The 55,078-nt window shown below is 73.9% G+C and carries 58 protein-coding genes (2 of these 58 running past the window's edge); 34 read left to right on the forward strand and 24 right to left on the reverse strand.

Features of this window, described 5'->3' with window-relative positions; genetic code table 11:
• On the forward strand, positions 1 to 533 hold the 3' portion of the coding sequence (locus tag PUR61_RS15080; RefSeq protein ID WP_329879349.1) for an acetamidase/formamidase family protein. Its footprint begins 487 nt before the window's first position; only the last 533 of its 1,020 coding nucleotides appear in the window; its start codon lies beyond the left edge, outside the window; its stop codon occupies positions 531 to 533.
• A 55-nt stretch (positions 534 to 588) separates the two neighbouring features.
• On the opposite strand, the gene PUR61_RS15085 is transcribed toward PUR61_RS15080, so the two are convergent.
• The 4 genes from PUR61_RS15085 to PUR61_RS15100 all read right to left on the reverse strand — a co-directional run bounded on the left by PUR61_RS15085 (position 589) and on the right by PUR61_RS15100 (position 4,229).
• Positions 589 to 1,077 (reverse strand): SgcJ/EcaC family oxidoreductase, encoded by a 489-nt coding sequence (locus PUR61_RS15085; protein WP_329879350.1) that lies wholly within the window; start codon positions 1,075 to 1,077, stop codon positions 589 to 591.
• 18 nt (positions 1,078 to 1,095) lie between these two features.
• Positions 1,096 to 2,460, reverse strand: a complete 1,365-nt coding sequence (locus tag PUR61_RS15090; RefSeq protein ID WP_329879351.1) for an MFS transporter — start codon at positions 2,458 to 2,460, stop codon at positions 1,096 to 1,098.
• Between the two features lie 115 nt (positions 2,461 to 2,575).
• Positions 2,576 to 3,544, reverse strand: a complete 969-nt coding sequence (locus tag PUR61_RS15095; RefSeq protein WP_329879352.1) for an aminoglycoside phosphotransferase family protein — start codon at positions 3,542 to 3,544, stop codon at positions 2,576 to 2,578.
• A 163-nt stretch (positions 3,545 to 3,707) separates the two neighbouring features.
• Positions 3,708 to 4,229, reverse strand: coding sequence for an SgcJ/EcaC family oxidoreductase (locus PUR61_RS15100; RefSeq protein ID WP_329879353.1), 522 nt, complete (start codon positions 4,227 to 4,229; stop codon positions 3,708 to 3,710).
• A 435-nt stretch (positions 4,230 to 4,664) separates the two neighbouring features.
• Between PUR61_RS15100 and PUR61_RS15105 the strand changes: the two genes are divergently transcribed.
• From PUR61_RS15105 to PUR61_RS15115, 3 genes are read left to right on the forward strand one after another with little or no spacing between them, the layout of a single operon-like run.
• A complete protein-coding gene (locus PUR61_RS15105) occupies positions 4,665 to 4,940 on the forward strand; it encodes a hypothetical protein (protein WP_329879354.1) in 276 nt (91 codons plus the stop codon).
• Between the two features lie 2 nt (positions 4,941 to 4,942).
• Positions 4,943 to 5,194, forward strand: a complete 252-nt coding sequence (locus PUR61_RS15110) for a hypothetical protein (RefSeq protein ID WP_329879355.1) — start codon at positions 4,943 to 4,945, stop codon at positions 5,192 to 5,194.
• Positions 5,195 to 5,223: 29 nt separating this feature from the next.
• Positions 5,224 to 5,520 (forward strand): hypothetical protein, encoded by a 297-nt coding sequence (locus tag PUR61_RS15115; protein WP_329879356.1) that lies wholly within the window; start codon positions 5,224 to 5,226, stop codon positions 5,518 to 5,520.
• An 82-nt stretch (positions 5,521 to 5,602) separates the two neighbouring features.
• Here PUR61_RS15115 and PUR61_RS15120 read toward each other — a convergent pair whose 3' ends face one another.
• A complete protein-coding gene (locus PUR61_RS15120; RefSeq protein WP_329879357.1) occupies positions 5,603 to 6,070 on the reverse strand; it encodes an NUDIX hydrolase in 468 nt (155 codons plus the stop codon).
• Positions 6,057 to 6,788: an XRE family transcriptional regulator gene (locus tag PUR61_RS15125; RefSeq protein WP_329879358.1), complete on the reverse strand. Its 732-nt coding sequence runs from the start codon at positions 6,786 to 6,788 to the stop codon at positions 6,057 to 6,059. The genes PUR61_RS15120 and PUR61_RS15125 overlap by 14 nt, the downstream gene beginning before the upstream one ends.
• 145 nt (positions 6,789 to 6,933) lie before the next feature.
• Between PUR61_RS15125 and PUR61_RS15130 the strand changes: the two genes are divergently transcribed.
• The 4 genes from PUR61_RS15130 to PUR61_RS15145 all read left to right on the forward strand — a co-directional run bounded on the left by PUR61_RS15130 (position 6,934) and on the right by PUR61_RS15145 (position 7,919).
• Positions 6,934 to 7,137, forward strand: coding sequence for a hypothetical protein (locus PUR61_RS15130; protein WP_329879359.1), 204 nt, complete (start codon positions 6,934 to 6,936; stop codon positions 7,135 to 7,137).
• Positions 7,134 to 7,319, forward strand: coding sequence for a hypothetical protein (locus PUR61_RS15135; RefSeq protein ID WP_329879360.1), 186 nt, complete (start codon positions 7,134 to 7,136; stop codon positions 7,317 to 7,319). The genes PUR61_RS15130 and PUR61_RS15135 overlap by 4 nt, the downstream gene beginning before the upstream one ends.
• A 59-nt stretch (positions 7,320 to 7,378) precedes the next feature.
• Positions 7,379 to 7,519 carry a hypothetical protein gene (locus PUR61_RS15140; protein ID WP_329879361.1) on the forward strand — a complete coding sequence of 47 codons (141 nt, stop codon included), beginning with the start codon at positions 7,379 to 7,381 and terminating at the stop codon, positions 7,517 to 7,519.
• Positions 7,520 to 7,730: 211 nt separating this feature from the next.
• Complete coding sequence (locus PUR61_RS15145; RefSeq protein ID WP_329879362.1) at positions 7,731 to 7,919, forward strand: hypothetical protein; 189 nt, start codon at positions 7,731 to 7,733, stop codon at positions 7,917 to 7,919.
• Here PUR61_RS15145 and PUR61_RS15150 read toward each other — a convergent pair.
• Entirely contained in the window at positions 7,878 to 8,441 is a 564-nt protein-coding gene (locus PUR61_RS15150) for an NUDIX hydrolase (RefSeq protein ID WP_329879363.1), read from the reverse strand. The two genes, PUR61_RS15145 and PUR61_RS15150, sit on opposite strands and share 42 nt — an antisense overlap.
• Before the next feature lie 11 nt (positions 8,442 to 8,452).
• On the reverse strand, positions 8,453 to 9,712 hold the full coding sequence (locus PUR61_RS15155) for a helix-turn-helix transcriptional regulator (RefSeq protein ID WP_329879364.1): 1,260 nt from the start codon (positions 9,710 to 9,712) through the stop codon (positions 8,453 to 8,455).
• Between the two features lie 121 nt (positions 9,713 to 9,833).
• Here PUR61_RS15155 and PUR61_RS15160 point away from each other — a divergent pair, with 121 nt between their 5' ends.
• From PUR61_RS15160 to PUR61_RS15180, 5 genes are all read left to right on the forward strand, one after another.
• The gene (locus PUR61_RS15160) at positions 9,834 to 10,025 is read left to right on the forward strand and encodes a hypothetical protein (protein ID WP_329879365.1); all 192 of its coding nucleotides are present in this window, start codon (positions 9,834 to 9,836) and stop codon (positions 10,023 to 10,025) included.
• A gap of 324 nt (positions 10,026 to 10,349) precedes the next feature.
• The gene (locus PUR61_RS15165; protein ID WP_329879366.1) at positions 10,350 to 10,550 is read left to right on the forward strand and encodes a hypothetical protein; all 201 of its coding nucleotides are present in this window, start codon (positions 10,350 to 10,352) and stop codon (positions 10,548 to 10,550) included.
• Positions 10,551 to 10,855: 305 nt separating this feature from the next.
• A complete protein-coding gene (locus tag PUR61_RS15170) occupies positions 10,856 to 11,620 on the forward strand; it encodes a MerR family transcriptional regulator (protein WP_329879367.1) in 765 nt (254 codons plus the stop codon).
• Between the two features lie 563 nt (positions 11,621 to 12,183).
• Positions 12,184 to 13,194: an isopenicillin N synthase family dioxygenase gene (locus tag PUR61_RS15175; protein WP_329879417.1), complete on the forward strand. Its 1,011-nt coding sequence runs from the start codon at positions 12,184 to 12,186 to the stop codon at positions 13,192 to 13,194.
• A gap of 230 nt (positions 13,195 to 13,424) precedes the next feature.
• On the forward strand, positions 13,425 to 14,150 hold the full coding sequence (locus PUR61_RS15180) for a MerR family transcriptional regulator (RefSeq protein ID WP_329879368.1): 726 nt from the start codon (positions 13,425 to 13,427) through the stop codon (positions 14,148 to 14,150).
• A gap of 7 nt (positions 14,151 to 14,157) precedes the next feature.
• On the opposite strand, the gene PUR61_RS15185 is transcribed toward PUR61_RS15180, so the two are convergent.
• The 4 genes from PUR61_RS15185 to PUR61_RS15200 form a co-directional block, all read right to left on the reverse strand.
• Positions 14,158 to 16,326 (reverse strand): 3-hydroxyacyl-CoA dehydrogenase NAD-binding domain-containing protein, encoded by a 2,169-nt coding sequence (locus PUR61_RS15185; RefSeq protein ID WP_329879369.1) that lies wholly within the window; start codon positions 16,324 to 16,326, stop codon positions 14,158 to 14,160.
• Between the two features lie 26 nt (positions 16,327 to 16,352).
• Positions 16,353 to 17,567 (reverse strand): acetyl-CoA C-acetyltransferase, encoded by a 1,215-nt coding sequence (locus PUR61_RS15190; RefSeq protein ID WP_329879370.1) that lies wholly within the window; start codon positions 17,565 to 17,567, stop codon positions 16,353 to 16,355.
• 139 nt (positions 17,568 to 17,706) lie between these two features.
• The gene (locus PUR61_RS15195; protein ID WP_329879371.1) at positions 17,707 to 18,849 is read right to left on the reverse strand and encodes an acyl-CoA dehydrogenase family protein; all 1,143 of its coding nucleotides are present in this window, start codon (positions 18,847 to 18,849) and stop codon (positions 17,707 to 17,709) included.
• Between the two features lie 68 nt (positions 18,850 to 18,917).
• On the reverse strand, positions 18,918 to 20,078 hold the full coding sequence (locus PUR61_RS15200; RefSeq protein ID WP_329879372.1) for a CaiB/BaiF CoA transferase family protein: 1,161 nt from the start codon (positions 20,076 to 20,078) through the stop codon (positions 18,918 to 18,920).
• A gap of 260 nt (positions 20,079 to 20,338) precedes the next feature.
• Here PUR61_RS15200 and PUR61_RS15205 point away from each other — a divergent pair, with 260 nt between their 5' ends.
• The 4 genes from PUR61_RS15205 (at position 20,339) to PUR61_RS15220 (ending at position 24,254) form a co-directional block, all read left to right on the forward strand.
• Positions 20,339 to 21,394, forward strand: a complete 1,056-nt coding sequence (locus PUR61_RS15205; protein ID WP_329879373.1) for a hypothetical protein — start codon at positions 20,339 to 20,341, stop codon at positions 21,392 to 21,394.
• Positions 21,391 to 22,731, forward strand: coding sequence for a sensor histidine kinase (locus PUR61_RS15210; protein WP_329879374.1), 1,341 nt, complete (start codon positions 21,391 to 21,393; stop codon positions 22,729 to 22,731). Before PUR61_RS15205 ends, PUR61_RS15210 begins: the two co-directional genes overlap by 4 nt.
• The gene (locus tag PUR61_RS15215) at positions 22,728 to 23,465 is read left to right on the forward strand and encodes a response regulator transcription factor (protein ID WP_329879375.1); all 738 of its coding nucleotides are present in this window, start codon (positions 22,728 to 22,730) and stop codon (positions 23,463 to 23,465) included. The genes PUR61_RS15210 and PUR61_RS15215 overlap by 4 nt, the downstream gene beginning before the upstream one ends.
• 129 nt (positions 23,466 to 23,594) lie before the next feature.
• Positions 23,595 to 24,254 carry a Pr6Pr family membrane protein gene (locus tag PUR61_RS15220; RefSeq protein ID WP_329879376.1) on the forward strand — a complete coding sequence of 220 codons (660 nt, stop codon included), beginning with the start codon at positions 23,595 to 23,597 and terminating at the stop codon, positions 24,252 to 24,254.
• Between the two features lie 64 nt (positions 24,255 to 24,318).
• Here PUR61_RS15220 and PUR61_RS15225 read toward each other — a convergent pair whose 3' ends face one another.
• Both PUR61_RS15225 and PUR61_RS15230 read right to left on the reverse strand, forming a co-directional pair.
• Positions 24,319 to 24,690, reverse strand: coding sequence for a toxin Doc (locus PUR61_RS15225; RefSeq protein WP_329879418.1), 372 nt, complete (start codon positions 24,688 to 24,690; stop codon positions 24,319 to 24,321).
• A gap of 61 nt (positions 24,691 to 24,751) precedes the next feature.
• The gene (locus PUR61_RS15230; protein ID WP_329879377.1) at positions 24,752 to 24,964 is read right to left on the reverse strand and encodes a hypothetical protein; all 213 of its coding nucleotides are present in this window, start codon (positions 24,962 to 24,964) and stop codon (positions 24,752 to 24,754) included.
• Between the two features lie 802 nt (positions 24,965 to 25,766).
• Here PUR61_RS15230 and PUR61_RS15235 point away from each other — a divergent pair.
• A complete protein-coding gene (locus PUR61_RS15235) occupies positions 25,767 to 27,068 on the forward strand; it encodes a S41 family peptidase (RefSeq protein WP_329879378.1) in 1,302 nt (433 codons plus the stop codon).
• A 111-nt stretch (positions 27,069 to 27,179) separates the two neighbouring features.
• On the opposite strand, the gene PUR61_RS15240 is transcribed toward PUR61_RS15235, so the two are convergent.
• The gene (locus PUR61_RS15240) at positions 27,180 to 28,787 is read right to left on the reverse strand and encodes an ABC-F family ATP-binding cassette domain-containing protein (protein ID WP_329879379.1); all 1,608 of its coding nucleotides are present in this window, start codon (positions 28,785 to 28,787) and stop codon (positions 27,180 to 27,182) included.
• 738 nt (positions 28,788 to 29,525) lie between these two features.
• On the opposite strand from PUR61_RS15240, the gene PUR61_RS15245 reads away from it, so the two are divergent.
• The 4 genes from PUR61_RS15245 (at position 29,526) to PUR61_RS15260 (ending at position 34,064) form a co-directional block, all read left to right on the forward strand.
• The gene (locus tag PUR61_RS15245; RefSeq protein WP_329879380.1) at positions 29,526 to 30,764 is read left to right on the forward strand and encodes a trypsin-like serine peptidase; all 1,239 of its coding nucleotides are present in this window, start codon (positions 29,526 to 29,528) and stop codon (positions 30,762 to 30,764) included.
• A gap of 179 nt (positions 30,765 to 30,943) precedes the next feature.
• Positions 30,944 to 32,581 (forward strand): ABC-F family ATP-binding cassette domain-containing protein, encoded by a 1,638-nt coding sequence (locus PUR61_RS15250; protein WP_329879381.1) that lies wholly within the window; start codon positions 30,944 to 30,946, stop codon positions 32,579 to 32,581.
• Positions 32,582 to 32,688: 107 nt separating this feature from the next.
• A complete protein-coding gene (locus PUR61_RS15255; protein ID WP_329879382.1) occupies positions 32,689 to 33,366 on the forward strand; it encodes a nitroreductase family protein in 678 nt (225 codons plus the stop codon).
• A 74-nt stretch (positions 33,367 to 33,440) separates the two neighbouring features.
• Entirely contained in the window at positions 33,441 to 34,064 is a 624-nt protein-coding gene (locus PUR61_RS15260; protein WP_329879383.1) for a GNAT family N-acetyltransferase, read from the forward strand.
• Positions 34,065 to 34,147: 83 nt separating this feature from the next.
• On the opposite strand, the gene PUR61_RS15265 is transcribed toward PUR61_RS15260, so the two are convergent.
• Both PUR61_RS15265 and PUR61_RS15270 read right to left on the reverse strand, forming a co-directional pair.
• Positions 34,148 to 35,104 carry an aldo/keto reductase gene (locus tag PUR61_RS15265; RefSeq protein ID WP_329879384.1) on the reverse strand — a complete coding sequence of 319 codons (957 nt, stop codon included), beginning with the start codon at positions 35,102 to 35,104 and terminating at the stop codon, positions 34,148 to 34,150.
• Positions 35,105 to 35,213: 109 nt separating this feature from the next.
• A complete protein-coding gene (locus PUR61_RS15270; RefSeq protein WP_329879385.1) occupies positions 35,214 to 35,963 on the reverse strand; it encodes a GDSL-type esterase/lipase family protein in 750 nt (249 codons plus the stop codon).
• A 202-nt stretch (positions 35,964 to 36,165) separates the two neighbouring features.
• Between PUR61_RS15270 and PUR61_RS15275 the strand changes: the two genes are divergently transcribed.
• Together PUR61_RS15275 and PUR61_RS15280 are read left to right on the forward strand one after the other, a co-directional pair.
• The gene (locus PUR61_RS15275) at positions 36,166 to 37,698 is read left to right on the forward strand and encodes a carbohydrate binding domain-containing protein (protein WP_329879386.1); all 1,533 of its coding nucleotides are present in this window, start codon (positions 36,166 to 36,168) and stop codon (positions 37,696 to 37,698) included.
• Between the two features lie 263 nt (positions 37,699 to 37,961).
• Positions 37,962 to 39,404, forward strand: coding sequence for an SDR family NAD(P)-dependent oxidoreductase (locus PUR61_RS15280; protein ID WP_329879387.1), 1,443 nt, complete (start codon positions 37,962 to 37,964; stop codon positions 39,402 to 39,404).
• On the opposite strand, the gene PUR61_RS15285 is transcribed toward PUR61_RS15280, so the two are convergent.
• The 3 genes from PUR61_RS15285 to PUR61_RS15295 all read right to left on the reverse strand — a co-directional run bounded on the left by PUR61_RS15285 (position 39,376) and on the right by PUR61_RS15295 (position 41,950).
• Positions 39,376 to 39,771: a DUF6191 domain-containing protein gene (locus PUR61_RS15285; protein WP_329879388.1), complete on the reverse strand. Its 396-nt coding sequence runs from the start codon at positions 39,769 to 39,771 to the stop codon at positions 39,376 to 39,378. The genes PUR61_RS15280 and PUR61_RS15285 overlap by 29 nt on opposite strands.
• A gap of 18 nt (positions 39,772 to 39,789) precedes the next feature.
• Positions 39,790 to 40,707 (reverse strand): SDR family oxidoreductase, encoded by a 918-nt coding sequence (locus PUR61_RS15290; protein WP_329879389.1) that lies wholly within the window; start codon positions 40,705 to 40,707, stop codon positions 39,790 to 39,792.
• Between the two features lie 148 nt (positions 40,708 to 40,855).
• Positions 40,856 to 41,950 (reverse strand): restriction endonuclease, encoded by a 1,095-nt coding sequence (locus PUR61_RS15295; RefSeq protein WP_329879390.1) that lies wholly within the window; start codon positions 41,948 to 41,950, stop codon positions 40,856 to 40,858.
• Positions 41,951 to 42,163: 213 nt separating this feature from the next.
• Here PUR61_RS15295 and cutA point away from each other — a divergent pair, with 213 nt between their 5' ends.
• Positions 42,164 to 42,496: a divalent-cation tolerance protein CutA gene (gene cutA / locus PUR61_RS15300; RefSeq protein ID WP_329879391.1), complete on the forward strand. Its 333-nt coding sequence runs from the start codon at positions 42,164 to 42,166 to the stop codon at positions 42,494 to 42,496.
• Between the two features lie 85 nt (positions 42,497 to 42,581).
• Here the strand turns inward: cutA and PUR61_RS15305 are convergent, their stop codons facing one another.
• Complete coding sequence (locus tag PUR61_RS15305; protein ID WP_329879392.1) at positions 42,582 to 42,788, reverse strand: hypothetical protein; 207 nt, start codon at positions 42,786 to 42,788, stop codon at positions 42,582 to 42,584.
• Here PUR61_RS15305 and PUR61_RS15310 point away from each other — a divergent pair.
• From PUR61_RS15310 to PUR61_RS15330, 5 genes are all read left to right on the forward strand, one after another.
• Positions 42,775 to 43,065 carry a hypothetical protein gene (locus tag PUR61_RS15310; RefSeq protein WP_329879393.1) on the forward strand — a complete coding sequence of 97 codons (291 nt, stop codon included), beginning with the start codon at positions 42,775 to 42,777 and terminating at the stop codon, positions 43,063 to 43,065. The two genes, PUR61_RS15305 and PUR61_RS15310, sit on opposite strands and share 14 nt — an antisense overlap.
• A 213-nt stretch (positions 43,066 to 43,278) precedes the next feature.
• Entirely contained in the window at positions 43,279 to 44,484 is a 1,206-nt protein-coding gene (locus PUR61_RS15315) for a cytochrome P450 (protein ID WP_329879394.1), read from the forward strand.
• 143 nt (positions 44,485 to 44,627) lie between these two features.
• Positions 44,628 to 45,788: a type III polyketide synthase gene (locus tag PUR61_RS15320; RefSeq protein ID WP_329879395.1), complete on the forward strand. Its 1,161-nt coding sequence runs from the start codon at positions 44,628 to 44,630 to the stop codon at positions 45,786 to 45,788.
• Complete coding sequence (locus PUR61_RS15325) at positions 45,785 to 46,471, forward strand: NUDIX hydrolase (protein ID WP_329879396.1); 687 nt, start codon at positions 45,785 to 45,787, stop codon at positions 46,469 to 46,471. Before PUR61_RS15320 ends, PUR61_RS15325 begins: the two co-directional genes overlap by 4 nt.
• A gap of 142 nt (positions 46,472 to 46,613) precedes the next feature.
• Positions 46,614 to 47,051 carry an SHOCT domain-containing protein gene (locus PUR61_RS15330; protein ID WP_329879397.1) on the forward strand — a complete coding sequence of 146 codons (438 nt, stop codon included), beginning with the start codon at positions 46,614 to 46,616 and terminating at the stop codon, positions 47,049 to 47,051.
• A 120-nt stretch (positions 47,052 to 47,171) separates the two neighbouring features.
• Here PUR61_RS15330 and PUR61_RS15335 read toward each other — a convergent pair whose 3' ends face one another.
• A complete protein-coding gene (locus PUR61_RS15335) occupies positions 47,172 to 49,655 on the reverse strand; it encodes a Tex family protein (RefSeq protein WP_329879398.1) in 2,484 nt (827 codons plus the stop codon).
• A 370-nt stretch (positions 49,656 to 50,025) separates the two neighbouring features.
• Between PUR61_RS15335 and PUR61_RS15340 the strand changes: the two genes are divergently transcribed.
• Complete coding sequence (locus tag PUR61_RS15340; protein ID WP_329879399.1) at positions 50,026 to 50,937, forward strand: aminoglycoside phosphotransferase family protein; 912 nt, start codon at positions 50,026 to 50,028, stop codon at positions 50,935 to 50,937.
• Between the two features lie 94 nt (positions 50,938 to 51,031).
• Here the strand turns inward: PUR61_RS15340 and PUR61_RS15345 are convergent, their stop codons facing one another.
• Positions 51,032 to 52,180, reverse strand: a complete 1,149-nt coding sequence (locus PUR61_RS15345) for an FHA domain-containing protein (protein ID WP_329879400.1) — start codon at positions 52,178 to 52,180, stop codon at positions 51,032 to 51,034.
• A 272-nt stretch (positions 52,181 to 52,452) separates the two neighbouring features.
• A complete protein-coding gene (locus PUR61_RS15350) occupies positions 52,453 to 53,448 on the reverse strand; it encodes a zinc-dependent alcohol dehydrogenase family protein (RefSeq protein WP_329879401.1) in 996 nt (331 codons plus the stop codon).
• Positions 53,449 to 53,559: 111 nt separating this feature from the next.
• Here PUR61_RS15350 and PUR61_RS15355 point away from each other — a divergent pair, with 111 nt between their 5' ends.
• From PUR61_RS15355 to PUR61_RS15365, 3 genes are all read left to right on the forward strand, one after another.
• The gene (locus PUR61_RS15355) at positions 53,560 to 53,904 is read left to right on the forward strand and encodes an ArsR/SmtB family transcription factor (RefSeq protein ID WP_329879402.1); all 345 of its coding nucleotides are present in this window, start codon (positions 53,560 to 53,562) and stop codon (positions 53,902 to 53,904) included.
• Between the two features lie 44 nt (positions 53,905 to 53,948).
• On the forward strand, positions 53,949 to 54,680 hold the full coding sequence (locus PUR61_RS15360) for a tyrosine-protein phosphatase (RefSeq protein WP_329879403.1): 732 nt from the start codon (positions 53,949 to 53,951) through the stop codon (positions 54,678 to 54,680).
• 361 nt (positions 54,681 to 55,041) lie between these two features.
• Positions 55,042 to 55,078: the beginning of a hypothetical protein gene (locus PUR61_RS15365; protein WP_329879404.1), read on the forward strand. Its footprint extends 365 nt past the window's final position; the window shows 37 of its 402 coding nt (coding positions 1-37); it begins with the start codon at positions 55,042 to 55,044; its stop codon lies off the right edge, out of view.

Below are 55,078 nucleotides of genomic sequence, written 5' to 3' on the forward strand. Positions count from 1 at the left end.
GCGGCGAGACCCTGATGTCGATCACCCCGGGCGCGCACGGCGGCAATCTCGACACCCCGGAGATGCGGGCCGGCACCACCGCCTACTTCGGCGTCAACGTGCCCGGCGGGCTGCTGGCCGTCGGCGACGGCCACGCCCGCCAGGGCGAGGGCGAGGTGTGCGGGACGGCCGTGGAGACGGCGATGCGCACCACGGTGGTGGTCGACCTGATCAAGGGCGGCGGACCGGCCTGGCCCCGGCTGGAGAACGACCGGTACCTGATCTCCACCGGCTCGGCCCGCCCGCTGGAGGACGCCTTCCGGATCAGCCAGCACGACCTGGTCGGCTGGACCCGGGAGCTGCTCGGCCTGGACCTGCTGGACGCCTACCAGCTGGTCAGCCAGGCCGGGTTGGCGCCGGCGGCCAACGTCTGCGACACCAACTACACGATGGCCGCCAAGCTGCCCAAGTCCCTGCTCGGCCGCGCCCGGGCGTACGACGGCCTGCACGAGCGGCTCCGGGAGACGGCCGCCGCCTACCTGCGGCACCGCTGACCGCGCGACCCCCGCCCGGTCGGCGACCGGTCCGGCCGGCGGGGGGCGCGTGCGCTCAGGAGCTCTGTACCAGGGTGTTCTGATTGGCCGTCAGGAGCCAGCGGCCCCCCTCCTTGGCCATCACGTACAGCGGGCTGCCCTCCTCGCCGATCTGCTCCCCGGCCGCGTCCAGGTAGCGCTGGCGGACCTTGACGGCGGCGACGTCGGGGCGGACGAAGAGGACGTGCACCACCTCGTAGGCGGGGGTGGTGCCGGTGCCGGCGAAGGCGCCCGGCAGCACCTTGCGGGTGAACTCGGCGATCGCCTCCCGGCCCACGAGGAGCTTTCCGTGGCCGGTGGTCCAGATCGCGTCGGCGCGGAAGAGGCTGATGAACTCCTCCGGGAGCTCGTTGCGTTGCGCGTGCTCGACGGCGGCGACGACCCGCCGGACGGCCGCCGTCTCGGCCTCGACGTCCACCCCGGCCCCGACCGCACCGCCGTTCTCGTTCTCGTTCGTGCTGTTGTTCTCGTTCTTGTTCTCGTTCTTGATCTCGTTCGCGTTCATGGTGACCATGATCAGACCTCAACCCCGCTTCAGGTCAAGGGCCGGGGCCGACGGAGCGGACGGCAGCACGGGCGGGACCGGAGGGAAGCCCGGGGAGGGCGCGTCGGGGAGGGCCCGGCGGGTCCGGACCGGCGAGAGGAAGACCGGCAGGAACGACAGCGAGAGCAGGACACCTCCCAGCCACAACGTGGCGTGCAGTCCGGCCAGTTCACCGAACAGGCCGGCCAGCGCCGACCCCACCGCCATCGCCCCCGTCAACAGGAAGCGGAAGGTCGCGTTCATCCGGCCGAGCAGCGCGTCCGGGGTCATCCGCTGGCGCAGGCTGACGCCCAGCACGTTGTCCATCCCGGTCTTGAAGAGCAGCAACAGCCAGCCGAAGCCTGCCACGTACAGCCGGACGCCCTCCCCCACCAGCGGGATCAGCAGCGCTGCGGGCGCGACCACGAGCCCGGCCAGCCCGAGTGTCCGGCCGTAGCCGACCCGGGCGGCGATCGGACGGGCGCACCGGGATCCCAGCAGGATGCCGACCCCGCCGACCGCCCAGAACAGCCCCAGGGCACCGGCGGGCAGGTGCAGTTCCCGGACGAACACCACGGGAAGCAAGGTGTTGACGACCTGGTAGCCGAGATTGACGACGGCGGCGGAGAGCGCGAGCCCCCGCAGCTCGGCGTTGCCGAAGACGTGCCGGAGACCCTCGGCGATCTGCGCGCCCAGGCCCGGTGCGGTCCGCTCCCCCGACGCCGGTCCGGGCGCGGGCGCAGGCCCGGTGGCGGGCACCGGCCCGGGCGGGGAGCCGGCCGCAGGGGTGCGGCCGAGGGCGATCAGGCGCAGCGCGGAGCCGAGATGACTGACCGCCGTCGCGGCGACGGCGGCCGGCGCGGTGAGCAGCTGGACGAGCGCGCCGCCGGCGCTGCGCCCGGCGATGTTGCCGACCGCCATCAGGCCGACCACGGCGGCGTTCGCCTGCACCAGGTGGCCGCGTCCGACGAGCTGGGGCAGCACGCTCTGTGAGGCCACGTCGAAGAAGACCGTCGCGCAGCCGGCCAGCAGGGCGACGCCGTACAGCTGCCAGAGGGTGAGGGAGTCGAACGCCCAGGCGAGCGGGACGGACGCGTAGAGCGCGGCCTTCACCAGGTCGGCGACGATCAGCACGCGTCGGTGGCGCATCCGGTCCACCCAGGCGCCGGCCGGCAGGCCGATGAGCAGGAAGGCGAGGGTGCTGAGGGTCGCGAGCGCGCCGACCTGGCCGGGGCTCGCGTCGAGGGCGGTGACGGCGATCAGCGGGAGGGCGACGTAGCCGATGTTGGTGCCGAGCTGGGCGAGGGCGGTGGCGGTGAAGAGGGTGCGGAAGTCGGGTATTCGCCAGGGTGATTCGGGGGTCATCGTCCGTTCGTCCGTTCGGTGGGGCGGTGGGGGCGCTGAGGGCACTGAGGGCGCTGAGGGCGGTGGGGGCGGTGGGGCGGCGAGCAGGTGGAGCGGCACCGGTTGCCGGGCTCGGCTAGACCGACGCGGCCAGCTCGCGCACCGTGCCGGCCAGGGCGGCCCAGGAGTCGCGGGCGTCCTCGCTGTCGGTGTGCGGCGAGCGGAACCAGTGCAGGTACGCGTCGACGTCCTCCAGCGCCCAGCGCAGCCGGTACAGGGCCAGCGCCGCCGGACGCGGGGTGTGGCCGGTGGCCTCGGCGTAACGGGCCAGGTCGTCGGCGTCCGCACCGACCAACCACAGGTCGCGCTCGGGAACGGCCAGCCCGACGGTGTCCCAGTCGACCAGCAGCACGCGGCCGGGCGGGCGCAGCAGGTTGCCGGGATGCGGCTCGCCGTGGGTGACGACGAGCGCGCCGTCGAGCCCGCCGACCAGGCGGTCGAACCGGTCCAGCGCCCGCCGGAGGCCGGGCGTGTGGTCGGCGACCAGCTCACGGGCGCGCTCGCCGTACGGGCCGGCGGTCCACGGCCGGGTCCGGTCCGCGAGGGCCGCGTCGAGGCGGGTGCGGGCGGAGAGCCCGGGGTGGCGGTGCGGCACCGGGGCGGGCGGCTCGGCGCGGTGGAGCCGGGCGAGCGCGTCCACCAGGCGGGCCCGGTCGGCCGGGGCAAGCTCTTCGCCGAAGTGGCCGGTGGCGCCGTCGACGTGCGGGAAGACGCTGAGCGCGTACCGGTCTCCGAGCCGGAGCGCGCTCTCGCCGCCGGCCGTCGCCTCGGGGGCGACCACGAGATCGAGCCGGCGGAGCGCCCGGGCGGTGGCCATGGCCTGGCGCAGTCCGCTGTACGCCGACTCCGGCTCGGGTCCGCAGTGGCTCTTGTGGGCGAGGTCGGCGAGGGTGACGAACCACCGCCGGCCGTCGGCGCCGACCGTCGTCCAGTGGTGGTCGCCGTGGCCGACCGGCGCGTGGGAGAGGTCGGCGGCGTCGATCCCGAACGCCCGGAGGCCGCTCCGGAGCCGGTGGTCGTCGATGTCGTCCGGTCGGGTCTTCACTGGCGCGAGGGTACGGAGCGGAGGCGGCGAGGGCTCGTGAGTTTCCGCGCGGGGGGCGGTTTCCGGCCAGGCCGGCCGGTGGAACCGGCCTGGCCGGGCCGCGTCCGGACCTCATCCCGGCCACATCCGGGCCGCGTCCCGGCCGTGTCCGGGCCGCGTCCGGTCAGCTCTCGGCCGGGAGCACCGACGAGTGGTGGTTGACGATCAGCCATCTGCCGCCGCGCTTCTCGTACTCGTACGAGTAACGGGCGTCGACCTGCTCGGCCGCCCCGGTCCCCGGGTCGGTGAGGTGGAAGCGGTAGAGACCGGCGTCGATCGCCGAGTCGGCGTCCAGGACGGTGACCACCGAACGGAGCCGCTCGCCGTACGGCTTCTTCTGCAGGAAGTGCTCGAAGTAGTCGGCGATCTCCTCCCGGTTGGTGCGGATCCGCGGCGAGGCGGTCGGCAGCAGCACCGCGTCGGCCGCGTAGCGGGCGGCGACCTTCTCCGGGTCGCCGGACTGCAGGGTCGCGTTCCACTGGTCGAAGAGGGCCGCTACCTCGCGTTGGGCGGCCTTGTTGCGACGGTCCTGCTCGCCGTCGCCCCGGGCGACGCCGACACCGGCGGTGAACGCGCCCAGCGCGGCGGCCACGAGGGCGACGGCGCCTGCGGCGACGGCGGTGCGGGTGCGGATCGTACGGTTCATCGGTGCTCCTGCTGGGGAGAGGCTGCTGTCCCTGGTGTGGGATCACTCTCGCGAGGGACGGGTGCGCGCCCGGACGGCGCAAGGCAAAGACGCGACCAAGGCTCGGCCAAGAAACCTTGGCGGAGCAGGACCGGGCACCCGGTGGACGGGAACGGCCTCGAACCGGACGGAAAGCGGCAGGGTGGGATCCGTCACGGGCGGGCCCGCCGGGCGCGCCGGAGGCCGCGCCGGGGCTTGCGGTTGCCGCAACGGAAGCCCCTACCGTCCTGACCGGGGCCGGACCGACCGGCCCGGTGGGACACGTGAGGGAGAACGCATGGCCGCCTGGCCCATCGCCGACGTCGCCCGGATGTCCGGCGTGACCGGGGCGACCGCCCCGCCCACCCCAAGCCCCCGGCGCCGGGCACCCCGACGCTCGTACCGGAGGAGGACCCCTTGGCCGGCATCACCATCGGCGACATCGAGGCCGCCGTCCGGCGCCAGCTCGACGCGACCTGCGACCTCGACACCCACTCCGTCCTGTACTGGCTGCTCCAGGCCCTGAAGCCCGACCCGGCCGACCCGGGCGACCACCCGCTGAAGTGGGTCGTCGGGCCGCTCGGGCAGGCCCTGCGATCCCTGCCGCAGACCACTCAGGACGAGGTGCGCGCCGCAGTCGAGCAGGCGCTCGCCGACGGCCTGCAGCTCAACGTCACCACGAAGGGGAACTGACGATGCGCGACTCCACACGCCGTACGATCCGTACCACCGTCCAGACCTGCCTCGGCATCGCGGCTGCGCTGTCGCTCATCGTCCAGACATCCGGCATCCCCGAGGCAACGCCCGGTGTCGGCGTCGGCCTGGCCGTAGCCGCCGGCGTCACCAAGGTGATGTCCCTGCCCGCGGTCGACAAGCTGCTGCCGCGTTGGCTGCGCGCCGTACCGGACCCCGACGACGACGCGCTCACCCGGGCGGTCCGCGAGTGACCAGCCCGACCCCGGCCCCTCTCACGACTATGGCGGTTGCCCTGGCAGAGCTGCGCGGCGAGTTCAGCACCGGACTGGCGGAGATCAAGGGATCGCTGGACCTGCTGAGACAGTCCGACCGCCACACGGGGCAGACACTGGCCGAGCACGGCGCCACCCTCACCGACCACGAGCGCCGCATCATCGACGCCGAGTGGGCCCGGGCCGCCGCCGAAGAGGTCCGGCAGTCGGACCGGCGGCGGGTGCAGGTGGTGGCGGCGGTCGTCGGCATCGCCTCGGGGATCCTGACAGCTCTGGTCACTGCGCTGGCGATCATCCGCCCGTGAAGCACCGCGCCCTCCCTCGGCTACGGCCGGGCGGCCGGGCGGGCGGGGGCGCTTCGTCGTGTGTGGTCACTGCTGGGCCAGGTCAGCGCACGGCCGGGATCGCTCCAGACCGCCAGTCCGAGAGCCGCTTGCGGATGCTCGCCACCATCGGCAGCGCGTCCGTCTCGGCCGGGGTGAACCACGCCACCTCGTGGGACTCGTCCGAGACTGCCAGCTCGCCACCGACCGGGCGGCCGAGGAGGCAGATGCTGAACTCCTGGCGGACCTCGCCGTCGTCGTAGGCGAAGACGTGCCCGGGGTTGGTGTAGGTGCCGACGATGCCGGTGATCTCGACATCGAGGCCGGTCTCCTCGCGGGTCTCGCGGATGCCGCACCCTGCGAGGGATTCGCCGAGGTCCATCTTGCCGCCCGGGAGGGCCCACATGCCGTTGTCGGTGCGGCGCTGGAGGAGGACGCGGCCGTCGTCATCGACCACTACGACGCTCGCTGCCGGCACCAGGCTGTTGGCCTTGGGGGCGTTCGGGTCGTCCTCGTAATCACGCCTGGGCATGAGCAGCCTCCGTCGTCGTCGGGATCGTCCACACGTCGCGGCCCTTGGCCCACAACTCCTCCGTGTGCCCGGCGAAGCGGTCGAATACTCCGTCGTCCTGGGCGCGCCGGAGGTGCATCATCGGGGCGTCGTGGCCGGTCCTACCGGGAAGCAGCGGGGTGACGATCATGTCGGTGTCGAAGCGAAAGACGGACAGGCTGACGTGCCCAGTCTCGTACCGCGCCGCGATGCTGGTGTCCCTCAGCTTGGCCAGCTCGGAGAGGGTGACCTCGATCCGGGTGGACAGAGTGAGGGGGACGTCCTCCTCCAGCTCGCGTTGCCGGGTGATCGGGTGGCCGGGTTCGCCGAGGATGAAGCGGACGCGGACGCCCTGCTCCGTCTTCTGGCGGAGCAGGGCCCCGAAGTTGGCGTGTTCCAGCCACAGGAAGTAGTTGGTGTACCCGGCGAACGTCAGCTCGCGGGTAGCACCCCTTATCAGCTGACGCCACAGCGTGGCCGGCGCCGCCGACCGGTACGGGTACATCTGGACGAGCTCGCGGTCCGGGCCCGACTTCACGAGCTGCTGAACGGACGGCCAGAGCACGATCTCCTCCTCGCCGAGGACCCGGCTGGCCGCCGCGCGGTGCCGGGCATGGGGCTCGCGCGTCGGATTGGAGATCCAACGACCGACCGTCTTGGGGTCGACTCCGCACACCCGAGCGAGCTGAGACTCGGTCATTCCAGCACGGGTCAGTGCGTCGCGAAGGGGACTACTCATGGACTCGCCTCTCACGGTGGGGACGAATCAAGGTGTACCAGCGAAACGTCCCGAACGTCCCGCAACCGCGGTATGACGTCCCATCAGGTGAGCCGACCATTCCGGTGTGACGACGACGTACCCGCCGCCCCCCGCTCCGTTCACCGAGGCCCAACGCCAGCGTCGCGCGTGTATCTGCTGCGGTGGCGACCAGGGCGACCTGATACCGGACGGGCACCGCTACGTACAGACCGGACCCGCCACGGCCCCGCTCGGCTGGGCGGTCGTCGCACACCCCACCTGTCGCTCCACCCCTCAGGAGGAGCCGTGACCGAGCGCACCATCTCGTCGCCCGAGCAGCCGGAGGCGGAGCGGGGGACGTGCGGCGTCTGCCGCCGCTGCCTGCAGTACGGCCACGGTCAGCAGGACGGCGCGCGCGACCTGGTCGACTACTGGATCGTCGACCACGCCGGGTGCACCGTGCAGATCACCGCCGAGGGACCCAGACAGTGAGCCTCACGGGCGGTACCCCACCCTCGACCGAGTCGCGGGAGGAGCTGGGGATCTGCCCGGTGTGCCGGGCTTGGGTCCGGGGTCCGTGGCTGGCGGACCTCACCGCCTTCACCGCGCTCGTCCTGCGCTGCCGACCGCCGACCACCCGGACACGTGACGGCCTCGCCACGCTCCTGATCATCTCCACCATCCACCGCTGACCCATCGAGGATCCGTGCCGTTCTTCCGACGTACCACCCCGCCCCCGGCCGCACCCTCCGCCACCCGAGCGGCAGGGTGGGATCCGTCACGGGCGGGCCCGCCGGGCGCGCCGGAGGCCGCGCCGGGACTTGCGGTTGCCGCAACGGAAGCCCCTACCGTCCTGACCGGGGCCGGACCGACCGGCCCGGTGGGACACGTGAGGGAGAACGCATGGCCGCCTGGCCCATCGCCGACGTCGCCCGGATGTCCGGCGCGATCCGTACGAGCGACTCCGCGGGAAGCACGAGCACCACGCTGACCGCCCGCACCCGGCTGACCATTCCGGTCGCCGCCGACGGCGTGTCCGGGGTCAGCCCTTCAGTACGGCCTCGATCTCCTCGCGAGCCGGTGCGGGCCTAGGTAGTAGGAGAGCGCGGCGTGCGAGGGGCCGTCGGAGACCTCCCGGCTCGTCAGCAGGTCGACCACCTCGGCCTCGGTCAGCCACTCCACCCGGGCTGCCTCGGAGATGTCGGTCGGCTCGCCGATCCGCGTGCAGCCGGTGACGTGGTAGGAGCGGAAGTGGGCATCCGAGATGCCTGCCATGGCGTCGTACTCGGTCATCAGCTCGATCCGGCCGGGACGCCACCCGGTCTCTTCCTCGACCTCGCGGGCGATGGCTGCGGCCGGCTCCTCACCGGGGTCGGCCCAGCCTGCCGGCACTTCCCAGCCCCAACGGCCGGTGATGAAGCGGTGCCGGTGGATCAACAGGAACCGGCCGTCCTCGTCGGTGACGACTGCGGTGGTGGAGGCCCGGGGCATCCGGACGACGTGGTGGTCGATCCGGCCGACGCCGGGCACCTCGACATCGGCGAGCCACAGCTCTACCCACGGCGAGCCGTAGACCTGCCGCTGCCCGTAGACCTGCCACTCCGAGTCCGACACCGGGTCCCCTCCTACGCGCGTGCGAGCTGGCGGTTCGACTCTCTCACGCGCGCAGTCAGCTCCTGCACGGGCCTCTCTGCAGCCCATGGGGTCAGGGCCTGCTGGAGCGCACGGGCCCGGAGAAGGAGGGGCTGGACGACGGTGGCCCCCGCGACATCGAGGGCTGCATGCGCGGTCTCACACGCTGCGTGAAGATCGCCCTGAGCGAGCCGTACCCCGGCAAGGTCGAGCGTGAGGACGGCGCGCCCTTTGGTGTCGGCGGCGTCCCGCCGACCGAGTGCGGCTTCGAGCAGGCGGCCGGCCGCCTCATGCTCGCCGAGATGGGAGTGTGTCTCGCCGGCGAGGCCGTCGAGGCGCGGGGCGGTGAAGAAGTCGAGGCCACCGGGGGGCTCGCTGTCGGCGAGGTCTAGGTGGTGGGCAGCCTGGTCGAGCACGGCCAGCGCCTCGGAGCGGTCCCCGTGAGCGGCGAGGACCCTGGCCAGGTTGGCGGTGACCCACGCCCGACGTCGCGGGGCAGCAGTCTCGGCGTGGGCGGCGGCCTGCTGGAGGAGGGCGGCGGCAGTGCCGCGCCGTCCTGCGGTGTACTCGACGATGCTCTGCATGGTCAGGAGCCAGGCGGTCAGGTCGCCTGCCTCCCCCTCGCTGGCAGCGACGGTGGCGAGGTGGAAGTGCGCGTCGCTGCGGCCACGGTCGCCGAGGTCGTGGTGGGCGAGGCCGAGGAGGCCGGAGACTGCCGCCAGTATCCGCACACCCCGGCGCCGCGCGGCGAGGGCCTGCGGACGAGCGAGCATGTCGTGCACGCCGACGAGTTGGCGTTGAAGTGCGGGCACCGACTCGGCGGGCGGGGTGGCCGGGTAGCGGTAGGCGACATCGGCGACCGCGGCCTCCAGATGGCCGAGTGCGGCGTCGGAGGCAGTGGAGCGGGACAGCATGTCGAGGACTTCCCAGGTCTCGGGTACGGCGGAGGGGCGGTAGGAGGTCGGCTCGGGAGCCGACTCCCACGGGCGGTCGGCGAGGCCGAGCATGCGGCCGGGGATGCGCAGACCGTCGGCGATGCGCTCGATCACGTCCATACTGGACACGGCCCGACCGCCGGTCATGATCTCGGTGACACGGCTGGTCGTGAGCCCGGTGCGGCGGGCGATCTGCGCGGGGCCGATGCCTGCCCTCTTCGCGTGCTGGAAGAGGATGCTGATCTCGCGGTTGGCGCACGCGCTGGCGAACGCGGGGTCGCCGAGCAGGCGTCCGGGCAGTGGTTCCGGTGCGGGCACGGGGGCCTCCCGGGGTCGATGGTGGCAGCAGCGTAGCTCTGCTCAACGTCCTGACACGGCTCCATCGTGGGTACCCACCGTGGCCCTGGTGTCGGTCTGCGGGGATGCCGATGCTGGGCCCGTGACGACAGCGATGAGCAACCTCACCATCGACACCGACGCCACCCCTACCGGGTTCTTCGCCCCATCAGGCCCTGCCTGGGAGAAGGCGCTCCAGGGTGTCGAGGAGATGCTGACCCGGAGCCGCCGGCTCTGGGAGACTCGACAGAAGCTGGAGCAGCAGCGTTTCCACGCAGTCGGCGGGGCCCGGTGAGCATCGCGGGCGGGACCGGAGTTCCCCTGCCAGAGACCACGGGGACGTGCCTTCACTCCCGGGCCTGCACGCGCGGGCCCCTGCACCGCACGGTCGACGCGCGGCGTGAACTGATCTCCGGTCACCCCGGATGCCCCGGGCGGGCCCCGGCCCGGTGATCGACGACGGCCAGGGCGAGTACCGCGATACCTCGGACCGCTGCCGGTGGGGGCTACCGGACCCCGCGCGGGCGAGAGCGGCCTACGCCGTTTCGGGCGCCGGGGTGTTGGTCCTCGCCACGCTCCTGATCATCTCCACCATCCACCGCTGACCCATCGAGGATCCGTGCCGTTCTTCCGACGTACCACCCCGCCCCCGGCCGCCCCCGAGCGCGCCACCGAGGCCGCCGCACAGGCCGAGATCGCCCGCTACTCGACCGAGGACGGCGACGAGGAGGGATCGCGACGCCGCCAGAACAAGGCGGTCCGGGCGGCACGGGGCCATCGGCTCCGCCCGCGCGACGAGTCGAACGCCGACTCCGACTGATCAGCCGCGCCCGGGCAGGCGTCAGGATGGATGCCCCGCCCGGCCGACCGACCGGCAGCAGAGAGCGAGCACCCGTGAGCGGCACCATTCCCCCCGACCGGCAGGGCCGGTGGGGCGTACGACGCGGCGGCCGGGGGCCCGGCCGCCCCCTCCGCCACCCGAGCGGCAGGGTGGGATCCGTCACGGGCGGGCCCGCCGGGCGAGCCGGAGGCCGCGCCGGGACTTGCGGTTGCCGCAACGGAAGCCCCTACCGTCCTGACCGGGGCCGGACCGACCGGCCCGGTGGGACACGTGAGGGAGAACGCATGGCCGCCTGGCCCATCGCCGACGTCGCCCGAATGTCCGGCGTGACCGCCCGGACGCTGCGGCACTACGACGAGATCGAGCTGCTGCCGCCCGCGCGGATCGGCCCCAACGGCCACCGCTACTACGAGGAGCGGGACCTGTTGCGACTCCAGCAGATCCTCGTGCTGCGGGCGCTGGGGCTGGGGCTCTCCGAGATCGGCCGGATCCTGGCCACCCAGGTGGACGAGCTGGAGGCCCTGCGCGGCCACCACCGGCGACTGCTCGCCGAGCGGGACCGGCTCGACGCGCTGGCCGGGACCGTCTCCCGCACGATCACCGAACTGGAGCGATCCAGGAAGGACGGCACGCCGATGACCGAGATCAACCGGCCGGAGAACCTCTTCGAGGGAGTCCGGCCCACCGACTACGAGGAGGGTCTGCGCGAGTTCCCGGAGCTCGCCGAGGCCGCCGGGCGCGTCACCGCCGCGATGAGTCCGCAGGAGGTCGAGGCCGGCCAGCGGCTGCGCACCGCGCAGATGGTCCGGCTGGCCGAGCTGATGGTCGCCGGCCGGCCCGTCGACGACGGGCCGGTGCGGGCGGAGATCGAGGCGCAGCACCGGGCGCTGACCGGGATCCGGCCGGTGCCGGTGGAGGAGTTCCGCGCGATGGGCCGGGCCTGCGTGGAGAACGAGCCGTGGCGGGCGGCGTACGAGGCGATCGTGCCGGGCCTGGCCGCGTACCAGCGGGACGCGATCGAGGCGTACGCGGCGACGCTGCCGGCCTGACCGGCGGGGCGGGCGCGGGACGGGCGGACGGGGCCCCTCCGCGCCCGCCCGTCCCGCGCCCGCTGCCCGTACCCCTTTCCCGCCCTCTTGCCTGCCGTCCACCACGAGAGCACCATCTCGTCATGGCTATGACATGTTCTGGCCCGGACCCCCCGGCGCCACGGGCCCTTCTCCGCTCCTCGAACCCTTGATCTAGGCTGGTGACGTGCTCATACTCGTTCGCCGTCGCCACGTGGACCTGCTCCGCGTGACCAGCATGTCCTGTCGACGCTCCAGCTGAACCTCGCACCTTCCCACCCTCAGCGCGGCCCCTGCCGGCCGTTCCCCCTCCCCGACCCCCGGGCACACCCGCCGCACCAGGCGCGTCCCCGGCGTACCCGGTCACCACCGGAACGGGTCGGGACGAGACCCAGCGGATGTCACCCATGACGCAGCAGCACCCCACCACCCCCTCCGTCGAGCACGAGACCGCGGCCGCGGCCGCGACCGTCGCCACGACCGTCGCCACGACCGCGACGACCGCAGCGACCGCATCCGGGACCGCCCCCGGAAAGGCACCCGCCCTGCTGGACAGCCTCCCGGTGATCGACCTCTCGCTCGCCGGCGGCAGCCCCGAGGACCGCACCCGGCTGCACGACGAGCTCCGCGCCGCCGCCACCGACGTCGGCTTCTTCCAGCTCGTCGGCCACGGCGTCCCCGCGGACGAGACAGCCGCCCTGACCGCCGCCATGCGGGCCTTCTTCGCCCTCCCCGAGGCCGACCGCCTCGCCGTCGCCAACCTCAACTCCCCGCACTACCGCGGCTACACCCGGACCGGCGACGAGCGCACCGGCGGCAGCCAGGACTGGCGCGACCAGCTCGACATCGGCGCCGAGCTGCCCCCGCACGTCCCCGCCCCGGGCGAGCCCGCCTACTGGTGGCTGGAGGGCCCCAACCAGTGGCCCGAGGCACTCCCGGAGCTACGGACCGCCGCCCTCGGCTGGATCGACCGGCTCGGCGACGTCGCCCGCCGGCTGCTGCACGAACTGCTCACCGCGATCGGCGCCCGCCCCGACTTCTACGAGCACGCCTTCGCCGGCCACCCGCACCTGCGGCTGAAGCTGGTCCGCTACCCGGGCACCGCTCCCGACGGCGCCGGCCAGGGCGTCGGCGCGCACAAGGACTACGGCTTCATCACCCTCCTCCTCCAGGACACCGTCGGCGGTCTCCAGGTGGAGCGCTCGGACGGCAGCTTCCTGGAGGTCCCGCCCATGGAGGGCGCCTTCGTGGTCAACCTCGGCGAGCTGCTGGAGGTCGCCACCGACGGCTACCTCAAGGCCACCAGCCACCGCGTGGTCAGCCCGGCCGGCGCCCGCGAGCGCTTCTCCGTCCCCTTCTTCTACAACCCCCGGCTCGACGCCCACGTCGAACCGCTGGACTTCCCCCTCGCCCACCACGCCCCGGGCGCCACCCAGGACCCGGCCAACCCGCTCTACGCCGACTTCGGCTTCAACGAGTGGAAGGGATACACGAGGGCCCACCCCGAGGTCACCCGCCGCCACCACCCCGACCTCGTCGACACCGCCACCCGCTGACGCCGACGCGGCCGTCCGCCGTCGACGCACCACCGCTGCCACGACCGCCGGGCCCGCACTCCCCACGGAGCGCGGGCCCGGCGCCGTACCCGGGCTCCCCGGGCGGCCGGGGCGCCCGGGGGCGCCCGGGGCGGCGGGCGGCGGCAGTGGACCGGGTGGCACAGCGGTGTCACACTCGCGGTGTCACAGAGACGGTGCGGGCTGCGCCGGGCGCGGAGCGGGAGGCGGGGGTGGACGTGCGGCTGACGGTCGACGAGTTGGCGGCGCGGGCGGGGGTGACCGTCCGGACGGTGCGGTTCTACGGGACGAAGGGGCTGCTGCCGCCGCCGGTGCTGGGGGCCCGGCGGGTCGGGTGGTACGGGGCGGAGCACCTGGACCGGCTGGGGCTGATCGAGGAGTTGCAGCGGCAGGGCCTGACCCTGGCCGCGATCGAGCGGTACCTGGGACGGCTGCCGCACGACTCGACCCCGCTGGACCTGGCGATCCACCGGGCGCTGGTGGCGTCGTGGACGCCGGAGACGCCGGAGGAGGTGGGCCGGGTGCAGCTGGAGCGGCGGGCCGGGCGGGGACTGTCCGAGGAGCAGGTGGACCGGCTGGCCGCGATGGGGGCGCTGGAGCGGACGGCGGACCCGGACGTGTTCCGGGTGGACCCGGGACTGCTGCCGCTGGGCGTGCGGATCCTGGACGTGCCGATCCCCCTGGAGACGCTGCAGGCCGCGCGCGCGGTGGTGCTGGAGCACAGCCGGGCGACGGCGCGGGAGTTGCAGCGGCTGTTCCGGGAGACGGTGTGGCGGCCGTACCGGGAGAGCGAGCCGGCTCCGGACGAGGTGGAGCGGATGAAGGCGCTCACGGGCCACATCCGGCCGATGGTGGCGCAGGCGCTGGTGACGGCGTTCCAGCGGTCGCTCCGGGAGGAGCTGGGCGAGGCCGCGGAGGACGGGGCCTCGCCCAGCTGACGGTTAGTCAGTCCTTGAACGTGCGGCCTTCGGCGGCGATCCGCTCCAGCAGGGCCGGCGGCGCGAACCGCTCGCCGTACACGGCGGCGAGTTCGCGGGCGCGGGCCGCGAAGCCGGCCGGTCCGCCCGGGTAGCCGTTGACGTACTGGAGGACGCCACCCGTCCACGCCGGGAAGCCGATGCCGAGGATGGAGCCGACGTTGGCGTCGGCGACGGAGGTGAGCACGCCCTCCTCCAGGCAGCGGACCGAGTCCAGCGCCTCGCTGAACAGCATCCGCTCCTTGAGGTCCTCGAAGGGGACCTCCACCGAGGCCCGGGTGAAGTGCTCGCGCAGACCCGGCCAGAGCCGGCCGCGCCTCCCGTCCTCGCCGTACTCGTAGAAGCCGGCGCCGCCGCTGCGGCCGGGGCGGCCGAACTCGTCGACCATCCGGTCCACCACCGCGTCGGCGGGGTGGGCGGTCCACTCGCCGCCGGCCGCCTCGACGGACCGCCGGTACTCGTCACGGATCTTCCGCGGCAGGGTGAGGGTCAGCTCGTCGAGCAGTGACAGCACCTTGGCGGGGTAGCCGGCCTGGGCGGCGGCCTGTTCGACCGTGGCCGGGTCGACGCCCTCACCGACCATCGCCACGCCCTCGTTGAGGAACTGGCCGATCACCCGGGAGGTGAAGAAGCCGCGCGAGTCGTTGACCACGATCGGCGTCCGGTCGATCTGCCGGACCAGGTCGAAGGCGCGGGCCAGCGCCTCGTCCCCGGTCTGCGGGCCGCGGATGATCTCCACCAGCCGCATCCTGTCGACCGGCGAGAAGAAGTGCAGGCCGATGAAGTTGGCGGTGCGCTCGACGCCCTCGGCGAGCAGCCCGATCGGCAGCGTGGAGGTGTTGGAGCAGAGCAGCGCGTCCGGGGCGACGACGCCCTCGATCTCCTGGAACACCTTGTGCTTCAGCTCGGGGTTCTCGAAGACGGCCTCGATCACCGCGTCGCAGCCGGCCAGGTCGGCGGCCTCGGCGGTGGGCGTGATCCGGGCGAGCAGTTCGTCGCGCTGCGCCGCGGTGGTGCGACCGCGGGCCACCGCCTTCGCCGACAGGCCCTCGGAGTAGGCCTTGCCGCGCTCCGCGGCCTCGACGGTGACGTCCTTGAGCAGCACCTGGAGGCCGGCCTTGGCGCAGGCGTGGGCGATGCCCGCGCCCATCATGCCGGCGCCGAGGACGGCGACCTTGCGGACCGTCCGCTTCTCGAAGGAATCCGGCCGACCGGCACCGGAGTTGACCGCCTGCATGTCGAAGAACAGGGCCTGGATCATGTTCTTGCTGGTCTGTCCGCAGGCCAGCTCGGTGAAGTAGCGGGCCTCGATGACCATGGCCGTGTCGATGTCCACCTGGGCGCCCTCGACGGCGGCGGCGAGCACGTTGCGCGGCGCCGGGTAGGGGGCGCCGGCCAGTTGCTTGCGCAGGTTGGACGGGAACGCGGGCAGGTTGGCGGCGAGCGCCGGGGTGCTGGGCGTACCGCCGGGGATCCGGTACCCCTTGACGTCCCAGGGCTGGACGGCGGTCGGGTTCGCCTCGATCCAGGCACGCGCCCGGGCGGTCAACTCCTCCGGGGTCTCCACGAGTTCGTGGACCAGCCCGTTGTCGAGCGCCTGTGCCGGCCGGTACTGGCGGCCCTGCAGCAGCACCTTGAGCAGCGCGTCGGTGATGCCGAACAGCCGTACCGTGCGGACGACTCCGCCACCGCCGGGCAGCAGGCCGAGGGTGACCTCGGGCAGGCCGATCCGGCTGGCGGGCGTGTTCAGGGCGATCCGGTGGTGACAGGCGAGGGCGAGTTCCAGGCCCCCGCCGAGCGCACTGCCGTTGATCGCGGCGACCACCGGCTTGCCCAGGGTCTCCAGGGCACGCAGGGCGCGTTTGATGCGCATCGACTTCTCGAAGACGGCGGCGGCGTCCTCGGGGCGGGCGACGGAGAGCAGCTTGAGGTCGCCGCCCGCGAAGAAGGTCTTCTTGGCGGAGGTGACGACGACGCCGCGCAGTTCCTCGCCGAGGCCGGCCAGCCGGGCGACGGTTGCCTCGAAGTCGGCCGTGAAGGCCTCGTTCATGGTGTTGACGGACTGGGTGGGGTCGTCGAGGACGAGGGTGACCACGCCGTCCTGGTCCTGCTCCCAGCGGATGGTGGTGTCAGACATGGGATCTACGTCTCCAGGAGGGGGGGTCAGATGCGCTCGACGACGGTGGCGATGCCCATACCGCCGCCCACGCAGAGGGTGGCCAGGCCGTAGCGGAGGTCGCGCCGCTCCAGCTCGTCGATCAGGGTGCCGAGGATCATCGCGCCGGTGGCCCCGAGCGGGTGGCCGAGGGCGATCGCGCCGCCGTTGACGTTCACCTGCTCGGGCGAGAAGCCCATCTCGCGGATGAACCGCAGGGCGACGGCGGCGAAGGCCTCGTTGATCTCGACCAGGTCGATGTCGGCGGCGGTCAGTCCGGCCTTGGCGAGCGCCTTGCGGGTGGCGGGGGCCGGACCGGTGAGCATGATGGTCGGCTCGGAGCCGGAGACGGCGGCGGAGACGATCCGGGCGCGCGGGCGCAGCCCGTACCGCTCGCCGATCCCGCGGTTGCCGATGGCGACGAGGGCCGCGCCGTCCACGATGCCGGAGGAGTTGCCGGCGTGGTGGACGTGGTCGACGGCCTCCACCCAGTGGTACTTCTGCAGGGCGACGGCGTCGAAGCCGCCTGCCTCGCCGATGGTGGCGAAGGAGGGCTTGAGTCCGGCCAGCGTCTCGACGGTGGTGCCGGGGCGGATGAACTCGTCGCGCTCCAGGACGAGCAGGCCGTTGCGGTCGCGCACCGGGACGACCGAGCGGTCGAAGAGGCCGTCGGCCTGGGCCTTGGCCGCCCGGGCCTGGGACTCGGCGGCGAAGGCGTCGACGTCGGTGCGGGAGAGGCCCTCGATGGTGGCGATCAGGTCGGCGCCGACGCCCTGCGGGACGAAGTAGCCCTCGTAGTTGGTCATCGGGTCCATCGCCCAGGCACCGCCGTCGGAGCCCATCCTGACCCGGGACATCGACTCGACGCCGCCGGCCAGGACGAGGTCCTCCCATCCCGAACGGACCTTGGCGGCGGCCAGGTTGACGGCTTCGAGACCGGAGGCGCAGAAGCGGTTCTCCTGGACGCCGGCCACGGTGTCGGGCAGGCCGGCCGCGATGGCGGCGATGCGGGCGATGTCGGAGCCCTGGTCGCCGATCGGGCTGACCACACCGAGCACGATGTCGTCGACCGCCGCCGGGTCCAGGTCGGGGAAGCGGCGGCGCAGTTCGTGGATCAGGCCGACGACGAGGTCGATCGGCTTGGTGCCGTGCAGCGAGCCGCCGGCCTTGCCCCGGCCGCGCGGGGTGCGGATCGCGTCGTAGACGTACGCTTCGGTGGTCACGGTGAGGAGCCTTTCAGACGCGGAGGGTTGCACGGGTGTCCGGGCGGTCGGAAGCCGGTCGGAGCGAGGGGCGGACGGTCGGGCGGACGGTCGGGCGGACGAGCGGGCGGCCGGCGGCGGGGCGGGCGGGCGGGCGCGGTCAGCCGAGGAGGGAGCGGCCGACGATCTCCTTCATGATCTCGGTGGTCCCGCCGTAGATGGTCTGGATACGGCCGTCGGTGAACGCCCGGGCGACCGGGTACTCGGTCATGTACCCGTACCCGCCGTGGAGTTGGAGGCATCGGTCGGCGGTCCGCTTCTGCAGTTCGGTCGCCCACCACTTGGCCATCGAGGCGTCGGCCGGAGTGAGCGCGTAGCGGTTGTGCTCGGTGATGCAGCGGTCGACGAAGGCCCGGGTGACCGCGCACTCGGTGGCCAGTTCGGCGATCTCGAAGCGGACGTGCTGGAGCTTGGCCAGCGGCCGGCCGAAGGCCTCGCGCCGCTTGACGTACTCCGTGGTGATCTCGACCAGGTACTCGGCGCCGGCGATCGCGGCGGCCGCGATGGTGAGCCGCTCCTGGGCGAGGTTCTGCATCAGGTGGACGAAGCCCCCGTTCAGCTCGCCGAGCAGGTTCCCCTTGGGGACGCGGACGTCCTGGAAGAACAACTCGGCGGTGTCCTGGGCCTTCTGGCCGATCTTGTCGAGGTTGCGACCGCGCTCGAAGCCCGGCATCCCTCGCTCGACCACCAGCAGGCTGAGGCCGCGCGAGCCGCCCTCGGGGGTGGTGCGGGCGACCACGACCACCAGGTCGGCGAGGATGCCGTTGGAGATGAAGGTCTTGGCGCCGTTGAGCAGGTAGTGGTCGCCCTCGTCGACCGCCCGGGTGCGGATGCCCTGGAGGTCCGACCCGGTCCCGGGCTCGGTCATCGCGACGGCGGTGATCAGCTCGCCGCTGCAGAAGCCGGGCAGCCAGCGGCGCTTCTGCTCCTCGGTGGCGAGCGAGGTGAGGTACGGGCCGATGATGTCGTTGTGCAGGCCGAGCGCCAGTCCGGAGGCGCCGGCCCGGGCGAACTCCTCGGCGAGCACGGCGGCGTAGCGGAAGTCGGCGGTGCCCCCGCCGCCGTACTCCGCGGGGACGGCGAGCCCGAGCAGGCCCTGGCGGCCGGCGGCCAGCCAGGCCGCGCGGTCGACGATGCCGGCCTTCTCCCAGCGGTCGTAGTGCGGCTGCACCTCCTTGGCGAGGAAGGACCGGACGGTCGCCCGGAAGTCCTCGTGCTCCTCGGTGAAGAGATCACGTTGCACGGTGGGCTCCTTGGGGGGAAGGGTCGAGGGGGTGGCGGCCGGGCGGGGGCCGGGGAAGGGGCGAGCCGTCAGCCGGCGCCCGGGGGCCCGGCCGCCAGGGAGGGCACGCCCCAGTCGCGGGCGACCTCGGCGGTGTCGGCGCCCGGACGGGCGGGCGGGCGGCGCAGCGCCCCCGGGGTGGCGGAGAACCGCGGGGCGGGCGCGGGCTGGGTGACGCCGTCCACCTCGACGTAGGTGGAGCGGCTCACCAGGTGTGCGTGCGAGGCTGCCTGACGCATCGTCAGGACCGGTTCCACGCAGGCGTCGGAGTCGGTGAAGACGGCCTCCCACGCGGCCCGGGTGCGGCTCGCGAACCGGGTGGCGATGCGGGCCCGCAGCTCGGGCCAGCGGTCGGTCTCCCACTGGCCGGGCGCGTCCGGGCCGAGCTCAAGCAGTCGCGCGAACTCGGCGTAGAACTGCGGTTCCAGCGCACCGACCGCGAGGTGGCCGCCGTCGGCGGCCTGGTAGACGGCGTAGAACGGGGCGCCGCCGTCGAGCAGGTTGGTGCCCCGCCGGTCCTGCCACCGGCCGGCGGCGAGCAGGCCCTGGAGGACGGCGGTGAGGTGGGCGGCTCCGTCGACGATCGCGGCGTCGACGACCTGGCCGGCGCCGGTCGCGCGGGCGTGGTGGAGCGCGGCGAGCAGGCCGACGACCAGGTAGAGCGAGCCGCCGGCGTAGTCGCCGAGGAGGTTGGCGGGGACGGCGGGCGGCTCGTCCGCGTCGCCGCCCGCCCGGCCGACCAGGCCGAGCACCCCGGCCACCGCGGTGTACCCGATGTCGTGGCCGGCCCGGGCGGCCAGCGGCCCCTGCTGCCCCCAGCCGGTCATCCGGCCGTACACCAGCGCCGGGTTGCGGGCGTGGCAGTCCTCGGGCCCGACGCCGAGGCGTTCGGCGACGCCGGGGCGGTAGCCCTCGATCAGCAGGTCGGCCCGGGCGGCCAGGTCGAGCACCCGCGCGGGCCCGTCGGCGGACTTGAGGTCGACCACCACCGAGCGCTTGTTGCGGTTGGCGACGTCGTACGCCGGCTCGATGCCGAGCGGCGAGGGCTCCGGGCGGTCCACCCGGACCACGTCGGCGCCGAGATCGCCCAGCAGCATGGCGGCGAAGGGGCCGGGGCCGATCCCCGCGAGTTCGACCACGCGGACCCCGGCCAGCGGGCCGCCGTTCCCCCGCACACCACCGTCACGCATGGGCGCCCCTGCCCCTCCGAGGTCTGACAGTAAAGCTGTCACACCCGCGATGATAGGGAAGCGACCCGTCGGTAACAAGACCTTCGGACCCGCCCCGCCCGGTGCCGCACGCCGGTCGGACCGGAGTCGGCCCGGGGCCGCCCCGCACCTCCCGCTCCTTCCCCGGAACCGTGCCCTCCCCGCCGGATCCCCCTGGCGGGGGAGGCGGATCCCGTTCACGGAGGACGCGCCGGCGGTCCCCCGCGCGGGAGCGTGGCCGCATGACCTCGACGACCGCGCTCCGTCCGGCCCCGGCCCCCGCCGCCCCGCCCGTCGGCCGGGTACGCGCCGCGGCGGCCGTGGTGGCCGTCGCCGCGACCCTGCCGTACCTCGCCCTCAAACTGCTCTGGCTCACCGGCCACCCGGTCGGGGCCGGTGACGCCGACGCCATGGACGACCTGTGGCTGGTCAACCTGCTCACCTTCGGCATGGACGCGATCGCCGTGGTGCTCGCGCTGTCCTTCGTCCGGCCGTGGGGCCGGCGGGCCCCGGCCGGGCTGCTGGCCTTCCCGATGTGGGTGGCCACCGGGCTGCTCGGCACGATCCTGGTGGCGCTGCCGCTCTTCCTGCTCACCACCGTGGTGCTCGGCCCCGAGGAGCCCGCCGCCGGTGCCGACGACGGGCCGAGCGGCTGGATCTTCCCCGTGGTGTACGGCGGGTTCGCCGTCCAGGGCCTGGCCCTGATCACCGGGTTCCTGCTGTACGCGCGGCAGCGCTGGGCCGGGCTGCTGCACGACCGGATCGGCGACCTGCCCCGCTCCCCCACCCTCACCGTCCAGCGGACGTTCGCCTGCGTGGCCGCGCCGCTCGCCGCCGGGGTGGCCTCGGCCCGCCTCTACTGGGCCTTCGGCGGGCACGCCGGGCTGCCGCTGGAGTGGCGGCAGCAGCACAGCCGGGGCGTCGCGGTGATGGACGGGGTGACCGCCGCGGCGGCCGTAGCGGCGGCGGTCGCGCTGCTCCTCCTGGTGTTCCGGATCCGGCCCGGGTGGCGGCTGCGGGTGCCACTGGCGGTGGCCTGGACGGCGGCCGGGTCGATCTTCGGCTGGGGGTCGTGGCAGCTGGTGGCGTTCGGGACGACCACCGAGGTGCCCGGGCTCGGCCGGGCCGTGCCCGGGCTGCTCCCGCTGGTGGAGTCGGCGCAGGTGGTGACCGGCCTGCTGGTGCTGACGGTCGGCGCGATCGCCCTGGTCGAACGCGCGGCGGCGCTCCGGGGGACCGCACGGAAGGCGCCGGACCTCGGCCGCTCCCGTACTGCTGACGTAGAGTCTGCGCCGTGATCACGGGGGCGAGCACGGGGACGGACGCGGAGGCGGGCGCGGGGAAGCGACCGGGGACGGGCACCGCCGCGGGCGCCGGCAGGGGCGCGGCGGTACGGCGGGCGGCGGGTGCGCTGTTCGGGCGGCGGGCCCGGCTGCGCTGGGTGCACCTGGTCCTGGGCGGCGCGCTGCTGATGCCGTACTGGATGCTCTCGGCCGTCGTCCTGGGCAGCCTCGACCAGCGCAACGGTCCGCTGCGCCGGCTCCTGCTCCACTTCGCCGCCCTGGGCCTGTCGCTCCCGATGGCCGCCGTCACCGCGCTGGTGCCGATCGCCCGGGCCCTGGAGGGCGCCGCCGCGCGGGCGCTCTGCACGCCGGCCCGCCCGGACGAGGTGGTCACCGGCCCGGCCCGGTCCTGGGCGGCCCGGCGGCGGACCGCCGCCTGGTACGTCCTGCACGTGCTGTTCGGCGGCGTCGTCAGCGGCATGACGCTGGCCGGGGCACCGTTCGCGATGGTGCTGCTGTTCTCCCCCACCGGGCTGGAGGAGCTGGTCCGGTTCTGGGAGGACCGCGGCTTCCCCGGCTGGCTGCCCGGCCCGCTGACGGGCCTCGCACTGCTCGCCCTGATCGTCTCCACCAGCGCGGGCCTCGGCGCGCTGCTCGCCCGCTGGGCGCCCGTCCTGCTCGGCCCGACCCCGGACGAACGCGTGGCCGCCGCCGAACGGCGCGCCACCGTCCTCGCCCAGCGCAACCGGCTGGCCCGCGAGCTGCACGACTCGGTCGGGCACGCGCTCAGCGCCGTGGGCATCCAGGCCTCGGCCGCCGCCCGGGTCCTGCGGACCGACCCGGACTTCGCCGCCGAGGCGCTGGCGGCCAACGAGGAGACCGCGCGCGGCGCGGTCGCCGAACTGGACGCCGTCCTGGGCCTGCTGCGGGAGGGGGACAGTGCGGAGGCCGGGCCCGCCGGGCCCACGCTCGCCGGGCTGGACGACCTGCTGCGCCAGTTGGCCCGCACCGGGCTGACGGTCGATGCCGAGCTCTCCCCCGGCCTGGACCGGCTGCCGGCCGCGTTCTCCCGCGAGGCGTACCGGATCGTCCAGGAGGGCCTCACCAACGTGCTCCGGCACGCCGGCCCCGCGCCCGCACGGCTGCGGGTCGGACCGGTCGGCGGGCGGCTGGAGATCGAACTGACCAACCCGGTCGGCCCGGCCCGGCCCAGCCGCCCCGGCGGCGGCCGCGGGCTGCGCGGGATCGGCGAGCGGGCGGCGGCACTGCGCGGCGGCTGCGAGGCCGGGCCGGCGGACGACGGGACGACGTGGCGGCTGGCCGTCTGGCTGCCGGCAGGAGGAGAGCGATGAACGTTGCGAGCACCGGAGGCGCCGTGAACACCGCAGTCACCGAGGGCACCGGGGGCACCGGCGATCCGGCGGGCGGCACCGTCCGGGTGGTGATCGCCGACGACGAGCGGCTGGTCCGGACGGGCCTGCGGGTGGTGATCGACGCCGAGCCGGACCTCACCGTGGTCGGCGAGGCCGCCGACGGCGCCGAGGTCGTGCCGCTGGTGCGCCGGCTACGCCCGGACGTGGTGCTGATGGACGTCCGGATGCCCGGCATCGACGGCATCCGGGCCACCGAGCAGCTGGTCGGCGGCATGGCCGACCCGCCCAGGATCCTGGTCGTCACCACCTTCGAACACGACGACCACGTCTACGACGCGCTGCGGGCGGGCGCCGCCGGGTTCCTGCTGAAGCGGGCCCGCGCGGAGGAGATGGTGCAGGCGGTGCGGCTGATCGCGCGCGGCGACTCGCTGCTCTTCCCGGCGGCCGTGCGCGAGCTGGCCCTCCGGTACGGCTCGGCCGACAAGCCCACGGAGTGGGACCGCGGACCGATCGGGCGGCTCACCGAGCGGGAGGGCCAGGTGCTGCGGCTGATGGCGGCCGGGCTCAACAACGGCGAGATCGCCGCGAAGCTCGTCGTCAGCCAGGAGACGGTCAAGACGCACGTCGGCAGCGTGCTCGCCAAGCTGGGCGCCCGGGACCGCACCCAGGCGGTGATCGCGGCGTACGAGTCGGGCTTCGTCCTGCCGGGCTGAGCCACCGGGGCGGGCGGGCCGGCGAGCGGGACGTTTCTTCCACCCCGGGCCTACCGGCGGGTAGAGTGCGGCCTTCGCCTCCCGACCGTCCGATACCTCCCGTATCGCCTGAAACGAACTGGTGACCGTATGTCAGTCCGGACCAGCCCGGCGCTCTGGTGGCGCCTCGGCATCGTGCTCTCGGCAGGCCTCGGCCTGACCCTCCAGACCGCGCCGCTGGTGTACTTCACCATCCAGAGCAACGTGATCGTGCTCGGCTACTTCATCGGCGCCGTCTACTGGATGGTCAAGCGCGGCACCGTCGACGCCCCCGCACCCCGGCTGCGCGGCGCCGCCACGCTGTACATCCTGATCACCGGCCTGGTCTCGCACGTCCTGCTGGAGCACGGCGCCAACCCGCTGCCCGGGCTCTTCGACGGGCCGGACAAGCTCCAGCACTGGTCGTCATTCTTCCTGCACTACGTCACGCCGGTGCTGGTCATCGCCGACTGGCTGGTGCTCCGGCCGCGCAACGCCTCCTCCTGGCGGGACATCCCGCTCTGGCTGGCGTTCCCGCTCGGCTACGCGGGGATCGTGCTGGCCCGCAACGCGCTGTTCTCCAACTACCCGATGCCCTACCCCTACTTCTTCTTCGACCCGACGACCGAGGGGTACGGCTACGTCTGGGGTCAGATCGCGCTGCTGACGGTCGAGTTCGTCGTCCTGGGGGCCGTCGTGGTGGGGCTGGACCGACTGGGCACCCTGGTCGCCGGCAAGCTCCGCCGGACCGCCCTCCCCTCCGAGGCCTGACCGCGCCGCTCCCCCGCCCCGCCCACACCCGTCCCGTCCTCGCGGCGGCCGGCCCGGACCCCGCTCAGATCCTCCAGGAGCGGATCCGGTCGGCCGCCGCGAACACGTCCGCCCGCCCCTCGCCGATGTCCCGCGCCAGCTCCACCAGCGCGCCGTACGGCGGGTCGATGCCCTCCCCGGCCGCATGCATGTACGCGGCCGTGGTCATGCAGGCGTAGAGGTTGTTGCGCACCGGCAGCGGCCTCAGCAGCACGATGGTGTGCATCAACGTGGCCGCGCACCAGGCCGGATCGGCGTCGTGGCCGAGCTGCGCGGTGTTCACCCGGTGCCGCGCGACGGCCGCCTGCAGCGCCGAGTAGTCGCGCACGCTCAGGTCCTCGGGCGAGGCCTGCTCCTGGATGTCGAGCAGCCAGCGCAGATCGACGCGCAGCAGCATCATCGCGGCACCCTTCCCGCCCCGCCCGTCCCGGCCGCCCGGCCCGCGCCCCTACGCACGCTCACGCCGCCGGCGCGTCCTCCGGGAACGCCTCGTCGAACTCCTCCCGGTGCGCGTTCCAGAACGCCACCGCGTGGTCGACGAACACCCGCCGCTGCTGCTCCCGCACGCTGAGGTCGTGCACGTACGCCTTGACGCTCTTCCCGTCGGCGGCCGCCGCCTCGCGGATGGCGGCGAGCTCGTGCTCCGTGTACTCGATGTTGAGCGCTGGCATGGCGCCGATGGTACTGGAGCGTACGGGAGTTGGGTACCGGACCGGCACCGCGCGGACGGCACCGGGGCCGCGGTGGCCGGCAGCCCCGCCGACCGACGGGCGGGGCTCGTCCGCGGGATTCACGGCCGTACGCCTCCGGGCGGAGGCGGGGCGGAGGCGGTGTACCTCTGGGGTCCCGGTGGGGACCGCCCTGCGGGTGGACGTGCGGACGTGCGCCGGATCCGTACCGTCGGTCGTGGGCGGCGGAGGGGTTCCGCGGGGGAGGCCCGGACCTGGGGGCGGGGTCCGGTCCGGGTTTCAGGGGTGGCGGGTTCGGCGACGCCGCACGGGCGGCGGGGGTCGCGGCGACGGCGCTCGCCGTCGCCGCGGGGGCGACGGCGCCGGCCTCGGGCGCGGGCGGAGGAACCGGACGGCCGCCGCGGCTCGGCGCCCACCGAGGCCCGGCGGATCCTCGCCGGTCCGGCCGGGTAGCACCGCACCCACCGCCGCAGCCCACCCGCCCCGGCACACACCACAGCCCGCTGCACGCAGCACGAACGCCTGCGGGCCCTCGGCGGCGGAGGCCGCGGCACGCAGGACCCGGCACGACAGAGGCACCACCCGAGCAACCGGAGACGGACGATGAGGCACAGGAACACCCCGGCCAGGACGACCGAGCGGCGCACCCGGCCCAGGGCCGCGGCCAGGACGGCGGGAGTCGCGGCAGTGGCGCTCGCGGTGACCGCGGGGGCGGTCGGTGCGGCCCGGGCCGCACCCGCCGGGGCGGACGAGGCGAGGCGGCCGGGCGGCGGGCGCCTGGCAGGTGGACGGCTACGGGACGATCGTCGAGTTCACCGGGACCACGCTCACCACCTACGACGTGACCCGGATCAGTTGCACCCCCGGCCGGGTGAGGGCCGAACAGGTCGGCGCCCCGGGGCCCGGCGGGGCGATCAGGTTCGGCTCGCCCGGCAAGCCCTACGGCGAGCTGACGGTCACCCCCGACGGCCGCAACCGGGCCGTGTACAAGGACGACGGGGCCAGCGCGACCAAGGACCTGGCCCGGCTGCCGGGCGGTCTGCCGTCGCTCTGCCGCCGGCCCGCGCCGCAGGACCCTTTCTCGGCCTTCGACCGGTTCTGGGCGACCTTCGAGGAGAACTACCCGTTCTTCGCCGCCAAGGGCATCGACTGGCACGCCGTCGGTGCCGCCCAGCGGGCACGGATCACCGCGCAGACCACCGACGACGATCTCCAGCAGATCTTCGTCGACATGCTCCGGCCGCTCGGGGACGCCCACACCGCGCTGGCCCGCAAGCGGGCCGACGGGGGGCTCAGTGCCGTCTTCGCCGGTCAGCGGCCGGGCACCCGGGAGCCCACCGACGAGGTGCAGGAGCTGGCGGCGGAGGCCGTCGCCGCCCAACTGATCTCCCCGGAGAGGACGTTCGGCCGGGGAGCGCTGGGCGTCGGCGAGCTGCCCGGCGGGATCGGCTACCTGCGGGTGAGCGCCTTCGACGGGTACGTCGACGACGGCGGGTACCCGGCCCACGCCGCCGAGCTGGACCGGGCCCTGGACACGCTCCTGGCCCGCCCCGGGCAGCTGCACGGTCTGGTGATCGACCTCCGGCTGAACGGTGGCGGCTCGGACGAACTCGGGCTGCGGATCGCCGCCCGGCTGACCGACCGGCCATATCTCGCCTACCTCAAGGTCGCCCGGAACGACCCGGCCGACCCGACCCGCTTCACCGCCCCGCAGCACGTCCCGGTCCGGCCGGCCGCCGCGACGCGGTTCACCGGCCCGGTGGCCCTGCTCACCGCCGGTTCGACGGTGAGCGCGGGCGAGACGTTCACCCAGGCGCTGATGGAACGGCGCCCGGCGGCGGTCCGGATCGGCGAGAACACCCAGGGCGTCTTCTCCGACATCATGTTCAAGCCCGTCTCGGACGCGTTCACGGCCGTCCTGCCGAACGAGAAGTTCCTCACCCGTGCCGGCACCACCTTCGACGGCCCGGGCATCCCGCCGGACATCGCGACCCCGGTCTTCACCGACGAGGAGCTGAGCCTGGGACGGGACTCCGCCCTGACCACCGCCCGACGCGTCCTCGGCGGCGCTCCCCGCGCGGAGTAGGTGGTGGACCCGCCACCCTGCGGGTCCACCACCCCGGCGCACCGGCGTCTCGGTGCACCGGCGTCTCGGCCCGGGCGCCGACCCGCGCCGACCGGGCCGGGACACCGATCGTCACATCGGCTCCACCCTCCTCAGCTCGCCGTCCAGCTCCAGCCAGCGGGTGATCCCGAGGCCGCGCAGGAACGGCAGGTCGTGGCTGGCCACGACCAGCGCGCCCCGGTAGGCGGCGAGCGCCTGGGTGAGCTGGCGGACACTGGCCAGGTCGAGGTTGTTGGTCGGCTCGTCGAGCAGCAGCAGCTGCGGCGGCGGGTCGGCCAGCAGCAGCGCCGCCAGCGTCGCGCGGAACCGCTCGCCGCCGGAGAGCGTGGCGGCGAGCTGGTCGGCCCGGCCGCCGCGGAACAGGAAGCGGGCGAGCCGGGCCCTGATCGCGTTGTCCCCGGCACCGGGCGCGAACAGCTTGACGTTCCCCGCGACCGTCAGGCCGTCGTCCAGCAGGTCGAGCCGCTGCGGGAGGTGGCGCATCGGCACCGGTGTGGTCACCTCGCCCTGCAGCGGGGCGAGTTCACCGGCGATGGTGCGCAGCAGGGTGGTCTTGCCGGATCCGTTGCGGCCGACCAGGGCGATCCGCTCCGGTCCGCGCAGGTCGAGGTCGGCGGTGGCGCCGTAGGGCAGTCGGACCTTGTCCAGGGTGAGGACGGTGCGGCCCGCCGGAACGGCGGTACGGGGCAGGTCGATCCGGATCTCGGCGTCGTCCCGGACCGCCTCCTCGGCGGTGGTGAGCCGGCGCCTCGCCTCCTCCAGTCGCTCGGTGTGCATGCCCTGGAGGCGGCCGGCGGTCTCCTGGCCCTGGCGCTTGAGCTTCCCGGCGAAGATGTGCGGATCGTTGCGGGTGACCGAGCGCTTCCTGCCGTAGCTCGCGCTGCGATCCAGCTTGGTCCGCGCCTCGGTGAGGTCCCGCTTCTGGCGCTCGACGTCGGCCTCGGCGCTGCGCAGGAGCCGCTCGGCCGTCTCCTGCTGGGCGGCGACGGTGCGCTCGTACTCGGCGAAGTTGCCGCCGTACCACGAGACCTGCCTGTCCCTCAGTTCGGCGATCTGGTCGACGTATTGGAGCAGCTCGCGGTCGTGGCTGACGATCACCATCACGCCGCCCCAGCCGGCCACCGTCTCGTAGAGCCGCTCGCGGGCGGCCCGGTCGAGGTTGTTGGTCGGCTCGTCGAGCAGCAGGACGTCGGGACGGCGCAGCAGCAGGGCGGCGAGGCGCATCAGCACCGCTTCCCCGCCGGAGAGTTCGCCGGTGGTGCGGTCCAGGTCGAGCCGGTGCAGGCCGAGCCGGTCGAGGAGGGCGCGGGCGCGCTCCTCGACGTCCCAGTCGTCGCCGACCGCGTCGAAGTGGCGCTGGTCGGTGGAGCCGGCCTCGACGGCGTGCAGGGCCTCGCGGACGGCCCGGACGCCGAGCGCCTCGTCGACCCGCAGGGCGGTGTCCAGGGTGAGGCCCTGCGGCAGGTAACCGATCTCCCCGGCCACCTTGACGGTGCCGGAGGCGGGGGTGAGTTCACCGGCCAGCAGCCGCAGCAGGGTGGACTTCCCGGCGCCGTTGAGCCCGATCAGTCCGGTGCGCCCGGGGCCGACGGCGAGGTGGAAGCCGTCGAGGACGGGCCTGCCGTCCGGCCACTCGAAGGAGAGGTCGGTGCAGAGGAGCGAGGTGGTGGGTTGTGCCATGGAAGCCTCCCGGGCATTGCCGGACGTGGCCGGTCACCGGCCGTGGTCGTGGAGCGGTCCGACGGCCGTCCGGCGGGGACGCGGCCGTGGAACGGCGGCGTCGCGGAACGGCGGTGCGGTCGCGGGGCGACTCGGGGTCGCAGGGCAACACGGGAGACACCGCGGGGGGAGGCGGAGGCCGGAAGGGGTGGGCCGGAAGCGGGCGACCGGGGTCGTCAGCAGGACGGGGGACGCCGGGTCGGCTCACCACTGAGGTCGGGCACTCGCACACTCACGGACCGCGGGCAGCGACATGGCTGCGGCGCGGCGGGGGCGGTGTCTCGGGACCTCAGTAGAGCAACGGCCTTCTCCTGTTCTGGCGGCTGACGGGGACCACGCTACGAAGGCGCGCAGGGCCGTGCAACCGGTTTTCCCCCGGCGGTCCCGCCGACCGGGCGCCGACGTGGGGATCCACCGCTCGCCCACCGATCCGCAGGCCGCCCCGCCCCCCCTGCCACCAGCTCTGCCACCTGCCCTGCCGCCGGCCCCGGCGTTCCGTCGGGCGTTCCGTTCGGTGTTCCGTCGGGCGTTCCGTGCCGATCGCGTGCCGATCCGGTGACAGCCGCGCCCCGGACCGCTCCCGGGACCGGGACCGGTCCGCACCGCGTGGCAGACTCCTCCCCTGCCGCAACCGCCACACCCGCGGGCCTCCGGGCCGCGCGGCGCCGTGGCGTGCATCCAACAGGGGGAACTGAACACATGTCACCGATATCCCGGGCGACGCGCGCCGCGCTGGGCGCCTCCGTCGTCGCACTGACCGTGGTCGTCGCGACCGCGTGCGGCCCGGAGAACACCGACCCGGTCGCGGCGCCGACCGCCGCGGCCACCGCCGGAACCACCGACAAGCCGGGTGCGGCGCCGCTCAAGCTGCCCAGCGTCGACGAGCTGAAGAAGTGGAACTTCGACGACTGGGACAAGTGGGCCCAGCAGAACGTGATCACCCCGGCCGTCAAGGGCTACTGGGACCTGCAGAAGATCCTGAAGGCCAAGCCCTACAAGCCGGGCCCGGGCGGACAGCCCACAGCGCAGCCGACGGCCGCCCAGCCCACCGGCGCGGCGCCCACCCAGCCGCCCGCGCAGCCCACGGCCCAGCCCAGCCGGCCGGCCCAGCCGACCACGCAGCCGCCGGGGGACGGCGGCAACGACCCGCAGCCGAAGCTGATCGAGGAGAAGCCCGTCCCGCACCCGTTCGCGAAGCAGTACCACGTGAACGGCAAGCTGTTCTTCCAGAAGGGCAGCGAGGAGTACGTCTGCTCCGGCACCGTGGTCTCCGACCCGGCCAACCCCGGCCGGAGCAACCTGGTGTGGACGGCGAGCCACTGCCTGCACGGCGGCAAGGGCGGCAAGTACCACACCAACATCACCTTCGCCCCGGCGTTCAACAGCACCGGTGCGCTGAGCGGCGGCAAGCAGGGTTCCCTCGCGCAGGCCGAGCCGTACGGCGAGTGGGGCGCGGTCGCGGGCATGATCGCCCCGCAGTGGGCGGGCGAGGCGGACCCGGAGAACGGCGGCCCGTGGAGCCAGTACGACTTCGGCATCCTCCGGGTGGCCGACCCGGACGGCAGCGGCAGGTCCCTGGAGGAGGTCGTCGGCGGCTCGGTGCCGATCTGGTTCAACGCCCCGCGTGACCAGATCACCGCCGTGAGCAGCTACGGCTACCCGGCCGGCAAGCCCTTCGACGGCATGGAGCTGGAGCACTGCGACAGCGGGAAGCCGGCCCGCCGCTCGATGGACCCGGCCCGCCCGACGATGCTGATGACCGGCTGCAACGGCACCGGCGGCGACAGCGGCGGCGGCTGGTTCACCACCAAGGACGGCAAGCAGGTGCTGGTCTCGGACACCTCCATCGGCGGGTCCGACAACACCTGGGAGGCCGGCCCGTACCTGGACGACGTGGCCCAGCACGCGCTGGACTACTTCTCCAAGAAGAGCAAGTGACCTCGGGCACGTTCTGAGCCCGCCCCCGCCGGGGCCGCAGCACCTCCGCTGCGGCCCCGGCGGCGTTCCCGACGGTCCCCGGACGGCAGTTCCCCCGCACCCCTCGCACGCGCCCCCGGCCGGCGGTCCCCGGCCTCCCCCGCACCGGGCCCCGCGGCCCGCCTAGAATCGGGTCCATCATGAGCGCCACACTCGTCGTCAAGGACCTCGCCGCCGGCCACGGCGAGCGCACCCTCTTCTCCGGCCTGGACCTGGTCGTCGCCCCCGGCGACGTGATCGGTCTGGTCGGCGTCAACGGGGCAGGGAAGTCGACCCTGCTCCGCCTGCTGGCCGGCCTGGACACCCCCGAGGGCGGCTCGCTGCGCCTCAGCCCGGCCTCCGCCAACATCGGCCACCTCCCCCAGGAACCGGAGCGCCGCCCGGGCGAGTCGGTCCGCGACTTCCTGGCCCGCCGGACCGGGGTCGCCGCCGCGCAGGCCGAGCTGGACGAGGCCACCCAGGGCCTGGTGGACGGCGTGGCGGGCGCCGACGACGCCTACGCGTCGAGCCTGGACCGCTGGCTGGAGCTGGGCGGCGCCGACCTGGAGGAGCGGGCCGAGGAGGTCGCCGACTCGCTCGGGCTGAAGGTCTCCCTCGACCTGCCGATGACCGCGCTCTCCGGCGGCCAGGCCGCCCGGGCCGGCCTCGCCTCGCTGCTGCTCTCCCGCTACGACGTCTTCCTGCTCGACGAGCCCACCAACGACCTCGACCTGGACGGCCTGGAGCGGCTGGAGTCCTTCGTCAAGGGTCTGCGCGCGGGCACCGTGCTGATCAGCCACGACCGCGAGTTCCTGGCCCGCACGGTGACCAAGGTGCTGGAGCTGGACCTGCACCAGCAGCAGGTCAACCTGTACGGCGGCGGCTACGACGCGTACCTGGAGGAGCGCGCGACGGCCCGTCGGCACGCCCGTGACGAGTACGAGGAGTACGCCGACACCAAGGCCGGTCTGGAGGCCCGGGCCCGGATGCAGCGCGGCTGGATGGAGCACGGCGTGCGCAACGCCCGCCGCAAGTCCTCCGACAACGACAAGATCGGCCGCGCGATGCGGACCGAGTCCACCGAGAAGCAGGCGTCCAAGGCGCGGCAGACCCAGCGGATGATCGAGCGGCTGGACGTGGTCGACGAGCCCCGCAAGGAGTGGGAGCTGCGGATGGAGATCGCCACCGCGCCGCGCTCCGGTTCCGTGGTCGCCACCCTGCGCGGGGCCACCGTCCGGCGCGGGGACTTCGCCCTCGGCCCGGTGGACCTCCAGATCGACTGGGCCGACCGGGTCGCCATCACCGGCGCCAACGGCGCCGGCAAGTCCACCCTGCTGGCCGCACTGCTCGGCCGCCTCGAACTCGACTCCGGCAGCGCCGCCCTGGGCTCCGGCGTGGTGGTCGGCGAGGTGGACCAGGCACGCGGGCTGTTCCTCGGCGGGGAGCCGCTGTCCGACGCGTTCGCCGCCGCCGTACCGGAGTTGTCGCCGGAGGAGGTGCGCACCCTGCTGGCCAAGTTCGGCCTGAAGGCGGTGCACGTGAGGCGCCCCGCCGGCACCCTCTCCCCGGGTGAGCGGACCCGGGCCGCGCTCGCGCTGCTCCAGGCGCGCGGGGTGAACCTGCTGGTGCTGGACGAGCCCACCAACCACCTGGACCTGGCCGCCATCGAGCAGTTGGAGTCGGCGCTGGCCTCCTACACCGGCACGCTGCTGCTGGTCACGCACGACCGCCGGATGCTGGACACCGTCTCGGTGAACCGGCGGATCGAGGTCGGCGGGGGCCGCGTGCAGGAGAGCTGAGGCGCCCGGCCGTCCGGGCGCGAGCACCGGTCCGCGCGACCGGCCCGGGGATGTGGTCCGAACCTGACCCCTTCCCCGGCCGGTCGTCATGTGCTGTGCTGTCGCCCATGGTTGACAGCACTGTGGCAGCCGGGACGCCGTACCCGAGCGTCCCGCTCCGCCCGATGACGGTGCCCGCCCACGAGGCCGGGGCACGGAGCAGGTCCTTCCACGACGTGATGGCGCAGCGCCGGACCGTCCGCGACTACTCGACCCGTCCGATCCCGGACGACGTGGTCGAGTGGGCGATCCGTACCGCCAACACCGCGCCGAGCGGCGCGCACGTCCAGCCGTGGCGGTTCGTGGTGATCACCGACCCGGAGCGCAAGCGGCGGCTGCGCGAGGCCGCCGAGGCGGAGGAGCGCGAGTTCTACGCCCACCGGGCCTCCCCGGAGTGGCTGGCCGCACTGGCGCCGATCGGCACCGACTGGGAGAAGCCGTTCCTGGAGGACGCCCCGGCCGTGATCGTCGTCTTCGAGGTGCACAAGGGCCCCAACTCGCCACGCCCGTACTACACCAAGGAGTCGGTGGGGATCGCGGTCGGCCTGCTGCTCGCCTCGCTGCACCAGGCGGGCCTGGCCACTCTCACCCACACCCCGAGCCCGATGAAGTTCCTCAACGAGGTGTGCGAACGGCCCCTGGAGGAACGGGCCGCCTACGTGATCCCGGTCGGTTACCCCGCCGAGGGGGCGCGCGTGCCGGATCTGCAGCGCAAGGAGCTCGACGAGGTGCTGGTGCGCCTCTGACGCGCCCCCGGGCGGTGCCGCCGCGCGGCGACGGCCGGTGGTGACAGGTACAGGACGTCGCCATAATCGCTGTCATGAGCCACGTCATGCCACAACCGTGCGGGGACGTGCCCAGGCCCGGGACTCCGCGCACCGCCCCCGGGGCGGTCACCCCCGGCCGGCCGCCGGAACTCCTGCGGCCGGCCGGGGGCATCACGCTGCACCGCCGGTCCCCCGCCCACGCACCCGCGCTCAACGCCGCAGTCCGGGCCAACCTGGAACACCTGCGGCCCTGGCTGGAGTGGGCCGCCGAGGCACCCACCCCCGCCCAGACCGCCGAACTCGCCGTGGCCGGCTCCGCGGCCTGGGACGCCGGCACCGACTTCATCTACCTGGTCGGCCTGGACGCCGAACCCGGGCGGGTGATCGGCTCGTTCGGCCTGCACGGGCGGATCGGCCCGGGCGCGCTGGAACTCGGCTACTGGCTCAGCGCCGACCACCTCGGGCGGGGTATCGCCACCACCGCGGCCGGGGCCGTGACGGAGGCGGCGCTGGCCCTGCCCGGCATCGGGCGGATCGAGATCCACTGCGACGAGGCCAACACCGCCAGCGCCGCCGTGCCGCGCAGGCTCGGCTACCGGCTCGACCGGGTCACCGGCGCCGCGCTGCGGGCACCGGGCGAGACCGGGCGGAAGATGGTCTGGGTCAAGGGGCACTGAGCGCGGCCGGGCGGGGCCGTCGCCGCCGGGCCGGGCGCGGCCACCGGGCGGGGCGGACCGGGCGGACCGCCGCACGGGGCGGTTCAGTACCGCCCGCCGGTCGGCGCCGGCAGCGCGTCCAGCTCGGCGAGGTCGGCCGCCGAGAGCACCAGCTCGGCCGCCGCCGCGTTGTCGACCAGGTAGCGCGGCGTCCTGGTGCCCGGGATCGGCAGCACGTACCGCCCCTGCGCCAGCACCCACGCCAGCGCCACCTGGGCGGGCGTCCCGCCGACCCGCTCCGCGACCGCCCCGACCTTCTCCACCAGCGCCAGGTTCGCCTTCAGGGCGTCCTGCTGGAAGCGCGGCAGCGAGCGGCGGAAGTCGTCCGCCGGCAGCTCGTCGAAGGACGAGATGCTGCCGGTCAGGAAGCCCCGGCCGAGCGGCGAGAACGGCAGGAAGGCGATGCCCTCCGCCTCGGTGTACGGCAGCACCTCGGCCAGCGCGTCCCGGGTCCAGAGCGACAGTTCGGACTGCACGGACGCCACGGGGTGCACCGCCTGCGCCCGCTTGATCTCCTCGACACCCACCTCGGAGAGCCCGATCCGGCGGGCCTTGCCGGCCTCGACCGCCTCGGCCAGCGCGCCCCAGGTCTCCTCGATCGGCACCTCCGGGTCCACCCGGTGCAGCTGGTACAGGTCGACGTGGTCGGTGCCGAGCCGGCGCAGGCTCGCGTCGATCGCCTGCCGGACGTGCTCGGGCCGGCCGTTGCGGACCACCCGCTCGGTGCCGCTGCCGGGCACCAGCCCCACCTTGGTCGCCAGTACCGCACGCTCCCGGTGGGGGCCGGCCAGGGCTGCGCCGACCACCTCCTCGTTGCTGTACGGGCCGTAGATGTCGGCCGTGTCGATCAGCGTGACGCCGAGGTCCAGGGCCTGCCGGATCACGCCGATCGAAGTCTCGTCGTCGCGGCTCTGCGGGTCGTAGGCCCAGGTCATCCCCATGCAACCGAGGCCGATCACTCCGACCTCGGGGCCCTCGCTGCCGAGCGTGGCGTTGCGCATGACGGTTCTCCTTCGTGGGTCAACGGCGGGTGGTTCGGCTCCCGGCGGCCCGGGAGCGGCACCGGGTGGCTCACCGATGAACAGCCTGTCCCTTCGAGTGCGCTCTAGGTCAAGCCCGGCCGGCCGCCGCGGCGTGTCGCACCCGGCCGTCCGCCAGCCACTCGCGGAACCCTCCCCGCAGCACCAGCTCCGCCAGCCGCCCGTACCCGCCCGCGCCCGGGTGCGCGCCGTCCCCCGCGAGGGCCTCCGCGACCCAGAGCGGATCCTCGGCCAGTGCGCGCGTCACGTCGACGAACGACACGCCGCGGGCGCCGCAGAGGGCGGCGATCCCCTCGGACAGCTCCAGCTGCCGGGCCAGCCGCTCCTCGCCCCCGTCGGCCACCGGGGGCGGTCCCACCACCAGGGCCGCGAAGCCGCGTTCGCGGGCACCGTCGAGGAGGTCGGCGACGTTCGCCAGGCACTGCTCCGGCTCGACCCGGGGGCGGCCGTCCTCGATCGTCGTGTCGTTGGCGCCCACCGACAGCACCAGCCGGTTGTCCGCCCCCGGCAGTGCGCGCACCCCCGTCTCGGTCCAGCAGCGGGCCAGCACGTCGGCCGAGGTGTTCCGCCGGACACCCAGGTTGAACACGGTCACGTCGGCGGACCGGGCGCCCCCGCCCTCCTCCGCGCCGGCCCCGCCGCCCACCACGCCGACCCCGCCCGCCGAACCGACCCCGCCCGCCGCGCTCCCGACCAGGTCGGCCCAGGCGGCCGCCATCACCCGGCCCACCCAGCCACGGAACTCCGGGTCACCGACGCCCTGGGTGAAGGAGTCCCCGATGAAGCAGATGCGCAGATTCCTCGTCATGTCTCCGGTCATGCCGGAACCTTAAGGTCCACGTAAGCCCGGCTGCGACCTGCCTCCGATGCACCGGAGGTTCTTGACGTGCCCAGGAGGTCTAGTCCAGTTTGTTGGGCAGCACCGCGCAACTCCCCCACCGGACCACCTTCTCCACCGCCGCCCGTCGCGCCGCCTCCCCCTCGCGCGACGGGCGGCGGCCCCGTCCCCGAGAGGCACCCCCATGCCACGCGCGCCCCACGACGCCCCCGCCCGACACCGCCGACCGTCCACCCGGACCAAACTCCTCGGCCTCGCCGGCGCCGTCGCCCTCGCCGCCGGCGGGCTCGCCACCATCGCCGGGAACGCCGGTGCGGCGGACGGGAACCTGCTCGGCAACGCCGGGTTCGAGAGCGGCACGCTCGGCCCGTGGAGCTGCTCCGGCACCACCGGCAGCGTGACCGGCTCCGGCGCCCACGGCGGCTCGTACGCGCTCCGGGGGGCCGCCGGGAGCAGCGACACCGCGCAGTGCGGCCAGACCGTCGCGGTGCAGCCCGGCACCAAGTACACGCTGAGCGCCTGGGTCCAGGGCCAGTACGTGTACCTCGGCGCGACCGGCAACGGCGTCACCGACCCCGCCGTCTGGACGCCCGGCGGGAGCGGCTGGCACCAGCTCTCCACCACCTTCACCACCGGGCCGGCCACCACCGGCGTCACCGTCTACCTGCACGGGTGGTACGGGCAGGGCGCCTACCTCGCCGACGACGTCACGCTCTCCGGGCCCGGCGGCACCCCCAGCACCCCGCCGCCCACCACCGCACCGCCGACCACCGCACCGCCCACCAGCACCCCGCCGACCACGCCGAACCCGACCGGCCCGACCACCCCGGCGCCGGGCGTGGCTCTCCCGGTGGCCCCGTACATCGACATGGGCGCCTGGCCCACGCCGTCGCTGCCCGCGATGGCCGCGGCCGGCAACCTCAAGTCCTTCACCATGGGTTTCGTCACCGGAGTCGGCTGCAGGGCCAGCTGGTTCAACGCCTACGACCCGCGCACCGGCTGGGCCAAGGAGCAGGTCGACGCGCTCCGCGCGGCCGGCGGCGACGTCAAGGTCTCCTTCGGCGGCGCCGGCGGCACCGAACTCGCCGCGGCCTGCACCACGGTGGACTCGCTGTTCGCCGAGTACGAGGCCGTGGTGAACGCCTACGGCCTGCGCCACGTCGACTTCGACATCGAGGGCGCCGCGATCGCCGACACCGCAGCCAACGAGCGCCGGTCCGCCGCACTGGCCCGGCTGCAGAAGGCCCACCCCGGGCTGAGGCTCTCGTTCACCCTGCCGGTGCTGCCCGAGGGTCTGACCGCCGAGGGCGTCGCCATCGTCCGCTCGGCCCGGGACGCCGGTGTGAACGTCGACGTCGTCAACATCATGGCGATGGACTACTACCGGGCCGGCACCGACTACGGCGACGCCGCCGTGCAGGCCGCGCAGTCGCTGTACGGACAGCTCAAGGTGCTGTACCCGGCGAAGAGCGACGCCCAGCTGTGGGCCACGGTCGGGGTCACGCCGATGATCGGCGAGAACGACGACCACCAGGTCTACGACCAGGCGGACGCCCGGCAGCTGGTCGCCTTCGCCCGGCAGCACCACCTCGGCATGCTGTCCTTCTGGGACGCCACCCGGGACGCGAACGCCTGCACCGGCGGCCTGTTCAAGTGCACCAACATCCCGCAGCAGCCGTACGAGTTCGCGAAGATCCTCGCCCCCTACGCCGGCTGACCCGCCGGCGCTCCGACGCGCACCCGGGTGCCGGTGGTCCCCCTCCTCCGAGCGGGAACCACCGGCACCGGCACGTCCGGGGCCTCCCGCCCCCCTCCCGGGATATTCGATCGTGCGTTCCCGAGGCCCCCCGCTACAGTCCTCCCACGGCCCGGGAGCCGCGCAGAGGCAGGCGCGCCGCTCCCTCACGGCGGACACCCCGGTGCGCCTCCGGCCGGGACCGCCTCGCGGGACCACTCGGCAGCAGCACAAGGGGGACGGACATGGCGGTCCGGAGCGACGACGACACGACCACCGACGAGGTCTCCCCCGAGGAGCTGGCCGCGTTCAGCCGCACCCTCGGCCGCCTGCGGGCCCTGCCCACCGACCACCGGACCAGGCAGCACGCCGAGCGCCAGTTGGAGTCCTTCGTCCGCGAGAGCCGCAAGCGCCGCCGCCAGGCCCTGCGCGCCGAGGCCCGCGCCGCCGACGCCGAACTGCTCGCCGCCACCGCCACCGGCGCGCGCGACCGCCGCGAGGACGCCGCGCTCACCCCGGGGCCCGACACGGGACCCGCCGGGAGGCCCACCGCCGGGTCCGTCGGCCGGCTCCGGGGCGGGCGCCGCTGCTACGTCTGCAAGCAGCACTACCGCGAGGTGGACGCCTTCTACCACATGCTCTGCCGCTCCTGCGCCGCCGACAACACCGCCCGCCGCGCCCTCTCCACCGATCTGCACGGCCGCCGTGCGCTGCTGACCGGCGGCCGGGTGAAGATCGGCCACCAGCTGGCGCTGATGATGCTGCGCGACGGCGCCCGGCTGGTGGTCACCAGCCGGTTCCCGCACGACACCGTGCGCCGCTTCCGCGCGGCGGAGGGCAGCGAGGAATGGTGGGACCGGCTCACCGTGGTCGGCATCGACCTGCGCGACCCCCGCCAGGTCCTCGGCCTCACCGACCGGCTGCGCTCCGAGGGCGCCCCGTTGGACATCCTGGTCAACAACGCCGCGCAGACCCTGCGGCGCCCGCCGGAGTCGTACGCCCGGCTCGCCGCGGGCGAGCGGTCCGCACTGGCCGCCTCCGACGCCCGCGCCGTGGTGCACGCGCCCGGATTCCGGCCGATGCCCGCGCTCACCCCGGCCTGGCCGACCACCGGCCTCGCCCTCCCGGGCGGATCACCGGCCCCCGCCGTACTGCCGGAGCGGGCCGACCCGACCGACGAGGCCGGGCTGCTGCCCGACCTCGCACCGGCCAACTCCTGGTCGGCCCGGCTCGGTTCGCTAGATCCGGCCGAGCTGCTGGAGACCCAGCTGGTGAACGCCCTCGCCCCGGCCCTGCTCTGCGACCGGCTGCTTCCGCTGCTGCTCGCCTCACCCCACCCGCGCCGCTACATCGTCAACGTCACGGCGGTCGAGGGCCGGTTCGCCGTCCGCAACAAGACCGGCGGGCACCCCCACACCAACATGGCCAAGGCCGCGCTCAACATGCTCACCCGCACCAGTGCCGAGGAACTCGCCGCCCGGGGCGTGCACATGTGTGCCGTCGACACCGGCTGGATCACCGACGAGAACCCGGCCCCGAAGAAGACCAGGCTCGCCGCCGACGGCTTCCGCACCCCGCTCGACATCGTCGACGGCGCCGCCCGCGTCTACGACCCGATCGTGCGCGGCGAGGCCGGCTCCCCGGTCTCGGGCACCTTCCTCAAGGACTACCGGGAGGCGACGTGGTGACACCGCCCTCCCCCGTCCCCGGCCCCCGGTCCTGCCCTCGTCGGAGGACCGCGGTGCCCGCGTCCAGGTCGACACCCGTCCGGGGCGGGGCGCCGGCCCGGTCGTCGTCACGCAGGACGAGCCGGGCCTGACGCTGCTCGACCTGGACGCGCTTGCCCGCACTGAACAGGGCGTGCAGTTCCTCGAACGCCGTCATCCCCGGTACGACGGCGCCGCCGGACCTCGCAGGTCCGGCCGCCCGCCCGGTCAGCCGGGCCCGACGCGCCGCCTGGCCGGCCCACACCAGCGCGACCAGCCCGGTCACCAGGGCCACGAGGACGATCACCACGATCACCATCACCACGTCCGCCCAACGCACCGGCCGCACGGGGAGGTTCCGCCGCAGCTACCGGTAGCCGGTGGTGTCGGCCGGAAGGCCCGGGTCCTGGACCTCCACCATGTACCGCCAGGCGTCGGGACGGCTGCCGTCGAGATCGGTGAAGCCGTAGACCCGGGCCAGCCCGCCGCTGCTGAGCGACCGGCCGTTCCACCGGGACACCTCGGGGTCCGCGGCCAGCGCCGCGACCGCGCGGCCCACGTACGACGTCGTCTCGGAGATGGCGAAGTGCGGGATGCGCCCGGTCGCGTCACGCCAGTTCGCCTCGGTCACGCCGAAGGTGTCGAGCATCATCTCGGAGCGCATCCAGCCCGGCGTGAGGGCCACCGCCGTCGCCCCGCGCGGGCCGAGCTCGTGACCGAGCGCGAACGCCATCCGCAGCACCGCGGACTTGGCGATGTCGTAGAAGAACGACACCCGGTACCGGTCGGCGTTGTACTCGGCCGTGCCGTCGGTCATCTCGACCACCAGCCCGCCGGGCGTGCGCAGCAGGAGCGGCAGCGCGTGGTGGCTGGTGATCGCGTGGGTGTCGACGGCGAGCCGGAGCAGCCGCAGGCCCTTGTCCAGGTCGTGCTCCCAGACCGTGCTGTCCCATTCGAAGAGCAGCTCGCCGCCCCAGACGTCGTTGACCAGGACGTCCAGCCGGCCGCCCCGGTCGGTGTCGATCCGCCTCACCAGGGCCTCGACCTGGGCGGACTCCAGGTGGTCGCAGACCACGGGGATGCCCGTGCCGCCCGCGGCCGTGACCAGTTCGGCGGTCTCCTCGACGGTCTCCGGCCGGTCGTACTCCGAGCGCTTCCCCTTGGTGCTGCGCCCCGTCACGTACACGGTCGCCCCCTGTGCACCCAGCTCGACGGCGATCCCCCGGCCTGCGCCTCGGGTCGCTCCGGCGACCAGGGCCACCTTGTTCTCCAGTGTCCTCGGCATGCGCCGGAGCCTACGCCGGAGGTCCCGCGCTGCGGCGTCGCCGGGGCCGCACCCGGCGTGGCGGCGAGCGCGGCACGGCGGGGGCGGGCACGGCGGGTGCGGGCTCGGGCGCGGGGGCGTGCGCAGGCGCGGTCGCGCCGGGCAGCCGCTACCCGACCGGTTCCGGTGCGGCCTCCTCGACCTCCAGGCCGTAGGCGACGACGGCCTGACGCAGTCCGCCCGGGTACCCGGCGAGGGCGGGGGTGAAGTCCCAGTTCCCGTCCGTGTCGCGGTCGAACCGGCCGAGCCGCATCGCGGTGTTGGTCCCGGCCCCGTCGGCCAGGTGTGCCACGGCCGCGGGCTGGTCGGCGCCGGCTTCGAGGATCAGGGCCGGACCGGCGAAACCGGCCATGGTCGCCGCCGGGTGGTTCTCGGTGTCGGCCGCGGCGATGATCACGAGCCGGTCGGCCTCGGCGGGCAGCGCGTCGAAGTCGACCATCAGGCAGGCGTTCGCGTCGTCGTAGCCGGTGACCAGCCGGACCGAACCGTCAGGCGTGGAACCGTTGTTGTAGAACACCAGGTGCTCGTCCGACATCGCCCTGTTCCCCTGGCAGACCAGGGCGGCGATGTCGTACTCGTCCTCGCCGGTCCAGTGCAGGAGGAGTCGGGCCGGCTCGGCGGCGACCTCGATCCCGGGCAGTCCCTCGCCGTCGGCCTCCGGGCCGTCGACGCCCGCCTCGGCGACCGTGAACACCTCGTGGAAGCCGTGGTGCTTGAGCAGCCCGACCAGCTCGGCACCGTTGATCAGGGTGATCGGCTTGCCCCCGACGAACTGGTGCGAGCTGGGACCGAACTTGCTGGTCGTGACGAGCACGGCCTTCGTCGCGGCCCGGTCGTGCTGGAGCGTGCCGTAGAGGTCCCGCACCGCCGACGGTGTCACCGTGTCCCGGTACCGCTTCACCTGCACGATGACGTTCCCGCCGCGGAAGGGGTCCGTGTCGATCCCGCGCACGTCCACCCCGCCGTCCCTCGACCGGGCCGTGAGCTCGACCTTCATGCCCATCGCCTCCATCAGGCGGGCGACGAGCTGCTCGAACTCGACCGGGTCCATCGCCAGCAGGAGCTGGAGCTCGCGCACCCGCTTCGCCATCCGGCCGCGGTTCGCGTTGGTGTCGTCACGGAGGTGACGGAACAGCATCCGCTGGGCGCGACGCTCGGTGGTGTCGGGGTTGCTGACGCGGTGGAGCTTCCGGCTCCGGGACATAGGTGCTCCCTTGACGGTGACGTGCGGTGTGCTGCTGGCACGCGCAACCGTAGGGGATTTTTCGACACTCCGTCAGTTTTGTCTCACAGATGATGATTTCAGATTGGACACGACGCGTCCCCGCCCTCCGGAGCGGGCCCCGAACCGGCCCGGGGGCCGCCCCGGATCGGGGCCGGGACTCGAACCGACCCCGAACCGCCTAGGCTGCGCGGCATGACGACCACAGATCGCGCCTTCGTCGTGGTGACGACGACCCACGACGACGAGGCGAAGGCCCGGACCCTGGCGGCGGACGCGGTGCGGGCCCGCCTCGCGGCGTGCGCGCAGGTGTACCCGATCCGGTCGGTGTACTGGTGGGAGGGCGAGGTGCAGGAGGGTGCCGAGTGGCGGATCGACTTCAAGACCCGGGCGGCACTGGCGGGCCCGCTCGCCCGCTTCGTCGAAGAGGAGCACGAGTACGACACCCCCGAGGTCGTCGGCGTTCCGGTGGTGACCGGAAGCGCCGCGTACCTGGACTGGGTGAACGCCGAGACCGCGGACCGGTAGGGCAGCGAGCGCGCACAGGGAACCGGCGAACCGAACCGCCGGCCCGGCGACGGCGCCGGGTCACGCCACCGGATCACGTGCCGGGTCACGCCACCCGGGCCGCGTCCCGGACACCGCGCGTGACGCGCTCGGCGATCGCCGCGACCAGGCCGCGCGGCCGGCGGGGCACCAGGTGGGCACCCGCGAAGTTGCTCAGACCCGGCGTGACGTAGGAGCGGTCGGTGTCGAGGGCGCGCGGGCCGGCCCGGACCACCGCCCCGGGAGAGTCGAACCTGCCCGTGACGGCGGCCACCGAGAGCGACCGGGCCCTGCGGACGCACGACGAGATCGCCCGCCGCTGCGTCGAACTGCTCGGCCGGCTCAGGGCCCAGGGCCTGATCGCCCCGGACGCCGACCTGGAATGGATCCGCCGCGTCTTCTACGCCCTCATCGGCGAAGCGCTCCACGGCGAGCACGCCACCGGCCCGGACCCCGCCCCGGACCCGGACCCCGACGTGCTCGCGGCCAGGATCGTCGACACCCTGCTCCACGGTGTCGGCCCGCGCACCGCGCTCCGACCCGCCCCCTGACCTGCCCTCCGACATGCCCGACGGGGCACGCACCGATCAGGCGGCGATCCGGAGCCCCCAACTGCCCTTTATCGCACGATAATCATCTATCTCCCTCGATCGAGGGAACAATCTCTCTTGTCCACATTTTCGCGGCCAGATGGGGGAACATCAGCACGTCCGCGCCCGAACGACCCCGGTCGGGCGGCAGCACACCGGCCCCTGGATCAGCCCGTGACTACCTCCGCCCCCGTGTGGGACTGCCCCTTCAACCACACCGACGGCCTGGAGTTCGACCCGCTCCTCAAGCGTCTGCTCACCGAGGAGCCGATCGCCAGGATCCGCCTCCCGCACGGCGAGGGCGAGGCATGGCTGGCCACCCGCTACGAGGACGTCCGCGTCGTGACGACCGACCGCCGGTTCAGTCGCGCCGCCGGCATCGGCCGCGACCTGCCCCGGATGACGCCCGCCCCGATCGCCCAGGTCGAGTCGATCAACCTGATGGACCCGCCGGCCCACAACCGGCTCCGCCGCCTGGTCGCCAAGGGCTTCACCAACCGCCAGGTCGAGCGGATGCGCGCCCACACCCAGGGCGTCGTGGACGGCTACCTGGACGGGATGGAGGAGCACGGCGCCCCCGCCGACCTGGTCCACCACCTCTCCAGTCGGCTCCCGCTCACCACCATCTGCGAGCTGCTCGACATCCCCGAGCAGGACCGCGCCGAACTCCGCGGCCACGCCGTCGCGATGATGACGATGGGTCCCGGCAGCGGCGCCGGGCAGGTCAACGCCAAAGCCGCCCTGCGCGCCTACTTCGCCGAGCTCACGAGCGCGCGGCGGCGCTCGCCCGGCGAGGACCTGATCAGCGCGCTGGCCACCGCACGGGACGGCGCCGAGCTGCTGGACGACGACGAACTCGCCGTCATGGCCATGGTCCTGCTGGTCACCGGTCACGACACCAGCACCTACCAGCTCTCCAACATCACCTACACCCTCCTCACCCACCCCGAGCAGCTCGCCAAGCTGCGCGCCCGGCCCGAGATGCTGCCGCGCGCCCTGGAGGAACTGCTCCGCTTCATCCCGTTCCGGCAGGGCGTCGGCATCGCCCGGGTCGCCACCGAGGACGTCGAGCTGGGCGGCGTGCTGATCCGCGCCGGCGAGCCGGTGCACGTCTCCTACCTGGCCGCCAACCGGGACCCGGCGATGTTCGAGCGACCCGACGAGCTGGACCTCGACCGCGGCACCGCCAACCACATGACCTTCGGCTACGGCACCCACCACTGCCTCGGCGCCCACCTCGCCCGGATGGAACTCCAGGTCGCCATCGGCACCCTGCTGCGACGCTTCCCCGGCCTGCGGCTCGCCGTCCCGCCCGCCGAACTCGACTGGCAGACCGGCTCGATCTGGCGCTACCCGCAGACCCTCCCGATCGCCTGGTGACCGCCTCCCCGCCGCACCGCCCCCGCAGCCGCCCCGGCGGCACCGCGCCGACCCGCCCGCGCGGCGGCGCCCGCCCCACGCATCCGTAGGCCACCGCCCGCGCCGACCCACCGCCCCGCCCGGGCCACCAGGGGAGTCCACCCATGGCAACACTCTGCCGACCCGCCATCGCCGTGCCCGAGCACGTCATCACCCTCGACGAGACCCTCGACCTGGCCCGCACCCTGCACGCCGGCCACCCCCAACTCGGCCTCGCCCTGCGGCTGATCGAGAACACGGGGGTGCGGACCAGGCACCTCGTCCAGCCCATCGGGAAGACCCTGGCCCACCCGGGCTTCACGGTGCGCAACACCGTCTACGAGCGCGAGGCCAAGCGCCGCGTCCCCGAGGTGGTCGAGCGCGCGCTCGGCCACGCCGAACTCGGCGCCCGGGACATCGACCTGATCCTCTACGTCTCCTGCACCGGCTTCATGATGCCCTCGCTGACCGCGTGGCTGATCAACACCATGGGCTTCCGCTCCGACACCCGTCAGCTGCCGATCGCCCAACTCGGCTGTGCGGCCGGCGGCGCCGCCGTCAACCGGGCGCACGACTTCTGCCGTGCCTACCCCGGCGCCAACGTGCTGATCGTGGCCTGCGAGTTCTGCTCGCTCTGCTACCAGCCCACCGACATCGGCGTCGGCTCGCTGCTCTCCAACGGCCTGTTCGGCGACGCGATCGCCGCCGCCGTGCTGCGCGGGCGCGGCGGCGCCGGCATCCACCTGGAGCGGAACGGCTCGCACCTCGTCCCGGACACCGAGGACTGGATCTCCTACGGGGTCAAGGACACCGGCTTCCACTTCCAGCTCGACAAGCGCGTCCCCGGCACCATGGAGATGCTCGCCCCCGCCCTGCGGGCACTCGCCACCGACCACACCTGGGACGTCTCCGGCCTCGGCTTCTACATCGTCCACGCCGGCGGCCCGCGCATCCTCGACGACCTCTGCCACTTCCTCAACCTGGAGCCGGCCGCCTTCCGGTTCTCCCGCGCGACCCTCACCGAGCGCGGCAACATCGCCAGCGCCGTCGTCTTCGACGCACTGGCCCGGCTCTTCGACGAGGGCGAGGTCACCGAAGGCACCCAGGGGCTGATCGCCGGATTCGGCCCCGGCATCACCGCCGAGATCTCCCTGGGCAGTTGGGTCGGCGCACCGCTGGAGGCCGTGGTCCCGCGCCGGCCGCGCGCCATCGACACCGCCGAGCTGACGCTGACTCACCCGACGGCCCCCCTGCTGCGCCCGGCCGGGACTACGATCACCGAATGACCGATACCACGGACCGTACGGGCGCCGCCGCCAGAGCCGACCGGACCGCCCGGATCCCCCGCAGCGCCGCCACCGACCGGGCCGCCGCGGCCGACCGGGTGGCCGGCACCGGCCCGGCCGCCACCACCGACCGGGCGGCCGAGCTGGCCACCCTCTTCCCCGCGCTGCACGCGCCGCAGTACTGGACCTGGGGCCGCTACGACGCCCAGTTCTCCACGGCCCTGCCGCCGGACGAGCTGGTCACCAACATCCACCTGGTGGGCTTCACCGGCGACGGTCTGGTGGTGCTCTGCCGCGACGAGCGCGACCACTGGTTCCTGCCCGGCGGCACCCGCGAGGACCGCGAGTCCGTCGAGTCCTGCCTGGTGCGCGAGCTCCGCGAGGAGGCCGGTGCCCGGCTGCTCGGCGAGCCGGTCTGGCTGGGCGCGCACCGCTGCGTCACCGAGGACACCGAGCCGTACCGGCCGTGGCAGCCGCACCCCGAGAAGGCCTGGCTCTGGGGCTGGGGAGAGGTCGCGGTGGACTCCGACCCGACCAACCCGGACGACGGCGAGCAGGTCGTCGAGGTCCGGGCGGTGGAGCCGGCCGAGGCGCAGCGGCTGCTGCTGGACGGCCACGAGGCGTGGTGGGGCGAGCTGATCGGGTTGGCGGTGGAGCTGCGGGAGCGCCCCTCCGCCGACTGAGGGCCCGCCCGCTCCGGAGGTCTGCGCCCGGGGCGTTCCCGCACGTTCTGAAGATCACCGGAATGGCTCAACAGCGGACCGTGATGTCCGACCGGCGGTGGTATGACTCGAAGGGACTCGGGCCTGCACCGACGGGAGCGTCATGGACAACTACCCGCTGCTCAACATCTTCTGGACGATGCTGGAGCTGTTCCTCTGGATCCTCTGGTTCTTCCTGCTGTTCAAGATCATCACGGACATCTTCCGCAGCCACGACATCGGCGGCTGGGCCAAGGCCGGCTGGCTGCTCCTGGTGATCCTGCTGCCACTGATCGGCGTGCTGGTCTACGTCATCGCCCGCGGCAGGAGCATGGGCGAGCGCGACGTCGCCCAGGCCCGGCAGTCCGAGGCCGCGTTCAAGCAGTACATCCGGGAGGCGGCCGGCAGCACTCCGGCGGGCGAGGCCGGGTCCGGAGGCGGGACCGGGGCGACCGGCTCACGCAGTCACGTCGACGACCTCGCCAAGCTCGCCGAGCTCAAGGCCGGCGGGGCGATCTCCGAGGAGGACTACCAGCGGGCCAAGGAGAAGCTCCTGGTGTGACCGGGCCCGGGCCCGCCCGGCAGCCCGCCCACCCGCCGGCCGGCGGACCGCCGGTCGGCGGGTGGGCCCGCGGGCGGGGGAGCTCCCCCGCCCGCGGGCCCGCCGGCTCGGCGCACCGCGTCAGCGCCGCCCGGACCGCCGGTCACCCGAACCGCGACCCTGCTGGTCACCGCCGGTCAGCCCGGCCCGCCGCAGCGCGTCCGCCATGGCGCTGTTCCCCGCCGGCGCCGGAGCGGCGGAGCCGCCGCCCGACCCGCGCCGGTCCTGGCGCGGCGGGCGGCCACCACCGGCACCACCGCCACCGCCGCCGCCCTGCCGCTGGCGCCCGCCCTGCTCACCGGGACCGCGCCGCTCACCGCCGCGGTCTCCGCCGCGGTCCCCGGCCCCGCGCCCGACCTCGTCGTCCAGCCGCAGTGTGAGCCCGATCCGCTTGCGCGGCACGTCCACCGAGGTGACCCGGACGGTCACGATGTCGCCCGGCTTGACCACCTCGCGCGGGTCCTTGACGAAGTTCCTCGACAGCGCCGACACGTGCACCAGCCCGTCCTGGTGGACGCCCACGTCCACGAAGGCGCCGAACGCGGCCACGTTGGTCACCACGCCCTCCAGCACCATGCCGACCTCCAGGTCGCCGATCTTGTCGACGCCCTCCTTGAAGGTCGCGGTGCGGAAGGCCGGTCGCGGGTCCCGGCCCGGCTTGTCCAGCTCGCCGAGGATGTCGGTGACGGTCGGGATGCCGAAGGTGTCGTCCGCGAAGTCGCCCGGCCGCAGCGCCCGCAGCCGGGTGCCGTTCCCGATCAGCTCGCGCAGCTCCCCTCCCGAGGCGGCGAGGATCCGCCGCACCACCGGGTACGCCTCCGGGTGGACGCCGGAGGCGTCCAGCGGGTCGTCGCCGTCCGGGATCCGCAGGAAGCCCGCGCACTGCTCGAAGGCCTTCGGCCCGAGGCGGGCGACGTCCTTCAGCGCCTTGCGCGTGCGGAACGGCCCGTTGGCGTCGCGGTGCGCCACGATGTTGTCGGCGAGCGTCCCGGTGACGCCCGAGACCCGGGTGAGCAGCGGTGCGGAGGCGGTGTTCACGTCCACCCCGACCGCGTTCACGCAGTCCTCGACCACCGCGTCCAGCGAGCGGGAGAGCTTCACCTCGCTGAGGTCGTGCTGGTACTGGCCGACGCCGATCGACTTGGGGTCGATCTTGACGAGCTCGGCCAGCGGGTCCTGGAGCCGGCGGGCGATCGAGACCGCGCCGCGGATCGACACGTCCAGGTCGGGCAGCTCCTGCGAGGCGAACGCCGAGGCCGAGTAGACCGAGGCGCCGGCCTCGCTGACCATCGCCCTGGTGAGCTTCAGCTCCGGGTGGCGCGTGAGGAGGTCCTCGGCCAGCTTGTCCGTCTCCCGCGAGGCGGTGCCGTTGCCGATCGCGACCAGGTCGACGGAGTGCTTCTTCGCCAGCGCCGCCAGGGTCGCCAGCGCGGCGTCCCACTTGTTGGCCGGCTGGTGCGGGTAGATCGTGTCGTGGGCGACCACCTTGCCGGTGGCGTCCACGACGGCGACCTTCACGCCGGTCCGGAAGCCCGGGTCCAGGCCCATGGTGGCGCGGGTGCCCGCCGGGGCGGCGAGCAGCAGGTCGCGCAGGTTGGCGGCGAAGACGCGCACTGCCTCGTCCTCGGCCTCCTGGCGCAGCCGGCCGCGCAGGTCGATGCCGAGCCGGACCAGGATGCGGGTGCGCCAGGCCCAGCGGACGGTGTCGCCGAGCCACTTGTCGGCCGGGCGTCCGTGGTCCGCGACCCCGAACCGGGCGGCGATGCGCTGCTCGTAGTCGCTCGCGCCGGGCAGGTCGCCCGCCTCGTCGCCGTCGAACGGGGAGAGGTCGAGGTCCAGCACCTCCTCCTTCTCGCCGCGCAGCATCGCGAGGATGCGGTGCGAGGGGAGCTTGGTGTACGGCTCGGCGAAGTCGAAGTAGTCGGCGAACTTGGCGCCGTCCTGCTCCTTGCCGTCGCGGACGGTGGCGACCAGCCGGCCGCGCGTCCACATCCGCTCGCGCAGCGAGCCGACCAGGTCGGCGTCCTCGCCGAACCGCTCGACCAGGATCGACCGGGCGCCCTCCAGCGCGGCGGGCGCGTCGGCGACGGACTCGTTGAGGAACGTCCCGGCGAGCGCCGCCGGGTCCTGCGAGGGGTCCGCGAGCAGGGTGTCCGCCAGCGGCTCCAGCCCCGCCTCGCGGGCGATCTGCGCCTTGGTGCGCCGCTTCGGCTTGAACGGCAGGTAGATGTCCTCCAGCCGCGCCTTCGAGTCGGCGCCGAGGATCTGCGCACGCAGCGCGTCGTCCAGCTTGCCCTGTGCCTCGATCGACTCCAGGACGGCCGTCCGCCGCTCCTCCAACTCCCGCAGGTACCGCAGCCGCTCCTCCAGCGTGCGCAGCTGCGTGTCGTCCAGCGAGCCGGTGGCCTCCTTGCGGTAGCGGGCCACGAACGGAACCGTCGCACCGCCGTCCAGCAGATCGACCGCCGACTTCACCTGTCCCTCGCGGACGCCCAGCTCCTCGGCGATCTTCCGCTCGATCGCCTGTTGGGCCTGTCGGGCCGCCTGTTCGACTGGCGTGGTCACGAAGCCGGTCACCTTCTTCAGAGTTGCTGTCCGTACCCCCGCATTCTGGCAGCTGCCGACGACACCCCCGCCCGCCCCCACCACCCCGGGCGTGGCGCGGGTGCGACGGGACGGGCGGGCGGCGTGGAAGAAGGTGAGGAGGCGGTGCGCGGCCGTCCCTCCGGCGGGACCGCGTCCCCGGCCGACCGAGACCTACCGGAGCGGGTCGGTCATCGCGTGCCCCTCCTCCGGCGGAAGCGGCTCCGACCAGCACGGCCGCGCCCCCGAGCGCCCCCCTGGAAACCCAACACCCCCGTGAAGTCCTCACGATCCCACCCTGGTGTTCGAAAAGGAGGCGATCACCCGCCGGTCCAGGCGTACAGTGCCGGGCATGTGCGCAGCCGCCCGACCGCCCGACCGCATGCACGACGACGAACCCGACATCGACGCCGGCCTGGTCCGACGGTTGATCTCCGCTCAGTTCCCGCAGTGGAAGGGGCTTCCGCTGCAACGGGTCGCCTCCACCGGGACGGACAACGCGATGTTCCGCCTCGGTCCGGAGCTCGCCGTCCGTCTCCCGCGGGCCGGTTGGGCCGCCGACGGCGTCACGCGCGAGCAGCACTGGCTCCCCCGCCTCGCCTCCCGGCTCCCGGTCCCGGTTCCCGAGCCGCTCGGCCACGGCCGCCCGTCCTCGGGATACCAGTGGAACTGGTCGGTGGTGCGCTGGCTGGACGGCGTCAACCCGATCGTCGGATCGCTCGCCGAACCGGTTCGACTCGCCCACGCCATCGCCGGTTTCATCACCTCCCTGCGCAAGGTCGAGCCGACTCCGGACGCCCCGGCGGCCTCGCGCGGCGCACCGCTCGCCGCCCGCGACGCCGCGACCCGCGCGGCCATCGGCCGGCTGCGCGGAATGATCGACACGGACACCGCAACCGCCCTGTGGGACAAGGCCCTCCGCCTTCCGGAGCGGGCCGGACCGCCCACCTGGATCCATGGCGACCTGTCCCCCGGCAACCTCCTGCTCACCGGCCAACACCTCGGCGGCGTGCTCGACTTCGGCCAGACCGGGGTCGGCGATCCGACCGTCGACCTGATCGCCGCCTGGAACCTCCTCCCCGGCAGCGCCCGCCCCGTCTTCCGCACCGCCCTCGCCGTCGACGACGCCACCTGGGAGCGCGGCCGCGCCTGGGCCCTCTCGATCGCGCTGATCCAGCTGCCGTACTACCGCACGACCAATCCGCCCCTGGCGGCCAACGCCCGCCACGTGCTCCGGGAGGTGCTGACGGACCGCAGCGTCTGAGCCCCGCCAGCGCCCCGTCCCGGCCGCCCCGTCGCCCGCGCCCCGTCGCGGGCGCTCCGCCGCGGTGTCCGCGCGAACCGGCCACCGCTCACGCCTACATGATCCGGGTGGCCTCCGCCGCTCCCGGCGGGAGCGACCGGCGCGCGACGTCGGACTGCCAGGAGCCGGCCAGTTCGGCGGGGAAGCGGCGACCGCTGCGGGTCAGCACCAGCCCCGGCGCGAGTTCGACCTCGTCGCCCGGCCGGAACGGGCGGTTCGCCCCGGGCGGCAACTGCTCCCAGGGGCCGCACTGTCCGTGCCGGCCGGCCGCGCGCATCCGGCTGCCGTACGTGCTGGTGTCCCGCACCACCACCGAGCCGCCGCGCACCGACACCACCAGGTGCCGGCGGCTCACCCGGGCGGCGAGCGCGGACGGCAGCAGGGCGAGCAGCGCGATGCCGTCCGCCGTACCGGGCGCCCGACCTACCGCCGTCTGCGAGCCCTCGTCGAGCGTGTACCGGGCCACGCACTGCCCGTCGACGACCACCTTCAACTGTGCGGCGCCGGGCCGCGTCCCGTCGTCGAGCAGCGGGGCGCCGTGCAGTTCGCAGGTGGGCAGGCCCTGCCGCATCCGCGGGAGCATCACCCGGCCCCCGCGGTGGACGCTGTAGAGCGTGCAGCGCTGTTCGGGGCAGCGCCAGGCGCGGCCGACGACCTCGACCAGGGGCTTGCGGGCGGGGGTGAGCAGTCCCTGCTTCTTGAGCGCGGACAGCTCCATCTTCTTCGAGATCTCCGCGCCCGTCCGGTGCCCCATGTCGAGCGGCACCAGCCGCACCGTACCCCCGCGGGCCGGCTCGGGCTTGAGGAACTGCCAGGTGTTGCCCTGGATCCACGGGTGTTCGAGGCGGAAGTCGTCGTAGTAGTCGCCGGTGACGACCTGGATGCCGGTCATGCCGGCGATCTCCAGGACGCGTTCGTCGGCGTCCGGCACCTCCTCCACCAGGCCGGCGGTGACCCACCGCCGCAGCATGCGGGCGTCCGCCGGGTCGGTGAACTCCCTCCTGCCGCCCAGCAGGCTGCGGTCCGCGACCAGGTAGACGGAGACGTTCCGGTCTCCGGTGAGCCTGGTCAGCGCCTGGATCACCAGGTGGAGACGGTGCAGTGAACGCGGGGCGGGGCCGCCGAGGTTGACCTGGCAGGCGATGTTGGAAAGCTCGACCAGGTAGTCGGCGCGGTCGGCCGCGGTCGCGAGGTTGCGTTCCAAGGGACCTCCGTGGCACGGGTCGCCGGGCACCGTCCTTCCGTCCCCATCATGGCGCACCATCCCCGCCGGCGGGAGGCCGCGCCGGAAGGATCGCCCCCTGCCCCCGTCTTCACCACCGGTTCGCCGCTGCCCACTTCGGCCGCGCCGGCGGCCACGAACCGCCGCGCACGCCCGTTCCCGGCCGCCCGTTCCCGGCCGGCCTCTGTCCTCCCCGTCGGCGACCTGCCGCCGCCCCGGGCCGACGGGGCTTCCCGGGCGTCCCGGAGCCGCCGTCAGTGGTCGACGGTCACCACGATCTTGCCGACCTGCGTACCCGCCTCCATGTAGCGGTGGGCGTCGGCGATCTCCTCCAGCGGGAAGGTCCGGTCGACCACCGGCCGGAAGGCCCCGGTGCGCAGACCGGAGGCGACGAAGGCCTCGGCACGACGCAGGGCCTCCGGGTCCCTGGTGGTCTCGTGGAGGATGTAGCTGCGCATCGCCCTGCCGCTCATCAGGGCCATCGGCGGGAACGGCGTGTCCAGGCCACTCAGCATGCCGTAGACGAAGAGGGTGCCGCCCCGGGCCAGGGCCTCGGCCAGCTCGACCACGCCCGGGCCCGCGACGGCGTCGAAGACGAACGTCGCACCCCGGCCCCCGGTCAGCTCCAGGACCCGCTCCGCGACGTCCTCCTCGTCCGTCACGATCACGTCCGCCGCGCCGGCCTTCAGGAGGGCGTCGCGCTTCGCGGCCGTTCTGGTGGTGGCGATGGGCGTCGCGCCCACCCGGTCGGCGATCTGCAGGGCGGCCAGGCCGACGCTGCTGGACGCGGCCGTGATCACCACCGTGTCGCCGGCCCGCATGCCGCCGGTCTCCACCAGCGCCCCGTACGCCGTCACGTACGGCATCCAGACCGCCGCGCCGCCGACCGCGTCCAGCCCCTCCGGCCGGTGCAGGACGGCGTCCGCCGGGACGACAGCCCGCTCCGCGTAGACGCTGTAGTCGTTCATCGAGAACGCGGGCACCACGCTCACCCGGTCCCCTGCGGCGAACCCCGCCACCCCCGGTCCGACCGCCTCGACCACGCCCGCCGCCTCGGTGCCCAACCGACCGGGGAACTCCCGGACGTCCTCGATGTACCGGCCGCTGCGGAACAGCACCTCGGCCCGGTTGACCCCGATCGCGTCGACGCGGATCAGCAGTTCACCGGCGCCCGGCGCGGCGATCGGCGCGTCCTCCAGCCGCAGCACCTCCGGCCCGCCCAGCTCGTGAAAGCGCACAGTCCTGACCATCGCTCAACTCCCGTTCCCCATAGGTGGCGACCCCTCCAGACAACTTCAAAGTACGGCAGCTGTCAAACTTCGACAGCTGTCGTACGATGACCGGCGGGAGGCCCACCACCGATGACACGAGCAGCGCAGCGCGGCACCACCAGGGACCGCGTCCCGCCCCACCCCGACCTCCGCACGGTCGCGCTCCAGCAGGTGCTGGAGGCGCTCGTCGACCCCGTCCGGCGCCACATCGTCCGCGAGCTGCACGCGGCCGGCGAGGACCTCGCCTGCGGGGTGATCGAACTGCCGGTCGGCAAGTCGACAGCCACCCACCACTTCCACGTCCTGCGCGAGGCCGGCCTCATCCGCCAGTACTACGTGGGGACCTCCCGCCTCAACGCACTGCGCCGGGAGGAGTTCGAGGACGCCTTCCCGGGGCTGCTCCAGGCCGTCGTCACGGCGCCGGAGCAGCGGTGAGTCCCGCCCGGGGCCGCGCACGCACCACCCCTTAGGGTGCGAACATGACACGCCACATCACCTTCGAAGGCCCGATCAACTTCCGCGACCTGGGCGGCTACCCGACCGCCGACGGCCGGTCGGTCCGCTGGGGCCGGCTCTACCGTTCCGCCTCCCTGGGCACCCTCGCCTCCCCCGCCGACCTCGAACGGTTCCGGGCACTGGACATCGGAACGGTGATCGACCTGCGCTACCCGTGGGAGATCGCCCGCAAGGGGAGGGTCCCGGAGCTGGACGGGGTCGCGTACCACAACCTCTCGATCGAGCACCGGCCCTACGACCAGGCCGAGATCGACCCGGACGTGGATCCCTGGCGGCACCTGGCGGATCGTTTCGCCGAGGTGGCGGAGGACGGGGCGGCGGAGATCCGGGAGGTGCTGGAGGTGATCGCCGCGGCCGACCGGCCGGTGGTGTTCCACTGCGCCTCCGGCAAGGACCGCACCGGACTGATAGGCGCACTGGTGCTCACCCTGCTCGGAGTCGACGAGGACGACGTCGCCGCGGACTTCGCACTCACCGAGCTGGTCACCGCCCGGCTGGTGGCCGACTGGCGGGCCTCCAACCCGGGGCGCGCGCTGCGCTGGCCGGCGTTCGGACGCGCTCCGGAGGAGGTGATCCGGCTGACGCTCGCGGACCTGACCGCCGCCCACGGGTCGGTGCACGCCTACGCCACCGGCAAGGTCGGGATCGACGGGGCCGTGATCGGCGGACTTCGCGCCCGGCTTCTCACGGTGTAGCCGCCCGAGGGCGGTAACTGGCCAGTACATCACTGGAACGACAATCACATAGAAAAGGAATCGCCCGGCTTTCTGTTCAAAAACGGACACCGGCGGTCGATATTGTCCGGACCGTTGCCGCGGTAGAGAATTTACGGTGAATATCGATCACGCCCTTGCCATCCCTCCTCCCCCAGACCTCGGCCCTCCGAATGGCCGGAAAAAATAGTGCTGGCCACCTGTTCGTGCACGCTAATGTCATTCCCGCGGCGGCTCGGCCGATCGGGTGACCGAGACCGTTCCGGTCGAACCTCCGCTCGTTTCTTTTTGCCTGCATGACTCCGCCCCGCACGGCGGTGTCACCGAAAAGATCGGACGGAACATGCACGCCGAGAACCGCACGCTCCTGCGCGGCGCCC

This window comes from Streptomyces sp. BE20, assembly GCF_036322525.1.
GTDB lineage: Bacteria > Actinomycetota > Actinomycetes > Streptomycetales > Streptomycetaceae > Kitasatospora.

Coding starts and splice junctions, on each gene's coding strand:
- PUR61_RS15085 (WP_329879350.1), bottom strand. CDS start 1,077: ATGAACGCGAACGAGATCAAGAACGAGAACAAGAACGAGAACAACAGC.
- PUR61_RS15090 (WP_329879351.1), bottom strand. CDS start 2,460: ATGACCCCCGAATCACCCTGGCGAATACCCGACTTCCGCACCCTCTTC.
- PUR61_RS15100 (WP_329879353.1), bottom strand. CDS start 4,229: ATGAACCGTACGATCCGCACCCGCACCGCCGTCGCCGCAGGCGCCGTC.
- PUR61_RS15110 (WP_329879355.1), top strand. CDS start 4,943: ATGCGCGACTCCACACGCCGTACGATCCGTACCACCGTCCAGACCTGC.
- PUR61_RS15115 (WP_329879356.1), top strand. CDS start 5,224: ATGGCGGTTGCCCTGGCAGAGCTGCGCGGCGAGTTCAGCACCGGACTG.
- PUR61_RS15120 (WP_329879357.1), bottom strand. CDS start 6,070: ATGCCCAGGCGTGATTACGAGGACGACCCGAACGCCCCCAAGGCCAAC.
- PUR61_RS15125 (WP_329879358.1), bottom strand. CDS start 6,788: ATGACCGAGTCTCAGCTCGCTCGGGTGTGCGGAGTCGACCCCAAGACG.
- PUR61_RS15145 (WP_329879362.1), top strand. CDS start 7,731: ATGGCCGCCTGGCCCATCGCCGACGTCGCCCGGATGTCCGGCGCGATC.
- PUR61_RS15170 (WP_329879367.1), top strand. CDS start 10,856: ATGGCCGCCTGGCCCATCGCCGACGTCGCCCGAATGTCCGGCGTGACC.
- PUR61_RS15185 (WP_329879369.1), bottom strand. CDS start 16,326: ATGTCTGACACCACCATCCGCTGGGAGCAGGACCAGGACGGCGTGGTC.
- PUR61_RS15200 (WP_329879372.1), bottom strand. CDS start 20,078: ATGCGTGACGGTGGTGTGCGGGGGAACGGCGGCCCGCTGGCCGGGGTC.
- PUR61_RS15205 (WP_329879373.1), top strand. CDS start 20,339: ATGACCTCGACGACCGCGCTCCGTCCGGCCCCGGCCCCCGCCGCCCCG.
- PUR61_RS15215 (WP_329879375.1), top strand. CDS start 22,728: ATGAACGTTGCGAGCACCGGAGGCGCCGTGAACACCGCAGTCACCGAG.
- PUR61_RS15220 (WP_329879376.1), top strand. CDS start 23,595: ATGTCAGTCCGGACCAGCCCGGCGCTCTGGTGGCGCCTCGGCATCGTG.
- PUR61_RS15225 (WP_329879418.1), bottom strand. CDS start 24,690: ATGCTGCTGCGCGTCGATCTGCGCTGGCTGCTCGACATCCAGGAGCAG.
- PUR61_RS15230 (WP_329879377.1), bottom strand. CDS start 24,964: ATGCCAGCGCTCAACATCGAGTACACGGAGCACGAGCTCGCCGCCATC.
- PUR61_RS15240 (WP_329879379.1), bottom strand. CDS start 28,787: ATGGCACAACCCACCACCTCGCTCCTCTGCACCGACCTCTCCTTCGAG.
- PUR61_RS15245 (WP_329879380.1), top strand. CDS start 29,526: ATGTCACCGATATCCCGGGCGACGCGCGCCGCGCTGGGCGCCTCCGTC.
- PUR61_RS15250 (WP_329879381.1), top strand. CDS start 30,944: ATGAGCGCCACACTCGTCGTCAAGGACCTCGCCGCCGGCCACGGCGAG.
- PUR61_RS15255 (WP_329879382.1), top strand. CDS start 32,689: ATGGTTGACAGCACTGTGGCAGCCGGGACGCCGTACCCGAGCGTCCCG.
- PUR61_RS15260 (WP_329879383.1), top strand. CDS start 33,441: ATGAGCCACGTCATGCCACAACCGTGCGGGGACGTGCCCAGGCCCGGG.
- PUR61_RS15265 (WP_329879384.1), bottom strand. CDS start 35,104: ATGCGCAACGCCACGCTCGGCAGCGAGGGCCCCGAGGTCGGAGTGATC.
- PUR61_RS15270 (WP_329879385.1), bottom strand. CDS start 35,963: ATGACCGGAGACATGACGAGGAATCTGCGCATCTGCTTCATCGGGGAC.
- PUR61_RS15275 (WP_329879386.1), top strand. CDS start 36,166: ATGCCACGCGCGCCCCACGACGCCCCCGCCCGACACCGCCGACCGTCC.
- PUR61_RS15280 (WP_329879387.1), top strand. CDS start 37,962: ATGGCGGTCCGGAGCGACGACGACACGACCACCGACGAGGTCTCCCCC.
- PUR61_RS15290 (WP_329879389.1), bottom strand. CDS start 40,707: ATGCCGAGGACACTGGAGAACAAGGTGGCCCTGGTCGCCGGAGCGACC.
- PUR61_RS15295 (WP_329879390.1), bottom strand. CDS start 41,950: ATGTCCCGGAGCCGGAAGCTCCACCGCGTCAGCAACCCCGACACCACC.
- cutA (WP_329879391.1), top strand. CDS start 42,164: ATGACGACCACAGATCGCGCCTTCGTCGTGGTGACGACGACCCACGAC.
- PUR61_RS15320 (WP_329879395.1), top strand. CDS start 44,628: ATGGCAACACTCTGCCGACCCGCCATCGCCGTGCCCGAGCACGTCATC.
- PUR61_RS15325 (WP_329879396.1), top strand. CDS start 45,785: ATGACCGATACCACGGACCGTACGGGCGCCGCCGCCAGAGCCGACCGG.
- PUR61_RS15330 (WP_329879397.1), top strand. CDS start 46,614: ATGGACAACTACCCGCTGCTCAACATCTTCTGGACGATGCTGGAGCTG.
- PUR61_RS15340 (WP_329879399.1), top strand. CDS start 50,026: ATGTGCGCAGCCGCCCGACCGCCCGACCGCATGCACGACGACGAACCC.
- PUR61_RS15350 (WP_329879401.1), bottom strand. CDS start 53,448: ATGGTCAGGACTGTGCGCTTTCACGAGCTGGGCGGGCCGGAGGTGCTG.
- PUR61_RS15355 (WP_329879402.1), top strand. CDS start 53,560: ATGACACGAGCAGCGCAGCGCGGCACCACCAGGGACCGCGTCCCGCCC.
- PUR61_RS15360 (WP_329879403.1), top strand. CDS start 53,949: ATGACACGCCACATCACCTTCGAAGGCCCGATCAACTTCCGCGACCTG.